At 32.6% G+C, this 57671-nt stretch carries 54 protein-coding genes and 10 tRNA genes (1 of these 64 running past the window's edge); 18 read left to right on the top strand and 46 right to left on the bottom strand.

Annotated features, from left to right (window positions below; genetic code table 11):
* From BLT46_RS05690 to BLT46_RS05665, 6 genes are all read right to left on the bottom strand, one after another.
* Positions 1–586: the 5' portion of a peptidoglycan-binding protein LysM gene (locus BLT46_RS05690; RefSeq protein WP_176770734.1), read on the bottom strand. 65 nt of this gene lie to the left of the window's left edge; only the first 586 of its 651 coding nucleotides appear in the window; its start codon is at positions 584–586; the stop codon falls past the left edge of the window.
* A gap of 298 nt (positions 587–884) precedes the next feature.
* On the bottom strand, positions 885–2744 hold the full coding sequence (locus tag BLT46_RS05685; protein ID WP_090407547.1) for an ABC-F family ATP-binding cassette domain-containing protein: 1860 nt from the start codon (positions 2742–2744) through the stop codon (positions 885–887).
* Between the two features lie 62 nt (positions 2745–2806).
* Positions 2807–3943, bottom strand: coding sequence for a metallophosphoesterase (locus BLT46_RS05680; protein ID WP_090407543.1), 1137 nt, complete (start codon positions 3941–3943; stop codon positions 2807–2809).
* Positions 3944–6898, bottom strand: coding sequence for a sensor histidine kinase (locus BLT46_RS05675; RefSeq protein WP_090407540.1), 2955 nt, complete (start codon positions 6896–6898; stop codon positions 3944–3946).
* Complete coding sequence (locus BLT46_RS05670; RefSeq protein ID WP_090407537.1) at positions 6895–7623, bottom strand: LytR/AlgR family response regulator transcription factor; 729 nt, start codon at positions 7621–7623, stop codon at positions 6895–6897. The genes BLT46_RS05675 and BLT46_RS05670 overlap by 4 nt, the downstream gene beginning before the upstream one ends.
* Positions 7624–8297: 674 nt before the next feature.
* Complete coding sequence (locus BLT46_RS05665; protein ID WP_090407534.1) at positions 8298–9896, bottom strand: ABC transporter substrate-binding protein; 1599 nt, start codon at positions 9894–9896, stop codon at positions 8298–8300.
* A gap of 91 nt (positions 9897–9987) precedes the next feature.
* Here BLT46_RS05665 and mtaB point away from each other — a divergent pair, with 91 nt between their 5' ends.
* Positions 9988–11304, top strand: a complete 1317-nt coding sequence (gene mtaB, locus BLT46_RS05660; RefSeq protein WP_090407531.1) for a tRNA (N(6)-L-threonylcarbamoyladenosine(37)-C(2))-methylthiotransferase MtaB — start codon at positions 9988–9990, stop codon at positions 11302–11304.
* A gap of 100 nt (positions 11305–11404) precedes the next feature.
* On the opposite strand, the gene BLT46_RS05655 is transcribed toward mtaB, so the two are convergent.
* Positions 11405–11686: a GNAT family N-acetyltransferase gene (locus BLT46_RS05655; RefSeq protein ID WP_090407527.1), complete on the bottom strand. Its 282-nt coding sequence runs from the start codon at positions 11684–11686 to the stop codon at positions 11405–11407.
* Positions 11687–11876: 190 nt separating this feature from the next.
* Between BLT46_RS05655 and BLT46_RS05650 the strand changes: the two genes are divergently transcribed.
* The 3 genes from BLT46_RS05650 (at position 11877) to BLT46_RS05640 (ending at position 13788) form a co-directional block, all read left to right on the top strand.
* Positions 11877–12536 (top strand): alpha/beta hydrolase, encoded by a 660-nt coding sequence (locus BLT46_RS05650; protein WP_090407524.1) that lies wholly within the window; start codon positions 11877–11879, stop codon positions 12534–12536.
* Positions 12537–13445 (top strand): lytic transglycosylase domain-containing protein, encoded by a 909-nt coding sequence (locus BLT46_RS05645; protein WP_090407521.1) that lies wholly within the window; start codon positions 12537–12539, stop codon positions 13443–13445.
* Between the two features lie 139 nt (positions 13446–13584).
* On the top strand, positions 13585–13788 hold the full coding sequence (locus BLT46_RS05640) for a hypothetical protein (protein WP_090407518.1): 204 nt from the start codon (positions 13585–13587) through the stop codon (positions 13786–13788).
* Here the strand turns inward: BLT46_RS05640 and BLT46_RS05635 are convergent.
* The 4 genes from BLT46_RS05635 to BLT46_RS05620 form a co-directional block, all read right to left on the bottom strand.
* On the bottom strand, positions 13783–14583 hold the full coding sequence (locus BLT46_RS05635; protein WP_090407515.1) for an alpha/beta fold hydrolase: 801 nt from the start codon (positions 14581–14583) through the stop codon (positions 13783–13785). The genes BLT46_RS05640 and BLT46_RS05635 overlap by 6 nt on opposite strands.
* A gap of 194 nt (positions 14584–14777) precedes the next feature.
* Positions 14778–14851: transfer RNA gene (locus tag BLT46_RS05630), tRNA-Arg, on the bottom strand.
* A 24-nt stretch (positions 14852–14875) separates the two neighbouring features.
* A tRNA-Pro gene (locus BLT46_RS05625) sits at positions 14876–14950 on the bottom strand.
* 8 nt (positions 14951–14958) lie between these two features.
* Positions 14959–15042 (bottom strand) — tRNA-Ser (locus BLT46_RS05620).
* Positions 15043–15324: 282 nt separating this feature from the next.
* Between BLT46_RS05620 and BLT46_RS05615 the strand changes: the two genes are divergently transcribed.
* The 3 genes from BLT46_RS05615 to BLT46_RS05605 all read left to right on the top strand — a co-directional run bounded on the left by BLT46_RS05615 (position 15325) and on the right by BLT46_RS05605 (position 18907).
* Positions 15325–16503: an acetyl-CoA C-acyltransferase gene (locus tag BLT46_RS05615; RefSeq protein ID WP_090407513.1), complete on the top strand. Its 1179-nt coding sequence runs from the start codon at positions 15325–15327 to the stop codon at positions 16501–16503.
* Positions 16504–16587: 84 nt separating this feature from the next.
* Positions 16588–17349, top strand: a complete 762-nt coding sequence (locus BLT46_RS05610) for a C40 family peptidase (RefSeq protein WP_090407510.1) — start codon at positions 16588–16590, stop codon at positions 17347–17349.
* Positions 17350–17557: 208 nt separating this feature from the next.
* Positions 17558–18907: a DEAD/DEAH box helicase gene (locus BLT46_RS05605; protein ID WP_090407506.1), complete on the top strand. Its 1350-nt coding sequence runs from the start codon at positions 17558–17560 to the stop codon at positions 18905–18907.
* A 134-nt stretch (positions 18908–19041) separates the two neighbouring features.
* Here BLT46_RS05605 and BLT46_RS05600 read toward each other — a convergent pair whose 3' ends face one another.
* The 6 genes from BLT46_RS05600 to BLT46_RS05575 all read right to left on the bottom strand — a co-directional run bounded on the left by BLT46_RS05600 (position 19042) and on the right by BLT46_RS05575 (position 27342).
* The gene (locus tag BLT46_RS05600) at positions 19042–20406 is read right to left on the bottom strand and encodes a nucleoside permease (protein WP_090407503.1); all 1365 of its coding nucleotides are present in this window, start codon (positions 20404–20406) and stop codon (positions 19042–19044) included.
* Between the two features lie 83 nt (positions 20407–20489).
* Positions 20490–21176 (bottom strand): (d)CMP kinase, encoded by a 687-nt coding sequence (cmk, locus tag BLT46_RS05595; protein WP_090407500.1) that lies wholly within the window; start codon positions 21174–21176, stop codon positions 20490–20492.
* 288 nt (positions 21177–21464) lie between these two features.
* Positions 21465–23936: an endopeptidase La gene (gene lon, locus BLT46_RS05590; RefSeq protein ID WP_090407497.1), complete on the bottom strand. Its 2472-nt coding sequence runs from the start codon at positions 23934–23936 to the stop codon at positions 21465–21467.
* 199 nt (positions 23937–24135) lie between these two features.
* A complete protein-coding gene (locus BLT46_RS05585) occupies positions 24136–25101 on the bottom strand; it encodes a hypothetical protein (RefSeq protein WP_090407494.1) in 966 nt (321 codons plus the stop codon).
* Between the two features lie 61 nt (positions 25102–25162).
* A complete protein-coding gene (locus tag BLT46_RS05580) occupies positions 25163–26467 on the bottom strand; it encodes an MFS transporter (RefSeq protein ID WP_090407492.1) in 1305 nt (434 codons plus the stop codon).
* A 59-nt stretch (positions 26468–26526) separates the two neighbouring features.
* Complete coding sequence (locus BLT46_RS05575; RefSeq protein ID WP_090407489.1) at positions 26527–27342, bottom strand: M48 family metallopeptidase; 816 nt, start codon at positions 27340–27342, stop codon at positions 26527–26529.
* Positions 27343–27621: 279 nt separating this feature from the next.
* Here BLT46_RS05575 and BLT46_RS05570 point away from each other — a divergent pair, with 279 nt between their 5' ends.
* Both BLT46_RS05570 and msrB read left to right on the top strand, forming a co-directional pair.
* On the top strand, positions 27622–28494 hold the full coding sequence (locus BLT46_RS05570; protein ID WP_090407486.1) for an alpha/beta hydrolase: 873 nt from the start codon (positions 27622–27624) through the stop codon (positions 28492–28494).
* 77 nt (positions 28495–28571) lie between these two features.
* Entirely contained in the window at positions 28572–28970 is a 399-nt protein-coding gene (gene msrB / locus BLT46_RS05565; protein ID WP_394332439.1) for a peptide-methionine (R)-S-oxide reductase MsrB, read from the top strand.
* Positions 28971–29010: 40 nt separating this feature from the next.
* Here the strand turns inward: msrB and BLT46_RS05560 are convergent, their stop codons facing one another.
* The 7 genes from BLT46_RS05560 to rsfS form a co-directional block, all read right to left on the bottom strand.
* Positions 29011–29802 carry a superoxide dismutase gene (locus BLT46_RS05560; protein WP_090407479.1) on the bottom strand — a complete coding sequence of 264 codons (792 nt, stop codon included), beginning with the start codon at positions 29800–29802 and terminating at the stop codon, positions 29011–29013.
* Complete coding sequence (locus tag BLT46_RS05555; protein WP_090407476.1) at positions 29789–30061, bottom strand: acyl-CoA-binding protein; 273 nt, start codon at positions 30059–30061, stop codon at positions 29789–29791. Before BLT46_RS05555 ends, BLT46_RS05560 begins: the two co-directional genes overlap by 14 nt.
* Before the next feature lie 3 nt (positions 30062–30064).
* Positions 30065–30715, bottom strand: coding sequence for a phosphatidylserine decarboxylase family protein (locus BLT46_RS05550; protein ID WP_090407474.1), 651 nt, complete (start codon positions 30713–30715; stop codon positions 30065–30067).
* 3 nt (positions 30716–30718) lie between these two features.
* Positions 30719–31507 carry a phosphatidate cytidylyltransferase gene (locus BLT46_RS05545; RefSeq protein WP_090407471.1) on the bottom strand — a complete coding sequence of 263 codons (789 nt, stop codon included), beginning with the start codon at positions 31505–31507 and terminating at the stop codon, positions 30719–30721.
* A gap of 1 nt (position 31508) precedes the next feature.
* Positions 31509–32120 carry a lactate utilization protein B/C gene (locus tag BLT46_RS05540; protein WP_090407467.1) on the bottom strand — a complete coding sequence of 204 codons (612 nt, stop codon included), beginning with the start codon at positions 32118–32120 and terminating at the stop codon, positions 31509–31511.
* A gap of 115 nt (positions 32121–32235) precedes the next feature.
* Positions 32236–34200 (bottom strand): ATP-dependent zinc metalloprotease FtsH, encoded by a 1965-nt coding sequence (gene ftsH, locus BLT46_RS05535; RefSeq protein WP_090407463.1) that lies wholly within the window; start codon positions 34198–34200, stop codon positions 32236–32238.
* 18 nt (positions 34201–34218) lie between these two features.
* Positions 34219–34590 carry a ribosome silencing factor gene (rsfS, locus tag BLT46_RS05530; protein ID WP_090407460.1) on the bottom strand — a complete coding sequence of 124 codons (372 nt, stop codon included), beginning with the start codon at positions 34588–34590 and terminating at the stop codon, positions 34219–34221.
* Positions 34591–34688: 98 nt separating this feature from the next.
* Between rsfS and BLT46_RS05525 the strand changes: the two genes are divergently transcribed.
* Entirely contained in the window at positions 34689–35420 is a 732-nt protein-coding gene (locus tag BLT46_RS05525) for a biotin--[acetyl-CoA-carboxylase] ligase (protein ID WP_090407457.1), read from the top strand.
* 216 nt (positions 35421–35636) lie between these two features.
* On the opposite strand, the gene dnaB is transcribed toward BLT46_RS05525, so the two are convergent.
* The 7 genes from dnaB to BLT46_RS05490 form a co-directional block, all read right to left on the bottom strand.
* Positions 35637–37199 carry a replicative DNA helicase gene (dnaB, locus tag BLT46_RS05520; RefSeq protein WP_090407454.1) on the bottom strand — a complete coding sequence of 521 codons (1563 nt, stop codon included), beginning with the start codon at positions 37197–37199 and terminating at the stop codon, positions 35637–35639.
* A gap of 135 nt (positions 37200–37334) precedes the next feature.
* Entirely contained in the window at positions 37335–38288 is a 954-nt protein-coding gene (locus BLT46_RS05515) for an acetyl-CoA carboxylase carboxyltransferase subunit alpha (RefSeq protein ID WP_090407450.1), read from the bottom strand.
* A 63-nt stretch (positions 38289–38351) separates the two neighbouring features.
* Positions 38352–39245, bottom strand: coding sequence for a DMT family transporter (locus BLT46_RS05510; RefSeq protein WP_090407447.1), 894 nt, complete (start codon positions 39243–39245; stop codon positions 38352–38354).
* Positions 39232–40305, bottom strand: coding sequence for an LptF/LptG family permease (locus tag BLT46_RS05505; RefSeq protein ID WP_090407443.1), 1074 nt, complete (start codon positions 40303–40305; stop codon positions 39232–39234). Before BLT46_RS05505 ends, BLT46_RS05510 begins: the two co-directional genes overlap by 14 nt.
* A gap of 41 nt (positions 40306–40346) precedes the next feature.
* Positions 40347–41477: a tRNA guanosine(34) transglycosylase Tgt gene (gene tgt / locus BLT46_RS05500; RefSeq protein ID WP_090407440.1), complete on the bottom strand. Its 1131-nt coding sequence runs from the start codon at positions 41475–41477 to the stop codon at positions 40347–40349.
* A gap of 85 nt (positions 41478–41562) precedes the next feature.
* Positions 41563–42579, bottom strand: a complete 1017-nt coding sequence (locus BLT46_RS05495) for an iron ABC transporter permease (protein WP_090407438.1) — start codon at positions 42577–42579, stop codon at positions 41563–41565.
* Between the two features lies 1 nt (position 42580).
* On the bottom strand, positions 42581–43723 hold the full coding sequence (locus BLT46_RS05490; protein WP_090407435.1) for an ABC transporter substrate-binding protein: 1143 nt from the start codon (positions 43721–43723) through the stop codon (positions 42581–42583).
* Between the two features lie 200 nt (positions 43724–43923).
* Between BLT46_RS05490 and BLT46_RS05485 the strand changes: the two genes are divergently transcribed.
* Together BLT46_RS05485 and BLT46_RS05480 are read left to right on the top strand one after the other, a co-directional pair.
* Positions 43924–44160 (top strand): hypothetical protein, encoded by a 237-nt coding sequence (locus tag BLT46_RS05485; protein WP_090407432.1) that lies wholly within the window; start codon positions 43924–43926, stop codon positions 44158–44160.
* Between the two features lie 2 nt (positions 44161–44162).
* Entirely contained in the window at positions 44163–44693 is a 531-nt protein-coding gene (locus tag BLT46_RS05480; protein ID WP_090407429.1) for a DUF4252 domain-containing protein, read from the top strand.
* A gap of 103 nt (positions 44694–44796) precedes the next feature.
* Here the strand turns inward: BLT46_RS05480 and BLT46_RS05475 are convergent.
* A tRNA-Lys gene (locus tag BLT46_RS05475) sits at positions 44797–44869 on the bottom strand.
* Positions 44870–45164: 295 nt separating this feature from the next.
* Between BLT46_RS05475 and BLT46_RS13175 the strand changes: the two genes are divergently transcribed.
* The gene (locus BLT46_RS13175; RefSeq protein WP_176770733.1) at positions 45165–45323 is read left to right on the top strand and encodes a hypothetical protein; all 159 of its coding nucleotides are present in this window, start codon (positions 45165–45167) and stop codon (positions 45321–45323) included.
* Positions 45324–45480: 157 nt separating this feature from the next.
* Here BLT46_RS13175 and BLT46_RS05470 read toward each other — a convergent pair.
* The 6 genes from BLT46_RS05470 to BLT46_RS05445 form a co-directional block, all read right to left on the bottom strand.
* A tRNA-Leu gene (locus BLT46_RS05470) sits at positions 45481–45562 on the bottom strand.
* Positions 45563–45724: 162 nt separating this feature from the next.
* Positions 45725–45797: transfer RNA gene (locus BLT46_RS05465), tRNA-Lys, on the bottom strand.
* A 31-nt stretch (positions 45798–45828) separates the two neighbouring features.
* A tRNA-Lys gene (locus BLT46_RS05460) sits at positions 45829–45901 on the bottom strand.
* 34 nt (positions 45902–45935) lie between these two features.
* Positions 45936–46008 (bottom strand) — tRNA-Lys (locus BLT46_RS05455).
* A gap of 32 nt (positions 46009–46040) precedes the next feature.
* Positions 46041–46113 (bottom strand) — tRNA-Lys (locus BLT46_RS05450).
* A 32-nt stretch (positions 46114–46145) separates the two neighbouring features.
* Positions 46146–46218: transfer RNA gene (locus BLT46_RS05445), tRNA-Lys, on the bottom strand.
* Between the two features lie 129 nt (positions 46219–46347).
* On the opposite strand from BLT46_RS05445, the gene BLT46_RS05440 reads away from it, so the two are divergent.
* Positions 46348–46863, top strand: a complete 516-nt coding sequence (locus BLT46_RS05440) for a shikimate kinase (protein WP_090407427.1) — start codon at positions 46348–46350, stop codon at positions 46861–46863.
* On the opposite strand, the gene BLT46_RS05435 is transcribed toward BLT46_RS05440, so the two are convergent.
* From BLT46_RS05435 to BLT46_RS05425, 3 genes are read right to left on the bottom strand one after another with little or no spacing between them, the layout of a single operon-like run.
* Positions 46855–47352: a phosphoribosyltransferase family protein gene (locus BLT46_RS05435; protein ID WP_090407424.1), complete on the bottom strand. Its 498-nt coding sequence runs from the start codon at positions 47350–47352 to the stop codon at positions 46855–46857. The genes BLT46_RS05440 and BLT46_RS05435 overlap by 9 nt on opposite strands.
* The gene (locus BLT46_RS05430) at positions 47345–47938 is read right to left on the bottom strand and encodes a methyltransferase domain-containing protein (RefSeq protein ID WP_090407421.1); all 594 of its coding nucleotides are present in this window, start codon (positions 47936–47938) and stop codon (positions 47345–47347) included. Before BLT46_RS05430 ends, BLT46_RS05435 begins: the two co-directional genes overlap by 8 nt.
* Entirely contained in the window at positions 47919–48305 is a 387-nt protein-coding gene (locus BLT46_RS05425; RefSeq protein WP_090407418.1) for an RNA-binding S4 domain-containing protein, read from the bottom strand. The genes BLT46_RS05430 and BLT46_RS05425 overlap by 20 nt, the downstream gene beginning before the upstream one ends.
* Positions 48306–48384: 79 nt before the next feature.
* Here BLT46_RS05425 and BLT46_RS05420 point away from each other — a divergent pair, with 79 nt between their 5' ends.
* Entirely contained in the window at positions 48385–49470 is a 1086-nt protein-coding gene (locus BLT46_RS05420; protein WP_090407414.1) for an FKBP-type peptidyl-prolyl cis-trans isomerase, read from the top strand.
* Between the two features lie 104 nt (positions 49471–49574).
* Here the strand turns inward: BLT46_RS05420 and BLT46_RS05415 are convergent, their stop codons facing one another.
* Together BLT46_RS05415 and BLT46_RS05410 are read right to left on the bottom strand one after the other, a co-directional pair.
* Positions 49575–50537 (bottom strand): transketolase family protein, encoded by a 963-nt coding sequence (locus BLT46_RS05415; protein ID WP_090407411.1) that lies wholly within the window; start codon positions 50535–50537, stop codon positions 49575–49577.
* 22 nt (positions 50538–50559) lie between these two features.
* Positions 50560–51411, bottom strand: coding sequence for a transketolase (locus BLT46_RS05410; protein ID WP_090407408.1), 852 nt, complete (start codon positions 51409–51411; stop codon positions 50560–50562).
* 945 nt (positions 51412–52356) lie between these two features.
* Here BLT46_RS05410 and BLT46_RS05405 point away from each other — a divergent pair.
* The gene (locus BLT46_RS05405) at positions 52357–53142 is read left to right on the top strand and encodes an ABC transporter ATP-binding protein (RefSeq protein WP_090407405.1); all 786 of its coding nucleotides are present in this window, start codon (positions 52357–52359) and stop codon (positions 53140–53142) included.
* On the opposite strand, the gene BLT46_RS05400 is transcribed toward BLT46_RS05405, so the two are convergent.
* The 3 genes from BLT46_RS05400 to BLT46_RS05390 all read right to left on the bottom strand — a co-directional run bounded on the left by BLT46_RS05400 (position 53126) and on the right by BLT46_RS05390 (position 55655).
* Positions 53126–54130, bottom strand: a complete 1005-nt coding sequence (locus tag BLT46_RS05400; RefSeq protein ID WP_090407402.1) for a cation diffusion facilitator family transporter — start codon at positions 54128–54130, stop codon at positions 53126–53128. The two genes, BLT46_RS05405 and BLT46_RS05400, sit on opposite strands and share 17 nt — an antisense overlap.
* 10 nt (positions 54131–54140) lie before the next feature.
* Positions 54141–54710, bottom strand: a complete 570-nt coding sequence (locus BLT46_RS05395; protein WP_090407399.1) for a pseudouridine synthase — start codon at positions 54708–54710, stop codon at positions 54141–54143.
* A 117-nt stretch (positions 54711–54827) separates the two neighbouring features.
* Positions 54828–55655: an alpha/beta hydrolase gene (locus tag BLT46_RS05390; protein ID WP_090407397.1), complete on the bottom strand. Its 828-nt coding sequence runs from the start codon at positions 55653–55655 to the stop codon at positions 54828–54830.
* Positions 55656–55857: 202 nt separating this feature from the next.
* On the opposite strand from BLT46_RS05390, the gene pepT reads away from it, so the two are divergent.
* Together pepT and BLT46_RS05380 are read left to right on the top strand one after the other, a co-directional pair.
* On the top strand, positions 55858–57102 hold the full coding sequence (gene pepT, locus BLT46_RS05385; RefSeq protein WP_090407394.1) for a peptidase T: 1245 nt from the start codon (positions 55858–55860) through the stop codon (positions 57100–57102).
* Positions 57103–57179: 77 nt separating this feature from the next.
* The coding region (locus BLT46_RS05380; RefSeq protein WP_090407391.1) for a transposase at positions 57180–57671 on the top strand (492 nt) is incomplete at its 3' end.

Below are 57671 nucleotides of genomic sequence, written 5' to 3'. Positions count from 1 at the left end.
TTAAATAAGTACGTATTGAAGTACCAAACCCATCTTCAAAGCTATTTAAACCATTACTGTTTAAAAACTTTTTTACAGAACCAGCCCCACCTAAGTGAGCCGCAGCTAAAATACCAGATTCTGTAATTGAGATTCCTCCTATACGTTTTCCGTCAAATTTTTCAATCTCTTTTCTCAATATCCATTTGTTTTTTGAAACTAAAGCGTCGAACGCTTTTTCCTGTTTCAAAGGATTATCAAGAAAATCACTTGTATCAGTAATACCAATTGAACGTAGTGCTAATTTTCCAAATTGATATTTTCCCATGTACCCATAAGAATTTACAATTTTGTATAATCCGTAAGATTCTCGCACTGCCAATGCCTGTTTAAAACCGACATAACTCTTTCCGATAAACGGTATTGCTACTAACTTCCCATTTGCAGTTTCCGACTCTTCTTCACTTGTTGGAAACTCATATGATAAAGGTGATTCAGGTACTATTTTGTACTCTTCTAATAACATAGTTTCATACTTTTTAAAACCTGATACTACACCTCCCGTTAATAAAACAAGACCGATAAAAAAAGAACATTTTTTTCTCATTAAAACTAATTTCTCAAGCCCTGTCACCACTTGAAATTTCTGAGGGCAAAGTTACTTCTATTTTACCAAGCACCTATTTATTTAGCACTTATTTCCAAACTTTAACACTTTTAAACAATGTAATCAATTGAAAAACAAGTAATTATATTAAATAATTTTATACTAAAATCTCTTGTTTAAATCATAATTATATCCTAAATTAAAGGAGGCAGTAACACTTTTTTCAAGTAAAAAGCACAAAAAAAAGCGTGATAAACAATTTTTATCACGCTTTTTATATTTTTATTTCTTGGTGTTTTTACCCTTCCATTTTAGCTGAAAGTTCAAACCATTTTTCTTCTTTTTCTTCTAATTCATTTAAAACTTTTTGAAGTTCATTTGCTTTCTCGTCAATTTGACTTTCATCTACTTTTCCTTCTGAAAACAAAGCTTCAATTTTCGCTTTTTTAGTTTCAAGATTTCCTATTTCTCTTTCTAATTTTTGATATTCTTTCTGTTCTTGAAAAGTCAATCCATTTTTAACTTGCGCTTCTTTCCAATTTACTTTTTCCTTTGGAGCATCATCTTTAGCAGGTTCTATACTATCTTCATATGCACGGTAATCAGAATAGTTACCAGGGAAATCTTCTATCTCTCCCTCTCCTCTGAAGACAAACATATGATCTACAATCTTATCCATAAAATATCTATCGTGAGATACCACAACTAAACACCCTGGATAATCTAATAAGAAACTTTCTAAAACGTTTAACGTAACAATATCTAAATCATTTGTAGGCTCATCCAGAATTAAAAAGTTAGGGTTTTGAATAAGAACAGTACATAAATAAAGTCTCTTTAACTCTCCCCCACTTAGTTTTTCAACAAAATCGTGCTGTTTTTTTCTATCAAACAAGAAACGTTCTAACAATTGTCCTGCAGAAATACTTCTTCCTTTAGCAAGAGGAATAAACTCACCATATTCCTTAATAACATCAATAACCTTCTGTTCTGGTTTAGCTACAATACCTCCCTGTGTATAGTATCCGATTTTTATTGTTTCACCAATAACAACCTTACCAGCATCTGGCTGTAAACTTTGTGTCAATATATTAAGAAACGTTGATTTTCCTGAACCATTCTTTCCAATGATACCAATTCTATCTCCCTTTTGAAAAGAATAACTAAAATCCTTTAAAATAACTTTATCATTAAATTTCTTATGAAGCTTGTGAAGTTCTACAATTTTACTTCCCATGCGTTCCATATTGATTTCAAGCTCTACCTGATGCTCAATTCTTCTACTATGTGCTTTTTCTTTTATTACAAAGAAATCATCAATACGAGATTTAGATTTAGTTGTACGAGCTTTAGGTTGTCTTCTCATCCAAGACAACTCTTTTACAAAAAGGTTTTGCGCTTTATCAATACTTGCATTTTCTGCAGCAATACGCTCATCTTTCTTCTCTAAATAATACGAGTAGTTTCCTTTATACTGATAAATCTTACCATTGTCTAACTCAATAATCTCATTACACACACGTTCCAAGAAAAAACGGTCGTGCGTTACCATAAACAAAGTAATATTCTCTTTAGCAAAGTAATTCTCTAACCACTCAATCATTTCAAGGTCTAAGTGGTTGGTAGGCTCATCTAAAATTAATAAATCTGGTTTATTAATTAAGATTATAGCTAATGCTAAACGCTTGCGTTGTCCTCCAGATAAAGTTTTCACCTTAGCTTTTAAGTCCTCTAATTTCAGTTTAAACAATATTTGTTTATACTGCGTCTCAAAGTCCCACGCATTATGCGCTTCCATCTTTTCAAAAGCTTTTTGATAAGCATCTGTATCGTCTGGATTTTCTAAAGCCTTTTCATACTCTTCAATTACCTTTAGCGACTCATTATCTGAAGCAAAAATACTTTCTTCAATTGTCAATTCATCTTGTAAATTTGGCTCTTGTGACAAGAATTCCATACGAATTCCTTTTCTCATCACAACTTGTCCTGCATCTGGAAAGTCTTCACCAGTCAATATTTTTAATATTGTAGTTTTTCCTGTACCATTTTTAGCAACGAACGCAATTTTCTGATCCTTGTTAATTCCAAAAGAAACATCCTCAAAAAGTGTACGTGCACCAAAGGATTTCGCTATATTCTCAACTGATAAATAATTCACAATCTTTAATTTTTTTACAAAAATAGGCTTTTATTTCACGATAATGAAAAACTCTTGTTTTCCTACTTTTTCTTGCTGTTTTTACCTTTTAAATTTACTACAACATACTCAGACTTTGTCCCTACCCTATAACGTCCTCCCCAAATACCAATTCCTGAACTAACATAATATTGCGTATTATCCTTTTTAGAGTAACCGTAAGAGTTTTCAAACAAGCGATCGGTAATCCAAGAAATTGGCCAAACTTGTCCTCTATGGGTATGTCCTGAAAACTGTAAATCAATTTTATTTTCTGCTGCCTCCTCAAGCTGATAAGGCTGATGATCTAATAATATATTGACGTTGTTCTCTTTTATATTTTCAACCAATACAGACATCTTCTTCCTTTTGAGATTTGTTTTATCATCTCTACCTATTATAGCAAGGTTTAAATCCTCAAAATGAGCAACACTATCTCTCAATATAGTAATACCTGCGGATTTAAGAAACTCAATACTCCTTTCAATTCCTGATAGATATTCGTGATTTCCAACACAAGCAAAGGTTCCGTATTTACTTTCAAACTGTTTCAATACGTTGTCAAGTTGATAATATTGTAAAGGAAGTAAACTCACATCAATTAAATCGCCAGCTACCAATATAAAATCAGCTTTTTCTTTATTAACCAACTTTACCCAACTACCCAATTCTTTATTTTCAATTGCATACCCCATGTGCATATCTGTCAAAACAACAATCTTTAGGTCGTTTGGCAACTCTTTATCAACCGTTAAATTCAGTTCTACTCGCTTCTTTTGTAAGTAATTCAAATGCCCTAATAAAGCAATAAATAACGTTCCTCCTATTAGTAACATTCCTCTTTGAGGTGATAAACTATCAAATACCCAATGGTTTGAATGTATAAATAGCCCATTAACCAACCTACCTAAATCAAAGAAAACTGTCAGTAAAAAAGCTTGAATTATAAGCATAAACCACCCTGTTCCTACTTTATACAAAACAGAAGCTAAATAAACAGGTATTCGTTTGCCTATCGCAAAAAACAATAGAATACTAAAAGTCAAGATAACTGCAATAAGCGTAAAAAGCACTTTAGCTGCAAGAGAAGATTCTACTACAATTGATGAATATCCTAAAAACACATAGACATTCGCAAATAAGTACAACACTAAAATAGCTGTAAAAATATATTTCTTCATTTAGATAATAACTCCTTTCAATATTAACTTCACAACAGTTCCTTCTGTTGTTCTTTCTATAGTTAAATCTTCGTCTAAATATTCTTGAATTAAAGACATACGCTCTCTAACGATATTCATCCCATGAGACTCGTGCGTTGACTTACTCTGAGAGGCAATGCCTATCCCGTTGTCAATTATGTTTATTATTACATCTTTATTTTGTTTTGTAATAACAATTCTAATTTGAGGCGATTCTACTGACTTTGGAAAAGCGTGAATTAAACTATTCTCTACGAATGGTTGTAACAGCATTGGCGGTAATAAAATAGCACTAACCCCTTCATCAACTTCCTCTACACTAAACGTTACCCTACCGTCCAAACGCATATTCTCTATGAGTACATAATCTTTTAAATACTCACATTCTTCTTTTAAAGTTATTCTCTCTTTTGAAGAAATCGTCAGTGTTTTTCGAATTAATTTTGCAAAACAATCCAAATAATAAAGTGCATCATCAACTTCTTCTTTTAAGATATAGTATTGAATAGAGCTCAACACATTAAAAATAAAATGAGAATTAAACTGACTTCTCACTGACATTAATTTCACTTCAGCAAGGCGTTTTTCATACTCAAATTTTTTCCTTTTGACAGCCTCTTCTTTCTGTATCTGTACTAACCTCGCTTTATATATAAGATAAAATATTCCTATTACAACAAGCGTGGCAACAATATAAAACCAAAGTTTAGTATAAAATGGCGCTTGAATATCTAAAAGTAACAATGGGTAAATTAACTCACTCCCGCTATCGTAGTCATATATTTTAATATCTATCGGATAAATTCCAGACTGTAGATAGTGCAAATCTAACCTATTACTTTTTACATTCACCCAATTTTCAGAAGGTTTTAACCTATATTGAAAGTGAAGCTTATCTGGGAACTTTGCCCCTAAAACATCAAAACCTATTTGTAAATTATTTTGATTTGCTTTTAATTCAAGCATCTTTATATCGTAGTAAGGCTTTCCTTCCTTGGATTTTTCAACACCGTTTATTACTATTTTAGAAATACTAACCTGTAAGCTGATATTCTTCTTTTTAAAATAACTAACATCTAATGTAGAAAGCCCTTTTCCACTACCGATATATAAAAGATTTCCCAATAATAAATCAGAAGTTATTTCTCCTCTACCAAAACCTTGCTCTTTATTAAAGAAAAACTTATTGTCGTTTTCAATGACAGTCAGCCCCTTATTAGTTCCTATAAACAGTTTTTTATCTGCAAACTCTAATAAATTAATACTGCTCCCATTAATCTCACTATTAGGAATAAACTTCACCACTTCATATTGACCACTTTTTGTTTCAAGACCATAAATATCATTGAAATCAGTAGCCACATACAACACATCATTATCTCCAACAGCCAGCTCCTTTAACCTACTCTCAGCAAAAAGTCCGTTCCCTTTTAGAGAAGTAAACTTACCATCTTCATATACATATAACCCATCCAAAGCACCTGCAAAAAACATTTTATTTGTAGTATGTGCAATATCAATTACATCACGAGGGATATTAATACTTTCTATCCTAAAATGGTAATCATAATCCATTTTATCAAGATTGCGATATATACGAACCCCTCCATAAGGATTTGTTTCTACTAAATTGTTTTTATAAAAACCATATTCATACGTATGAATAGGGTAATAAGACATAATATAACCATTGCGATCAAGCTTATAAATTCCAATATTTGTACTTACCCACAAGTCATTTTTATTTTTGACCGCTTTATAAAAGACAATATTTTCAGCTTTCAAATTGTAATCTATTTCAAAAAAGTGATTTGAAATAGTAGCAATATCACTATATTTTTTATAATGTTGTTCTTGATAACTTTTGAAAACGCTTAAAGCTACCTTTTTAATTTCCTTGTCATCTTGAGTTATGATTAACCCCTCTTCTGAAAAAATAAAAACACGTCGATCTAACTCCCCTAAAGCCATAACGTGTCCTACTGAACTGTTATGCATTAAAGGTGAAAACAAATCAACTTGAAACAAACCTTGACTCTTTGTTCCTAAGTATAAAAAATCATTTTTCTCATCCAGACTTATCGAATACAAATCTGTGGCGTCAATACCAAATACTTTTGTAATTTCTTCTAAAGACTCACCGTCCCATCGAAATACTCCACCTCCACTTTCATAAACATTTGCACTTACAAAATACACTTGATTATTAACCTCCTGTATATCGCGAATACTGGGTATTTCTATTTGAGCAACTAACTGTTTCTTTTTAAAATCCTTTACAAACAACCCCGTCTGACACCCATAAAACACTAAACCATCTTTTTGATGAACCGCAAAAATTCTTCGCTGATCATCTACTTTTATCAGTTTGTTATTGTTAATTGTAAAGACACCGTCATTTATTGTAGTTAAATAAATAATACCATCAAACTCAAAAAAACCACTAACCTCAAAAGGATGTTGTAAACTCTTTTCAAAAGAAGGGTTCACAATTTTAAAACTATTTTTATGAATTACAGATACCCCTTCTGAAGTAGCAACATAGATGACATTTTTATACGAAAATATCTTCCTAATTCGATCAGATAATAAGCCGTCTTTTTTTGTAATTATTCGTTTCTCTTCTTTTCCGCGAAATAAAACCCCTTGACCATAACTACCTATCCACATATTCCCTTCAGCATCCTCGAGAATATCAGATATATTTGTATAACGATATTCCGCAGCATCTTCATTAGGCTTGATATTCCCCTGTATTTTTTGTGCTAATCCAGACCTCGAACCAATCCATAAAACCCCCTTTGAGTCCACACAAAGTGCTCTAACATCATTAGCTATTAATCCATTGTCAATCGTGTACTGTTTCGTTACAATTCCTTGAGCAAAAGAAATCACCGAAACAAAAAAAAAGTAAATAGCTAAAATATTTCTCATAAGTTAAAAGCTCCTAACCCTTTCATTGCTGATGCAGCAACAGAAACCTCATTTTCATCTAAATCACTATTCACAAATGCATTAGTTTTAAAATACACTCTATTATTGTCGTTTTTATCTATGTATTCAACCTTGTCTAAATTAACAATGTAAGATCTATTTACTCGAACAAGGTTTTTATGTTTAAGCTTCACTTCAATAGCTTTCAATGTTTTTGACAGCAAATGCTTTTGATCTTTCAAGTAAATCTCACAATAGTTATCCGAAGCTTTGCAATAAACAATATCTTCAACTTTAACAATATGCCTTTTTTGATTACTTTTCACTACTTTATAGTAAAACTGAAATCCTTCTATCTCTTTATATTTATCAAAAACATTCTGAACATCGGCAATATTAATTGGTTTCATTAAGTACTTTAAGCAATTGTACTCATTAATAGCATCAATAGCATACTTTTCATAAGCCGTAGTAAAAACAACTTGAAAAGTATCTTTATTAACATACTTAAATAATTCAAAACCATTTTCTTCTGGCATATGAATGTCTAAAAAAACTATATTCGGAGAATAATTCTCAATTGCCTTTACAGCTTCTTGAACTGATGATACTGTATGTACTACAATACGCTCATGATACGTAACTTTCTTTTCAATAATTGTTTTTAATACTTCTGCTACTTTTGGCTCGTCATCAACGATTAGAGCAACTAATTCGTTATTCATTTGTCGTAAGGTGTTTGTGGTGTTTGTAAGATATTATCACTTAAAGTGATAATTGCAAATTTAAGTAATTGAAATATATTTTAAGACATCTACTCATCATTTATAACCTATTCTCAAGCAATTTTATTATACTTTATATCAATTTTTGAATAAATATACATTTGCATTTCAAGAATTAAGTTATTACCTCTTTGTGATATAATAGCTAACTTCTAAAAAGGTAAAAAACCATACTCTTTTTTTTAAACTATTACAAAACAAATACGCCCCAATTCTCAAGCGTATTTTTTCTTATTCCTATTCAATATGTTTCTATAAACTATCTATTGTTTTTGTATATTGATTCTATGGTTTTACATAGAAAGTATACAACGACTATACAAGCACTATACATTCACTATACAAGTACTCAAAATAAAATCCTATAACGAGCTTGTCTCGTCCTACTATAGCTGTACAGTTATAGTTGATAATCCTGTTTTAAAACTGTACAGTTATTTCAGGACGGGTCAAGCACTTTTATTTAAAAATAAAACCACTTATTTTCCCTATTAATCAAACTAAAATAATACGATATAATCTTTTTAAAACAAAAATAGCACCCCATTACATAGGGTGCTATTTTCTTATACTTTACTACTATCAAAGTTACACTATTATTGTGAACACTTCTTTTAATTCTTTCTAACTTTCTTTAAAAAGAGATTATTCATTGGATTAATTCCCAATCCTTTTATGTCTTGCTGTGAAAATCTTGCTGCTTTGTCGTAAAACAAAATAATAGCAGGTACCTCATCGGCTACAATAGCATCCATCTTTTCATAAATAGCCTGTCTTTTACTATTATCAACCTCTTTAAAAGCACTGGCGTACAATTTATCATATTCTTTATTTGCAAAGCGCGTATAATTAGGTCCGTTAGGAGCTTTGTTTTGCGAATAAAAAAGCGATAAATAATTTTCTGCATCAGGATAATCTGCAATCCAACTTCCTCTAAAAAAGGCAACCTTACCCGATGCCATTCCTTGTCTTAACGTGGCAGGTGGGGTTACATCTACCACTACATCTATTCCTATTTTCTTCCACTCGCGCTGTAAATACTCGCCTATATCTATATAAGTAGCGTTAGTTGATAAAACAACCTCTACACTTTTTTGTCCTGTTTCTTTTTTATACGCGTCCACTAATAACTTCGCTTGGGCTGCATCATAAAGTTTATCTACTTTTATATTTCCTTCAAGACCGGTTGGAATAATACCTCCAACGTTACTCTCCCCCATACCATTGCGCAAATACAACAGCATTTTATGTCTGTCAAAACCAATGTTTAACGCTTTTCGAATACGCTTATCCTGTGTGGGTCCAGGTGCGTCAAGGTTAAAACCAAGGTACTCTGTATTCAAATAAGGTCCTGTTTCCATTTGAATTCGCTCATTGTATTTCTCTTGTAACTTCCCATCTACGGTAATCAACTCATCTTTATACGACGGGTCTAATCCTGAAATAAAGTCTAAATTACCTTGTATAAACTGGAGAAAACCACTTTGTTTGTCTGGTAAAAAAGTAACAGATACAGCTTCTAAATAAGGTAATCTAACACCGTCTTGATCATATTCAAAATAGTCTGTATTCTTTCGCAATACAAGTTTTACATTCTCTTCCCAAAACTTAAAATAGAAAGGTCCGGTTCCAATAGGATGTGATCGAAAATCATAACTTTTATCTTCCACCACTTCATTAGGTACAACTGATGCATAACGCATTGATAATAGCCCTAAAAATCCGGGAAATGCTTCTTTTAAGTTAATTTGAAATACAGTATCGTTAATTGATTTAAACGAATCTACCTTTTGAAAAATCCACGCTCCTGGAGATACTACATTACTGTCTAACAACCGATAAAAGCTATATTCAAAGTCATTAGCTGTAACTGTACGCGTACTATCTACACCAAAATTTGGATGTTTGTGAAAGCGAACGTCGTTTCGAAGTGTAAACTGATATGTTTTTCCGTCCTCACTAATTGTCCACGACTTAGCTACATCGGGCTGTACGTGCAGACTATCATCTAATTGTACTAACCCATTAAACAATTGATTGCAAGGCCAAATTATAGCCATACTGCGTGCAAAAGCGGGGTCTAATGTTTGAATATTAGCACTTTCATTATATCTAAAAACTACCTTATCTATATCTTTAGTCGTTTTATTTTGGCACGAAATAGCCAATACACCGACACAAAATATTGAAACGTAATAAATTATTGATTTCATCAAACCGAATTTTGTATGTAAATTTGCAAACCTTTTTATTATCGAAAAAAGTAAATATAATTCAAAGTTACTACTATAGTAAGTAATCAATATGGAAAATAGAAAAAAAGTAGCTTTTTATACCTTAGGTTGTAAACTTAACTTTTCTGAAACATCTACCATTGCAAGAAACTTTGCAGAGGAAGGATTTGACAGAGTGGAGTTTGATGAAGTGGCAGATATCTACGTAATCAATACTTGTTCTGTAACAGAAAATGCAGACAAACAGTTTAAACAAATTGTAAAAAAAGCTCAAAAGAAAAATAACAAAGCCTTTGTTGCTGCCGTTGGATGTTATGCTCAGTTAAAACCTGAGGAATTAGTAGCTGTAGACGGAGTTGACTTAGTGCTTGGTGCTACTGAGAAGTTCAAAATTACCGATTATATCAATGACCTTTCTAAAAATGATATGGGAGAAGTTCACTCTTGTGAAATCTCTGAAGCTGACTTTTATGTAGGTAGTTATTCTATTGGTGATAGAACAAGAGCTTTCTTAAAGGTACAAGACGGTTGTGATTATAAATGTACGTATTGTACAATTCCTTTAGCAAGAGGTATTTCAAGAAGTGATACAATGGAAAATGTTTTGAAAAATGCGAGTGAAATTGCCGCACAAGACATTAAGGAAATTGTACTTACTGGTGTTAATATCGGTGATTATGGTAAAGGTGAGTTTGGAAATAAAAAACACGAACATACGTTTCTTGAGTTAGTACAAGCTTTGGATAAAGTGGAAGGAATCGAAAGATTGCGTATTTCATCTATTGAACCAAACTTATTGAAAAATGAAACCATTGATTTCGTTTCTCAAAGCAGAACGTTTGTACCTCACTTCCACATTCCTCTTCAATCGGGTTGTAATGATATCTTGAAAAAGATGAAACGCCGTTATTTAAGAGAGTTATATGTAGAGCGTGTTACTCGTATTAAAGAAGTAATGCCAGACTGCTGTATTGGTGTTGACGTGATTGTTGGTTTCCCTGGTGAAACAGACGAGAAGTTTTTAGAAACATATAATTTCTTAAACGAACTTGACATTTCTTATTTACACGTGTTTACGTACTCTGAAAGAGATAACACTGAAGCGGTTGATATGGAAGAAGTAGTTCCAATGAACGCACGTAATAAGAGAAGTAAAATGTTACGTGGACTTTCTGTTAAGAAAAGACGTGCTTTTTACGAATCTCAAATCGGAAAAGAGAAAACAGTTCTTTTTGAAAGTGAAAACAAAGAGGGATATATCCACGGATTTACAGAAAACTATGTAAAAGTTAAGTGTCCTTGGAACCCTGAATTGGTAAACACATTACACAAAGTAAAACTGACTAAAATAGATGATGACGGTATTGTAAGAATAGATTTCATCTAATAAAAATGACTAAAAAAGCCCTATATACGAATATATAGGGCTTTTTTAATCCTCTGGATTTATAAATGTAAGTGTAATTAATCTTTATTTGGTTGTATAATTAGATTCTAATCCCCGGAGGTAACATTTCTTTGTACACTGGATTTTTTCTAAAGAAGGATACAATCTTCGGATGTGTTGGTACGACTCTCAACTTCTTCTCGCGTACTAAATCCAAAATTCCTTTTAAAAAGTCAACTGCTTGACCTTGAACAACATTTTCCAAACCTTTAAGTTTCGTAAGGAAAATTTTTCTTTCTTGTAGTGAATACTCTACACTAAGTAACCCTTTTTCAGATTCATACTCGAACTGACGTAGCAACTCATTGTCTTTAATTTCCATTATATCTGTAAGTTTTAAAGTTTCCCAAAACCATTATAGACGACTTGTTCCATTAAGTAATATGTGGAGAAGTAAAATAAAAAAATAAATACGGTGTATTTCTTTTTTAAAGTCCCTATAATTTCTATATTTAGCAAAGTTCGGGAATATATTCCAATATACCTCGTAAATTTCGTTTAATTTGTTTAAAATGAACAAAATACCTATTTACTTCTTTCCTGGTATGTCCTCTACCTCAGTAATTTTCGACAAACTAACTTTAGATAATTCTAAATACGATTTAATATTTTTAGAGTGGTTACCTATCGAAATGAGTGAGAATTTAGACGATTATGTCAAAAGATATTTGCCTTTTATCAAACACGAAAACCCTGTGCTAATTGGTGTGTCTTTTGGTGGAATTATCGCGCAAGAAATAAGTAAACTAATTTCTGTACACAAAACAATTATTATATCAAGTGTACGTTCTAATACAGAATTTTCAAAATTTTTCCATTTCTTAAAGAACAGTAAACTTTATAAGCTAATACCGACTGGCTACACTGACAACGTATTGGCTATTTACAAAAAGTTTGTTCCTGAGAAAAAGAAAAAACGATTGGAATTATATAACAAATACTTACCTTTAAGAGATAAAGACTATCTTAAATGGTGTATCAGAGAAATTCTAAATTGGAAGCAAAAAGAGCCTTTAGAAAATGTAATTCAAATTCACGGGACAAAAGATGAAGTCTTTCCTATTAAAAACATAAAAAATACCATTATAATACCGAATGGTAATCACGCAATGATTATAATCAAGTATAAATGGTTTAATGAACATTTAGACAAACTAATACATTTAAAATAAATGAACAAAACAGTTAGAACAGTAATTTCATTAGCGGCAGTGGTTATTGTTTCCTCTACGTTTATATTTTCTACTTCATTAGGTAAACAAATTGCTAATGGCGAAGATAGTGCTTATGGAAATGAGCAAGTATTTAATTTACCTAAAAACGCTGAATTTGCTGGCGAAAGAGTTCCTTTACACATCACTGATGTTAAGGAAAGATTTGACAGAGAAATGATAGTAAACACAAACCTACACGGTAGTACTATCATCACTATAAAAAGAGCAGAAAGGTTTTTCCCTATCATTGAGCCAATCTTAAAAAAGAATGGAGTTCCTGACGATTTCAAATACTTGTGTGTTATTGAAAGTGCTTTAGCAAATGCGGTTTCACCAGCTGGGGCAAGTGGTTTTTGGCAATTTATGAAAGGTACTGCTAAAGACTACGGAATGCTTGTAGATGAAACAATAGACGAGCGATATGACTTAATTAAGGCTACTGAAGCAGCTTGTCAGTATTTTAAAGATGCGAAAAGACGATTTGGAAACTGGACAATGGTTGCAGCGGCTTACAACAGAGGAATGGCAGGAATGCAACGCGCGATGGATAGTCAATATGTTGACAATTACTATGATTTATTCTTAAACCAAGAAACATCTCGCTATGTCTTCAGAATTTTAGCTTTGAAAGAGATTATGAGTAATCCAATCAAATATGGTTTTGAAGTACCTGTTAACGAGAGATACCACATTGTGCCTACTAAAAAAGTAAGTGTTGATTATGATATTGATGACTTAGCTCTTTTTGCAAAAGAACAAGGAATCAACTACAAACTACTTAAATTACACAATCCTTGGTTAGTGAATACAAACTTAAAGGTAAAAGGAAAAACATACGATATTGAAATTCCAACAAAAGGAATCTAAAAATAACAAAAGGCATTTCATTTAGAAATGCCTTTTACTTTATGATTTGTTAGCTTATAGGCTATTCTCATTCAATTATTGTATTGTCTTATAAAACTACAGTATATTTGTGGTCAATAAGATTTCATTTCACAAAACTATGGACAAACAACAATATGTAACAACTGCTTTTGAGCAAATCAGAAAAAAGAATATTGAAACTCCTTTTTATATTGCTAATGGTTGTCAAGTTACAGATTTAGAAATGTACTTAAATAGCTTACGAAAAGGATATCTAAACAGCGTTGACCCACGATTAGAAAAACTATTTCACGATAAAATAGAGCAATTAAAATCGTTATAATTTATCCTTTATTACTTCTTTTAAAAAAGAAGTAATAACCTCTAAGGTTTCTTCTTTACACTCTTTGTGGGGTGTATGTCCTATATTATCAAATATTTTAGTTCTTGTTAGTCCTTGTGCATTAGCAATAGTTACATCAACTTGCTCTAATGTTCCATATTCATCATCACGCCCTTGAATAAACAATAAAGGAGAGGTAATTGTTTTCATTTCATCAGCTACTGTCCAATTTCGATAAGAAGGGGACAACCAAGTGTCTACCCAAGCTTTCATAATATCATCTACTTTATCTCCGTGATATTTTACTAACCTATCTTTTAAATTAGTGGTTTCATACGCAACTTGTGCAGCCTTAACCCCTGTTAAAGTAAGTTCTTCTACAAATATATGTCCTGCTTCAGCTATTGTACATCTTGTTTTTGTAGGATACATAGCGGCAAATAATAACGCTATTGAAGCCCCATCACTATGTCCAAATGTACAAATATGCGATAAATTCATTTCTTCCAACATTGAATTTAAGAACACCGCTTCTTGTTTTAAGTAATCATTTGACCTTACAGGCGTACACATTTTATCCGACTGTCCGTAACCAATACGATCATAAGCGACGACATCACAATTAAGGCTATTTGCAAGCATTTCTGGCCAATCTCTCCACAACGTTACACATCCAAGCGAATCGTGCAACATAACTAAGGTAAAGTGTCCTGACGAAGGAATACTTTGTTTAAGGTGTTTGACAAATACATTCTTATCTCCTACTTTGATATATTTTTCTTCTGTGGTGTACATATTTTCAATTTGTTAGAAAGCTAAATAAGACAATTTTTATGGAAGGTAAAAATAAAATTACTGCATAGTAATACTAAAGATAATGCTAAGATAGAAGTTACTTTAAGGGATATAGCTGAGCTAACGATATGGAAGTTATATAAAAAAGAAAAGTATAAAAACAAAAAAGCCCTTGTTTTCAAGGGCTTTTACTGTGATCCAATCAGGATTCGAACCTGAGACCTACTGCTTAGAAGGCAGTTGCTCTATCCAGCTGAGCTATTGGACCTTACCAAATCACTGGGATTTTTTGTCGGGGTGGCAGGATTCGAACCTGCGACCTCCTGGTCCCAAACCAGGCGCGATGACCGGGCTACGCTACACCCCGAAAATAAGCGGAGAGACAGGGACTCGAACCCTGGCATCGGTTACCCGATGACAGATTAGCAATCTGCTCCGTTACCACTCCGGCACCTCTCCGTTGCTTAGATAATTACTTCTCTAATGCGGATGCAAACTTAGCACTACTTTTCATACTATGCAAGCTTTACCACGAAAAAAAAGCGTTTTTTTTAATAAAAAAAACAAACTAATTAATTATCAACACAATATGATTTAAAGAAAAAAACATTTTTATTTAATTTAATTTTTTATTTCTCTTAATCGAGAAATTTTATGTATTTTCCCAAAACTTTTTTGTGCTCTACTTACACAGAGCAAAACAACCAAAATTGTAAATCAACTTAATTAATACTAAAAATTATGAGTAAAAAAGTAGTTATTGTTTCAGCTGCAAGAACACCGCTTGGTAGTTTCTTAGGAAGTTTATCAACTGTTCCTGCTACTACATTAGGAGCAACTGCTATAAAAGGTGCTTTAGATAAGATTAATCTTGATCCTAAATTAGTGGATGAAGTAATTATGGGGAACGTAGTGCAAGCTGGAGAAGGTCAAGCACCTGCTCGCCAAGCTGCATTAAATGCTGGTTTATCTAATGAAGTACCTTGTACTACAATAAATAAAGTTTGTGCGTCAGGTATGAAAGCTATTATGCAAGCTACTCAAGCAATCTTAGCAGGTGATGCAGATGTTGTTGTTGCTGGTGGTATGGAGAATATGAGTATGATTCCTCATTACATCCATATGCGTAATGGAAATAAATTTGGTCCTGCTACTTTAATTGACGGATTACAAAACGATGGTCTTGTAGATGCATATGACAAAAACGCTATGGGTGTTTCTGCTGATTTATGTGCTTCTACTCACAATATCTCAAGAGAAGAACAAGATGCTTTTGCAATCAAATCATATGAGCGCTCTGCTAAAGCTTGGGATGCTGGTAAATTTGACAATGAAATAGTTCCTGTTTCTGTACCTCAACGCAGAGGTGAACCAATCATCGTTTCTAAAGATGAGGAGTACACAAATGTGAAACTTGACAAAATAACGTCTTTACATCCTGCTTTTACAAAAGAAGGTACTGTAACTGCGGCAAATGCTTCTACTATCAATGATGGTGCTGCTGCTGTAATCCTTATGAGCGAAGAAAAAGCTTTGAGCTTAGGTTTAAAACCGTTAGCTTACATCAAAGGATATGCTGATGCTGCTCACGAGCCTGAGTGGTTTACAACTGCTCCTGCTAAAGCTTTACCAATTGCTCTTAAAAAAGCAAACGTTTCAGTAGAAGATGTTGACTTCTTCGAATTTAACGAGGCGTTCTCTGTTGTAGGTATTGTAAACACAAAATTACTTAATATCGACCCAGAAAAAGTAAACGTAAATGGTGGTGCTGTTTCATTAGGACACCCTCTTGGATGTTCTGGTGCACGTATTATCGTTACTTTATTAAGCGTATTAGAACAAAACAATGCTAAAGTTGGTGCAGCTGCTATTTGTAATGGTGGTGGTGGTGCTTCTGCTTTAGTTATTGAAAGAGCATAAAATATATTTTCACAATATATCAAAGATGAGTTTGATTTGTTCAAACTCATCTTTTATTTTTGTACAATAATTCAAATTACAAATATGTTTGCATATTGCAACCTTGCTATCGTACCTCTTCGCTCAGAACCAACTGACCGAAGTGAAATGGTTACACAAGTTTTATTCGGAGAACATTTTACTATTTTAGAAACTACTGAAAAGTGGTCCAAAATAGAATTAGCCTTTGACAAATACCAAGGTTGGATAGATAATAAACAATATCAAGAGATTTCTGAAGAGGATTTTATCTATCTTCAAAATACCTCTCCTATTCTTTCTGCTGATTTGGTAGATTTTATTTCGTCTCAAAATAGCCAGCTTATGGCAATTCCTTTAGGAAGTTGTCTTACTGGTTTAAAAAAGACAAATATCAATACAGACCAATTCTCTTATGAAGGAATGACTATCACTGGTCAATTCACCAAACAAACGTTTCTTAAAACCGCGTTTATGTACTTAAATTCTCCTTATCTATGGGGAGGAAAGACTCCTTTTGGAATTGATTGTTCTGGTTTTACACAAATGGTTTACCGTATTAACGGTTATAAAATACCTCGTGATGCCTCTCAACAAGCGGCTATTGGCGAAGCTCTTAGCTTTATTGAAGAGAGTGAGATAGGTGATTTAGCTTTCTTTGACAATGCAGAAGGTAATATCGTTCACGTAGGAATTATTATGGAAAATAATTATATCATTCACGCACACGGAAAAGTGCGCATTGATAGATTAGACCATTTAGGTATCTATAATATTGATTCAGGTAGACATACACATAAACTACGTGTTATTAAAAAAATTATCTAATCCCTCTTTTATTTAACCAGCATCTATCTCTTATTCCTTTTATTTAACTTTAAGGAAGAATTCCCGTGTTTTCTTTTTTCAAAAACAAAAAGAACTAATATTAGTTATTAAATCAACTATAAAAGGATATTTTTAACTATAATTGCTTATATAACTTTTTGATATGGCAAAAAAATAAAATGTATCTTTGCCCAAATATCAAAGATGTATGAATACTTTCGAGCAATTTAATCTACCGAAAGCTTTAGATAAAGCCCTTAACGAGCTAAATTTCAAATCTCCTACTCCTATTCAAGCGAAATCTTTTCCTGTTATCTTGTCAGGTAGAGATATGATGGGTATTGCACAAACGGGTACAGGTAAGACTTTCGCTTACTTATTACCTATTTTAAAGCAATGGAAGTTTGCCAAATTTGAAACTCCAAGAGTTGTAATTATTGTACCTACACGTGAGTTAGTGGTACAAGTAGTTGAAGAAACAGAGAAACTTACTAAATATATGTCAGTTCGTACACTTGGTGTGTATGGAGGTACAAATATCAATACACAACGTAAAGCTGTTTACGAAGGAGTAGATATCCTTGTAGGAACACCTGGACGTATGATGGACCTTGCATTAGATGGGGTACTTCGCTTTGACAACTTACAGAAATTAGTTATTGATGAGTTTGACGAAATCTTAAACTTAGGTTTCCGTACTCAGCTAACATCTATTTTAGCAATGATGAAAAACAAGAAACAAAACATCTTGTTTTCTGCTACAATGACGGAAGAAGTTGATGAAATTCTTGATGACTACTTTGAATTCCCTGAAGAGGTTTCTTTAGCTGCTTCTGGTACTCCCTTAGAAAAAATAGACCAACAAGTCTATGTAGTTCCAAACTTCACTACTAAGATGAATTTATTAATGCATCTATTAAGTGATAAAGAGGTATATAATCGCGTCCTTATTTTCATCAATAGTAAACGTCTTGCTGATGTAGTAATGGAGAAGTTAGAAGAAGCTTTCCCTGATGAGTTCACTGTTATCCACTCTAATAAATCTCAAAACTTCCGTATGCGTTCTATGGCTGAATTCCAAGCAAGTGAACTTAGAGGATTATTGACAACTGATATTATGGCGCGTGGATTAGATATTTCTGATATCTCACACGTTATTAACTTACAATTTACAGATTCTCCTGAACAATATATTCACCGTATTGGACGTACAGGTCGTGCAGACAAAGAAGGTATCGCAATTTCATTTGTTGACCCTAAAGAGGAAGAAATGAGATTGGCTGCTGAAGAATTGATGGAAAGAGAACTTAGAGAAATAGCAATTCCTGAGGAAGTAGAAATCTCTGATAAATTAATGGAGTTTGAGAAATCAAAACTAAAAGCAAAACAACTTGTAAAAGTTAAAAAGCCGATTGAAAAAGGGGCTGCTTTCCACGAGAAGAAAGACAAAAACCAAAAAGTAAACTTAGGAGGTCCTGGAAAACGTAAACCAAGAAAGACTAAGCCAAGAAATAGAGCTGTTGAAGCTAAAAGAGCTGCTAAACGCAAAGGTTTATAATAGATTCTATCATATACAAAAGCCTCGTAAACACTAAAGTCTACGAGGCTTTTTAGTTTTATTTTATATCCAAAAAAAGGCTTGCTAATTGTAATAATCAGCAAGCCTTTTTAATGTTTATAGTCCCTTAAAGATTACATATTAATCTCCTCTGGGTTATGTTTGTGTTTAAATGTAACTGCAAATAAAATTGCAATAGTCAATGCATACGCAGCAAAAGTTAACCAAATATGCTCCCAATCTCTAATTTCAATCACTGTACTTAGTGTACCATCAGTTAAAACAGAAGATCCCTTCTCTGCAATCATAGATAATAAGGTACTATTGTCAGTCGTTGTATCTAAATAAGTAGCTAAACTACTCACATCTGTAAAACGTTGTAAAAAGTATACATCAATAAGACGTCCTGCTACTAAATTACCTAATACAGCACCAAACCCGTTAGTCATCATCATAAACAACCCTTGAGCCGATGAACGCATTGATGAGTCTGTTGACCCTTCAACAAATAAAGAACCTGATATATTAAAGAAATCGAATGCCATACCATATACAACACAAGACATAATAATCATCCATAATCCTGTACCTGGATCTCCTAATCCTAAGAAACCAAATCTTAATACCCAAGCAAACATTGATAACAACATTACTGTTTTAATACCATATTTTTTAAGGAAGAAAGGAATAGCTAAAATGAATAAGGTTTCAGAAACCTGAGAAATTGACATAATGATTGTAGAATACTTTACAACCAATGAATCGGCATACTTAGGGAAAAACTTAAACTCATCTAAGAAAACGTCTCCATAAGCATTTGTTAATTGCAAAGCAGCACCTAAGAACATTGAGAAGAAAAAGAACAATGCCATCTTGTAGTTTCCAAACAATTTAAAGGCATTTAATCCTAACATCTCCATTAACGAACCGCTTTCCTTTTCACCTTTTGGCTCACATTTAGGTAATGTAAAGGCGTACAATCCTAAAAGAACTGCCCCTACACCCGCAATATAAAACTGATATTCGGTTGCCTTGTTTCCTGTAAGATTTGTCATCCACATTGCAGCAATAAATCCAATTGTACCAAACACACGAATTGGTGGGAAGTCTTTAACAACGTCGAAACCATTTCCTTTTAATACATCATAAGAAATGGAGTTGCTCAAAGCAATGGTAGGCATATAACAACACATTGCTATTAACATTACCCAAAAGAACGTTCCAGGATCGTCAACTTGAACTAAACCGAATAAAGTAACTCCATAAAGGATATGTAAGATACCATATAATCTTTCTGTATTAATCCATTTATCAGCTACTATTCCTGCAAGTGTTGGCATAAAAATAGATGCAATTCCCATTGTTGCGAAAATGATACCGAATTGACTACCACTCCACTCTTTTGTTCCAAACCAATAGTTCCCTATTGTGATTAACCATGCTCCCCATACAAAGAATTGCATGAAGCTCATAAACGTCAATTTAATTTTTATATTCATTTCTGTTTTATTATATCAGTGCTAACAAATTTAAAGATAAAATACTTTTATTTATAGTTTACAAAGTACTTTAAATCAATCCCCTACTTAATTTTATTTTGCGCTAATTCTAAAATTAAGTCGAATTGTTCCTCACGAGTAAGGTTTGAGTTATCAATCTCAACCGCATCTACAGCCATTACAAGTGGAGAATCTGCTCTTGTTGTGTCAATTTTATCTCTTTCTACAACATTTTTAAAAACATCTTCAAATTTGATTGTCTCATCTTTTACAATTAACTCATCAAAACGACGTTGAGCTCTAATTTCTGGAGAAGCAGTCATAAATATCTTTAATTCTGCATCTGGAAAAACAACAGTACCAATATCCCTACCGTCCATTACTACACCCTTCGATTTTCCTAAATTTTGTTGTTGTTCAACTAATTTTCTTCGTACCTCAGGTACTTCAGCAATTTGACTTACAAAATTAGATACCTCTAATGTTCTTATGATGTCCTCTACATTACTGCGATTTAAATAAATTTCAGCAAACCCACGCTCTGGGTTGTATTCAAAATGAAGTTCAATTAAATGAAGGGAATTTATCAATGCCTCTTTGTCAAAAAGACCTTCTTTAATAAAGCCTTTTCTCATGGCATATAAAGTTACTGCACGATACATAGCTCCTGTATCGATATAAACGTAACTCAGTGATTTTGCCAATGATTTTGCCAATGTGCTTTTCCCCGTAGATGAAAAGCCATCAATCGCTATGGTGATCTTTTTCAAATTGAAAAATTTAAAATTAATTTCTGTTTTTACTTAATGTCAAATATAACAGATTAAATCACGTTTTCACACTTTAAGTGCCAATATAACTACAAACAAACAAGAGTTCGTTTTATGCAATATTCTTAGTTGCTACTAATGCTTTTTAATAAAGACTCTGACAATTGCTTACAAAGGTAAAGGAATCTAAAAAATTACGCACGTAAATATGAGAATAACACCAGGTCATTAAACAAAAAAAGCACCAGATAAATTATCTGGTGCTTTCAAATTTATAGAACTATGAGGTTATTTTGCTTTTACAACTTCAAACTTCTTTGCATTCTTTACTTTTTGATCTGTAATTGCTAATTCAATTACTTCTTCCATACGATCTACATAGTGGAATGTTAATCCTTTTAAATACTCTTCTTTAATTTCATCAATATCTTTTCTATTGTCTTTACACAAGATAATTTCCTTGATATTAGCTCTTTTAGCTGCAAGTATTTTCTCTTTTATTCCTCCCACAGGTAATACTTTACCTCTCAATGTAATCTCTCCTGTCATCGCTAAGTTCTTCTTCACTTTTTTCTGTGTAAAAGAAGACACCATAGAGGTTAACATTGTAATACCAGCACTCGGTCCGTCTTTTGGTGTTGCACCTTCAGGAACGTGTATGTGAATCTTGTAATTATCAAGAGTCTCCTGAGCAATACCCAATTCATCTGCATGTGCTTTAATATACTCAAGTGCAATTGTAGCAGACTCTTTCATCACAGTTCCTAAATTACCTGTAATAGATAAATCACCTTTTCCTTTAGAGACAATAGACTCAATATACAAGATATCACCACCAACACTTGTCCAAGCTAAACCAGTTACAACTCCTGCAACATCATTATTTTCGTATTTATCACTTTCAAAACGAGGTGTTCCTAATATCTTGCGAATATCAGCTTCTGTCATTTTCACACTGTACTCTTCTTCCATTACAATGCTCTTAGCAACACCACGAGCAACGTGTGCCAATTGTTTATCTAAACCACGTACTCCAGATTCTCTTGTGTAATTTGAAACGATATATTCCATTTGTCTCTTACCAATTGACAAGTCTTTAGTAGTTAAACCATGCTCTTTCAGTTGTTTTGGCAACAAATGTTGTTTTCCTATTTCTACCTTCTCTTCAATCGTATATCCTGTCATTTCAATAATCTCCATACGATCACGTAATGCAGGTTGAATAGTTCCTAAGTTATTAGAAGTAGCGATAAACATAACTTTAGACAAATCATACCCCATTTCTAAGAAGTTATCATAAAAATCAGAGTTTTGTTCTGGATCTAATACTTCTAACAAAGCAGAAGAAGGATCTCCATTATGACTTGATGACAATTTATCAATTTCATCTAATAAGAAAACAGGATTTGATGTTTTAGCCTTTTTAATACTTTGTATAATACGTCCTGGCATTGCACCAATATACGTCTTTCTGTGTCCTCTAATCTCAGCTTCATCTCTCAATCCTCCTAAAGAAATACGAACATACTCTCTACCTAAAGCGTTAGCAATAGAGCGACCAATTGATGTTTTACCAACACCTGGAGGTCCATATAAACACAAAATAGGTGATTTTAAATCATTTCTTAATTTAAGAACAGCCATATGTTCAAGAACACGCTTTTTAACGTCTTCAATTCCGTAGTGGTCTTTATTTAAAACTTTATCTGCATTTTTTAAGTCAAAGTTATCTTTAGAATACTCTCCCCACGGTAACTCTAATAACAGTTCTAAATAATTGCGTTGAATAGCAAATTCAGCTACTTGAGGATTCATTCTTTGGAACTTCATTAATTCCTTATCAAAGCGTTCTTTTACCTCTTTACTCCATTTCTTATTCTTAGCTTTTTTGCGCATTTCTTCAAACTCCTCTTCATTTGAAAAGCCACCAAGTTCTTCTTGAATAGTTTTCATTTGTTGATGTAAGAAATACTCTTTTTGCTGTTGATCAAGATCAATGCGAACTTTACTTTGAATATGATTGCGTAAAACAAGTTTCTGCAATTCTAAATTCATTTCTTTTAAAGTATCAAGTCCTCTATCTTTTAAATTATCAATACACAATAAGTTTTGCTTTTGCTCAACAGTCAAACTAATATTAGAAGAAATAAAGTTGATTAAGAAAGACTTACTATCAATATTGCTAATTGCAAAAGAAGCTTCTGAAGGAATATTAGGATTTTCTTTTATGATCTCTAATGAAAGTTCTTTTATAGAATCTACAATAGCTACAAACTCCTTATCTCCTTTTTTAGGCTGAGTTTCAATACGCTCTTTGATAGTTGCCTTCATAAAAGGCTCCTCTTCTACCATTTCAACAATATCAAAACGTTTTTTACCTTGTAAAATTACAGTGATATTTCCATCTGGTAGCTTTAATAATTTGATGATACGTGCAACTGTTCCAGTATGATAAATATCGTTTATAGTTGGATCATCAACATCTTCATCTTTTTGAGCGACAACCCCAATTATTTTATCTCCTTTGTTTGCTTTATTCAGTAACTCAATTGATTTATCTCTTCCTGCTGTAATTGGAATAACTACCCCAGGAAATAAAACCATATTTCTCAATGGTAAAATTGGGATTTCTAAAGGCATTTCTTCATTATTCATTTCCTCTTCATCTTCTGAAGTCATAATTGGAATAAATTCAGAATCTCCATCAACAAAATCTTGTAACGACAAATTGTCCAGTGTTATTATTTTTTGATTCGCCATATTTATATTTACGTCATTTTGTCAGTTTTAATTACATCTATTTTTGTCTAAAACAACCAAAAACACACGTAACTATCTGATAACCAACAAAAAATTAATTTATAAGTTATATTACCTCTTTAACATTTCAATCTTTATGCCATAAAAAAATCCTTACAAATAGTGTAAGGATTTAACAACTTGCTATTTAAGAAACAAGTTATTTTGTTTTAGCTTCTATTTCTTCTTGTTTAAATGAAAATTCTCCTTCTGTTATTTTGATACTCACATTATTATCATCTTCTTTAAAAAGAACTAAATCAAAAGTTCCCTTCAATTTTAAAGGCTTTTTCAAATCTTGAGTAGTATTCTCAGCATTTTCAACATTTTCAACAATCAAATATGAATCCTTTCTATTTTCTTCTAAAGAAACATATTTAACTCCTTCAGGCGAAGTATACACAGCCTTAAAAGTATCTTGTTCATACTTAGTATTAGACTTTAAAACCAAACCTTTTGCAAACGTAATAAAAAGTGATTGCGTTTTACCAACTTCATCTGTTCCTGAAATTATAAGACTATTATCTTCTATCGCAATCTTCTCTTTTGAATTTTGCATAGGCTCATCACTTACAAAAGCATCAAAATAAGTTTTTTCTAATCTCGAATACGGAATGTTTGAGAAATCACCTGTAATAGGAAACGGCTTTAAATTTGGGTTATCTGATTTTAAAGGAATCATACTTTTAATATCAATTCCTCCATTAACTACTCTTGCATTTTTATTAATATATGACATAGAAATAATACCTGTTACCCAATTAGGACGAAGTATATCTTTTGTAGTGTATTCAGTATCGTCTTTTTTTGAATAATAAGTTGATTCATTTACATTAGTAGGAAAATTCCCTTCTATAAACTTCTTAATATTCACAATCAAGTAATCTTCTCCTGTTTCTCCTAAATTATCAACTCTCAAAGTAAATTCTCTATTTTTATCAACAGTCGCTACAATTTTATCACGCTCCATATAGTTCTCTCCTGCAATATTCAGGTTCACTATAGGCCTTCCAACCATAGTATTACCTTCTAACAAAGGATCAACATTCTCATTATCGCATGATACAAAACCTAATCCTGTTATAAATAAACAACCAGCTACAATATATTTAAGTCCTTTTTTCATCTTACAATTCTTTCTTTTATAAAAAACTTTAACAAATTTACAATAAAATTATTATCATCTATTAAATCATTCTCTTATTTGGTACTCTTAACAATAAAACAAAGCCTATTGCAAAGAAAACTATCAAGAATAATATCGCATTTTGCATTTTACCAGTTATATCACTCACCAAGCCATACATTGCCATTCCTAATACAATACCTAACTTTTCTGTCACATCATAAAAGCTAAAAAAAGAAGTCGTATCAGTTGTATCAGGAAGCAATTTAGAATATGTAGAACGAGATAATGATTGAATTCCTCCCATTACAAGTCCTACAAAACCAGCTGCAACGTAAAACTCATTAGGTGTTTCGATTGTATAGGCATAAACACATATGAATATCCATAACGCATTTAAAACACAAAGCGTATAAATATTTCCTATTTTTTTTGACAAAGTAGAAGTTGCATAAGCTCCAAGTATAGCCACTAATTGAATTACTAAAATACTCAATATTAACCCCGTAGTACGCTGACTGTCTGTTTCCCAGGCAATTTCTTTTTCTCCAAAATAAGCAGCAATAACCATTACTGTCTGTACCGCCATACTATAAACAAAAAAAGCAACTAAATATCGCTTCAATGAACTATACCCACGTAACTCTTCCCAAACTTTTTTTAATTCTCTAAAGCCCTTGAAAAAAACAGATTTAGTTATTTTTTTTTCATTCTTAAAATCTGGCAAGTATTTAAAAGTATACAAACTAAAACCTATCCACCAAATTCCAACTAATAAAAAAGAATAGCGCATTGCAGTCATAGCTGAATCAAAACCAAAAGTTTCGTATTTCATTATCAACAATAAATTAAGCAATAGTAAAATAACGCTACCTATGTACCCCATAGCATATCCTTTTGCACTAATATTATCTTGTTGATTTTGAAAGGCAATATCTGGTAAATAAGAATTGTAAAAAACAAGACTTCCCCAAAAACCGACAAGTCCAAACATATAAAAAAACAGACTAAGCAGAATATAGTCTAAACTAAAAAAATAGAGAAGCATACAAGAAATAGCACCAATACCACAAAAAAGCTTCATAAAGAACTTTTTGTTTCCCAAGTAATCAGCTATTCCTGATAGAAACGGAGAGATAATACATACAATTAAAAAACCAATTGCTGTGATATAACTAATAATAGACTCACTTTTAATCTCGAGCCCGAAAATAAGAAAACGATCTAGTTCTCGTTCCCTAAACAAAGCTCCATAATAGAGAGGAAAAATAGAAGACGAAATAACGAGTGCATATACAGAGTTAGCCCAGTCATAAAATGCCCAAGCATTTAACAACTTCTTATCTCCTTTTACAAATTGAGTCATAGTACAAGTGCTTAACAAAAAAATAAGCTACCTAATTAGGTAGCTTATTTAATAAAATATTACTTGTTGAAATATACACCAAATTTTGCAGCTTCTGCTTTTGCTTCTGGAATTAATTTTTTAAGGTTTTCAATACGTTCATGATTACTCGGGTGAGTACTCATAAATGAAGAACCTCCATCTCCTCCTGTTTTAGCAGCCATACGAGACCAAAACTCAACAGATTCTTCTGGGTTATACCCTGCAATAGCCATTAATGTTAATCCTATTTTATCAGCTTCTGTTTCATTAGCACGGCTAAAAGGTAACATTCCCCCTACTTGTGATCCATATCCATAAGCTGCTGCCCAAGTTTGTTTTGCAATAGGACTTGAGTTTTGAGTTAACAAGTCAAGCGCAATTGCACCTCCTTGCTGAAGCATACTTGCACTCATACGTTGTTGTCCGTGATTTGCTAATGCGTGAGATACTTCATGCCCCATTACAGTTGCAATACCAGCATCTGTTTTACACACTGGTAATATTCCTGTATAAAATACAATCTTACCTCCAGGCATACACCAAGCATTCAATTCTTTATTATCTACCAAATTATATTCCCAACGATAGTCTTTTAAATAAGAACCATATCCATTTGCTGTTAACCATTTCTCGGCTGCATCTTTTATTCTTGTTCCTACTTCTTCAATACGTTTTGCATCTTTTGTTCCTTTAACAGCTTTATTCTCTTTCAAGAATTCATCATATTGTTGGAAAGCCATAGGAAATAAATTTGCATTTGACTGAAACGCCATTGTTTTTTTTCCTGTAAAAGGATTAGTAGCACAAGCTGCCATTAATAAAACGCTACTTGCTACAAAAAATACTTTTTTCATACCACTTATATTTTTGTCAAAAATAATAGGATTTAGCAATATAAAAAACTTTTACTTCGCATTTATTAGTACCTTAATTGCTCATTATGATATCAATATCGACAAATAATTACCTTTAAAACACCTTTATTCAGACAAAACTCGTTCATTTATAACATTATAAATATTCAAATCTGGCAAGGATATCACCTTAAAACGCAATAAATGAGAATATCAACCAATAGTAGGCTTGCATAGTACTTTAATTTTGTAATTTTACAGCATTACAAGATTATTATAATGCAAAATCAAAAACCAAAACAATCGCTTGAAATACCAAAAAGCATAATAGTAATAGGAAAAACACTACAACTATTTTCAAATAATTTAGCAACTCGTTTTGCTCAAAATCTATTCATTACTCCTCTTAAATTTAAACCACCTAAAAGAGAGAAGGAAATGCTTGATAAAAGTGTTGTAACAGAAATAACTGTACCAAAACTAAAGAAAGATATTTTTGTTTATCAATATGGTACGAATAAAGCGGCTACTAAAAAAGCTTTACTTATACATGGTTGGAATGGTAGAGGTACACAACTAATCACAATAGCTAATATGCTAATGAGACAAGGGTATGACATTGTCAGTTTTGATGCACCTGGACATGGGAAATCGCCAAAGACCAAAACAAATATGACAGAGTTTATTGCTTCTGCCTTTGAAGTTGAAAAGCAGTTCGGTCCTTTTGACTTGGTAATTGGACACTCTTTAGGAGGGATGACTACGATGAATGCTTTAAAAGATGGCTTTAAGGCCAAAAAAGCGGTAATAATAGGAAGTGGCGACGTAGTTGAGGATGTTATTGATGACTTCGTCGAACAAATAAAACTAAAACCAATTATTTCTAAATTAATTAAACAGCGTTTTGAGAAACAGTTTAATCAAACAATGGAGAGCTACTGTGTACATAATGCTGCTAAAACAATTAAAATACCTTTATTAATTATACACGACGAAGATGATTTAGATGTGCCCGTAAAGGCAGCTTATCAAATTAAAAAGAATGCTATTGATGCACAATTAATGGTTACACAGACTTTAGGTCATAGAAAAATTCTTGGTGATAAAAAAGTAATTGAAAGAATTAAAGACTTTATTCAAGATATTGAATAATGAAACATATCTTTTACTTACTTATGATATTATCTTTGATAGCTTGCAAAAATACTTCGTATCAAAATAAACCAACTATGAAGAAAGATATTACAACAACTGAAGAACAATGGCAACAAACATTGACTCCAGAACAATTTTATGTGTTAAGACAGAAAGGAACTGAAAGACCTTTTACTGGAGAATACAATGATTTATTTGAAAAAGGAAGTTATCATTGTGCAGGATGTAATCAAAAACTTTTCAACTCTGACACTAAATTTGATAGTCACTGTGGTTGGCCATCATTTGATAAGGCAATCAAAGGATCTGTTGAATATATTAGAGATACTACTCACGGTATGATTAGAACGGAAGTTGTCTGCTCTAATTGCCATGGGCACTTAGGTCACGTCTTCCCTGATGGACCTCAAGAAACAACAGGAGAAAGATATTGTATGAATTCTATTTCATTAAAATTCGAGCAAGAAAAATAATCAAATAGAAAAGGCAGATATTTTAAAATATCTGCCTTTTCTATTTTACTTCTGTTGACTCTACATCAACTATAAATTCCTTGTTTACTTTTTCCCAATTCAAATACTTAAAACAAGTCTCAATATAAGCTTTTTTATCATTTTTATAGGTCTCAAAATAAGCGTGTTCCCACAAATCTATTCCTAATAAAGGTTTCCCTAATTGTAATTCAGGCATATTAGGACTTTCATTGTTTATTGTAGTAACAACACTTAATTTTCCATTAGGTAAAATAATAAGCCAAAGCCAACCTGATCCTACTAAAGCATTTCCTTTATTGATTAATTCACTTTTTAACTCATTCATTGAACCAAACGACTCTACAATCAATTTATCAAGTACTTCATTTGGCTTACTTTCAATTTTTGGATTAATTGACTGCCAAAAGATATTGTGATTGTAATAAGCGCCAGAGAAATTTTTTAAGTTAGCGTATCTATTATCAATACGTGTAATTAAAGTAGTAATCTCGTCTTTTTCAAAAGGAGTACCGTGCACAGCTGTATTTAGCCGATTCGCATAGTCTAAATGAACTTTGTCAAAATGAATAAAAGCGCTTTCAGCTTTTGCTATTACATGAAAATCGTTGAAATTATACGGCAATCCACGCATCTCAAAAGGACCTTGCTTCGTTTTGATAGTAGCAGGATCCGGAAAGTCACTTTTCTGAATATTAAAAGCTTCTCTTTCTGGTATTTCAACTTCTACTAGCTCATTCTTATGACCACAAGAAGTAAATAACAAAAAGATAGAACAAAATAAAATTGCAATATTTCGTTTAAGCTTTATCATTTTTAAATATTTCTTTAGCTATTTTAATATACTCTTCTTTAGCTTCAGTCATTGATAAATGACTTACTTGTGTCCAAGCATTAAACTTAAAAGCTTTTTTGATATCATTAGACATTTCTTCAAAATCTTTATGACTTAATCCGTTTGTTGCTTGTTTGTAATAAGCATATATGCGTAACATTACATCAGCAGGAAGGTCTTTAGCTTCCTCTGAAATTCGTCTATATGCTTCTTTAAATTCTATATCTAAATTGCTCATTATTTATTTTTGTGCAATTACTGTTTTATTTCCAATTGCTTTTTGATCTAAAGCTACCTCAATTTTTGTTCCAATAGGGAAGTATAAATCTACTCTTGAACCAAATTTAATAAACCCGGCATCTGTACCTTGTACAACTTGCATCCCTGGCTTTGCATAATTTACAATACGTCTTGCTAAAGCACCAGCGATTTGTCTATACATAATTTCCCCAAATACTGGATTTTCTACTACAACAGTAGTACGTTCATTTTCTTCACTTGCTTTAGGATGCCAAGCAACTAAATATTTACCAGCGTGGTACTGACTGTATTTAATTAGTCCACTCAATCCATAACGTGTTACGTGTACGTTTAAAGGAGACATAAAGATAGAAACCATTAACCTTTTTTCCTTAAAATATTCAGGTTCATACACCTCTTCAATTACAACTACTTTTCCATCAACAGGTGCTAAAACAGTATTGTCATTTGGAGTAACACTTCTATTAGGGTTTCTGAAAAATTGAAGTATTAAGATTAAGAATACAAGTACAATTGATTGTACAATCATTCTTATCCAGTCGATATCAATTAATACATCAGCTAAAACGACTAATCCTACCGCTACTACTAATGAGTAAAAAATAATTTTCGTTCCTTCTTTGTGAAACATAGGTTATAATATTTGATAAATTAAATACAAAAATGGTGCTACAAATATAACACTATCTAAACGGTCTAATATTCCACCATGACCTGGCATTATTGAACCGCTATCTTTGACACCAGCTTCTCTTTTGAAGTGTGATTCCACTAAATCACCAATGGTTCCAAAAATGCTGACAAAAATAGCACTACTTATCCAAACTATCATACTAAAAAAGTCAAAAAATTGACTTAATATGATACTTGCTATGATACTGAAGATTAAACCACCTGCAAACCCCTCAATAGTTTTCTTTGGAGAAATTCTTTCAAATAGTTTATTTTTTCCAATTTTCTTTCCAACGATATAAGCAAATGTATCATTTGTCCATATTAAAATCATCATTCCTATTATGATGTTAGGAGTATAATCTCCTTTAACAAAAGGCAAATAAAGTATAGCTGTAAAGGTTGCGATAATGTAACCTAAAAAGATTATAATTTTAATAGGAAATGATCTATTAGGTTTTCGCGTGGTGAATAATTCTGCTAATAAAGCTAATAAGATAACTACAGCAAAAATTGCTATAGCATTTATAGGCATAATATCTCTATCCCAAAACACACACGAAATAGCCATTAGAGCAATAATCATCGCAAGTGATTTAGGCAACTTAATAAGTTTTGCAAATTCAAAAGAAGCTACAAACATAAAGAAACCAAAAAGGACTTCAAAAGTTAAGGGAGAGTATAGAGTTGCTCCTATCAATAGCGCAATGTAGATTACACCTGATATTGCACGAGTAACTGATTCTGACATATTATAAATCTTCTAAAAGTAATAGGTATAAATTTTTGGGCGATCTACCGTAGCTTAAGAAATCTGTTTCAACAGGAGCTTCTTTGAAGCAGTTAAAAGCTGTAATATTGCTTGGTAGTGCACTTCCGTATTTTCGTTTTATTTCACGCAGACCATCACTTTTAGTTCTTGTTATTTGGCTTGTTTTAGCTATAATAATCAAGTTTAAAGGTAAATGGTGTGCTTTGTTGTCTTTTAATTGTTTTCCAGAAAACAGTATAGAACCGTCTTCTGCAATTAAACTCTCACAAGTAGAGAAAAAGAATGTAGGTTGTTTAACGTTAATATACTTAACGTTATTTTCATCTAAAAGAGGATATAACTGTGTTTCGTAGCTTAATGCTTCTGTTTCAAACCAGTCATTTTCTAAAAGTATATTTACAAAAGTTTCTATTAAATCTTCATCTGATTCACAATAAAGAAACTTTCCACCATTTTCTTTAAAATTAACAGTAAATAGCTCATCTACCGGCATCTTCTCCTCTGGAAGATACTGACTTCTTTCTGGCGTAGATTGCTCTACTTCAGGAACTGAAGGCTGAAAAACTTTGATTAATTTCTTTAAAAAATTCATGTCAACTTTACTCCGATGAAATAATTTAGATTATAAGTATTCAAAGATAAAAAAAATCTTAACTTAAAGTTGCCTTTAGGTTAAGATTTTTAGTATTTGTGCTTTATATAGAAGATTATTCTTCTGTTTGCTCGGGCTTGTTTTCTTCAGAAATATTTATTTCTACGGCACCTTCTTTGTCAAATGGGCGTTTACCAAATATATCTTCTAAGTCTTGTTTAAAGATTACCTCTTTCTCACAAAGTAAATCTGCTAATTGAATTAACTTTTCTCTATTTTGTGATAAGATACTTTGCGCTCTTTCGTATTGTCCTTCAATTAAAGTTGAAATCTCCTGGTCTATAATTCTAGCAGTTTCTTCTGAATATGGTTTTCCAAAACCATACTCATTTTGTCCTGATGAATCATAATAAGTGATATTTCCTAATTTCTCGTTCAGTCCGTAGATAGTAACCATAGCTTTCGCTTGTTTTGTTACTTTCTCTAAGTCGCTCAATGCACCTGTTGATATTTTATCAAAGATAATTTTCTCAGCAGCACGTCCTCCCATTGTAGCACACATTTCGTCTAACATTTGTTCTGTTCTTACGATTTGTCTTTCCGCAGGTAAGTACCAAGCAGCACCTAAACTTTGTCCACGAGGAACTATTGTTACTTTTACTAATGGAGCCGCGTGTTCACACATCCAACTTACAGTAGCGTGTCCAGCTTCATGAATTGCAATAGCATATTTTTCTTCTGGAGAGATGATTTTGTTTTTCTTCTCTAAACCTCCAATGATACGGTCAACTGCATCAAGGAAATCTTGCATATCAACTTGCTTTTTGTCTTTACGAGCAGCAGTTAATGCAGCTTCATTACAAACATTCGCAATATCAGCACCAGAAAATCCTGGAGTTTGTTTAGATAAGAAATCAATATCTAAGTTATCTACTTTCTTAATGTTTCTTAAATGAACGTTGAAGATAGCCTCACGTTCTTTAACGTCTGGTAGATCAACATAAATTTGTCTGTCAAAACGTCCTGCTCTTAAAAGCGCTTTATCCAATATTTCAGCGCGGTTAGTTGCTGCTAATACAATTACATTCGTATTAGAACCAAAACCATCCATCTCTGTCAATAATTGGTTTAATGTGTTTTCTCTTTCATCGTTTGAACCAGAGAAGTTGCTCTTTCCACGGGCACGACCAACAGCATCAATCTCGTCAATAAAGATAATTGAAGGAGATTTTTCTTTTGCTTGTTTAAATAAGTCTCTTACACGAGAAGCACCAACTCCTACAAACATTTCAACGAAGTCAGATCCAGAAAGTGAAAAGAAAGGAACTTTCGCTTCACCTGCAACTGCTTTAGCCAATAATGTTTTACCTGTACCTGGAGGTCCTACTAAAAGAGCTCCTTTTGGAATTTTACCTCCAATAGAAGTATATTTTTCTGGGTTTTTAAGAAATTCTACAATTTCTACAATTTCTTCTTTAGCCCCTTCCAATCCTGCAACATCTTTAAAGCTCACTCTGATGTCGTTTTTCTCATCAAAAAGTTTTGCTTTAGATTTTCCAATCGAAAAGATTTGGCCACCGCCTCCAGCGCCACCGCCACCAGACATTCTTCTCATCATGAATAACCAGAAACCTATGATGATAACAATCGGTAAGAAGCTAATTAATAAGTCTCCCCAATTACTGTCTGGTTCTGATTTATATTCAACTAATTTATCTTCAGATTTAGCTTTATCAAGCTTTGTTTGAAAAATCTCAGAATTACCAATGTCAGTAAGGAATTGTGGTCCTGTGTTTCCTTTACCAAGGATACTTTTCTTTTGTAAATCTTTGAATTCATCTTGTTTTAGCGCATCTTCAGTTAAATAAACTTTTGCAACTGTACGATTGAAATCAACTTTTTCAACATATCCCTGTTCTAAATAATCATATAATTTTGATAAACCCAATTGTCTTGAGTCTCCAAAATTACTTCCATTAGTCAGGAAGTTAATTACAAGAATAATCACTAAGAGACTTCCATAAAGTATCCAAGGATTAAATCTTGATTTTTTTGGATTAGGTTTCATATTATCAGACATGAAAAATAATTTTAGTGATTAATATTGGCTTTCAACAGTGGTGATTTTAGCGTCTCCCCATAGACTTTCGATGTTATAGTATTCACGTATATGTTTTTGAAATACATGAACTACAACATTTACATAATCCATTAATATCCACTCTGCTTGTACTTCACCTTCTATATGCCAAGGTTTGTCATGAAGTTCTTTTGATACTATTTTTTGCGTAGCACCAGCTATGGCATTGACTTGTGTGTTTGAATTTCCCTCACAAATAATGAAATAATCACAAGGAGTATTGTCAATCTCTCTTAAGTCTAATATTTTAATGTTCTCTCCTTTAACTGATTCAATTCCTTTGATAATGTTTGCGATCAATTCGTCGTTGTTGATATTCTTGTCTGCCATTTATTTTATTTCTTATTTATTCGCGATTAAATGTAATGTTAGCTAAATTTGGTTCCAAATATAATGAAACCGTTCTGAATAGACTATAATAATTTTGTATGAATATTATCAAACTCGATGCCATAGGGTCTACTAATACCTATTTGAAAGACTTACTTACAGTTTCTAACTTAGAAAACTTCACTGTTGTTGTGGCAGAAAATCAATTTGCTGGTAAGGGACAGAGAGGAAGTACTTGGACTTCTGAAGCAGGTAGTAGTCTAAGTTTTAGCGTTTTAATGAAAGACATTTTGTCTTCACCAGAGTATGTTTTTGATTTGAATGTAATGGTTGCTTTAAGTGTTTATCAAGCGTTAAAAAAAACTTATAACCTGCCATTTTATATAAAATGGCCGAACGACATTTTGTCATATAATAAAAAAATATGTGGCATATTAATAGAAAACATCATAAAAGCTAATGGCGAAACTCAATCTATTGTCGGCATAGGTATCAATGTAAATCAAGAAAGCTTTAATGATTTTCCTCAAGCAAGCTCTCTATTTAAATTAACTGGTACTAAGACTGATAAAGATGTGCTCCTAAATGCTGTTTTAGATGAACTGAAATATTATAGTGAACAATATCTTGCTAAAGGAGGTGACTTTTTATGGATTGAATATCATTCTCATTTATATCGTATCAATACACCTACTGCTTTTGAAAATAAAGAACATACTCGTTTTATGGGAATTATCAAAGAAGTTACTAAGTATGGTTTAATTCGCATACAATTAGAAGATGATAGCATTCAAGAATTTGGAATGAAAGAAATCAAAATGCTGTATTAAATAATAAAATAGAGAGAATTTAATACTAAAGTTTTCAATTGTAAAAAATAAGACTGTATTCATTCTGGTATTAAACAAGTAAAATTATTTTGTATAAAAGAACTGTTTATCTCTCCTATCTAAAAAAGTAATTTTATCTTATAAAAAGCCCTTAAAAAACACCAGGGACTGCCTCAAAAGACAGTCCCTGCGTTTTATCTATATAAACTGTCCTCTTTAAAACGGGACATCATCATCATTGTGAAAACTATTATTGTTATTAGGTGTAGTAAAAACTTGAGAAGCTGGAGGGAGCGTATTAGCAAGGTTCTGACCATAACCTTGGTTCGCTTCTTCATTCATAGCAGATGAAAAGAAATCACTTCTAAAACTATCCTCTTCTAAATTGTCAAACTTACCAAATTGTCCTAAGAACTTTAATCTTATATTATCCAATCCTCCATTTCTGTGTTTTGCTACAATAAACTCAGCTTGCCCTGCAGTTGGACTTCTTTCTTCATCATCCCATTCTTCAATTTTGTAATACTCTGGTCGATAAATAAACGATACGATATCCGCATCCTGCTCAATCGCTCCAGACTCCCTTAAGTCGGATAATAAAGGTCTTTTTGAAGTACCACGTGTTTCAACAGCACGCGATAACTGAGATAAGGCAATAACAGGAACGTCAAGCTCTTTTGCTAATGCTTTTAATGTACGTGAAATAGTCGAAATCTCCTGCTCACGGTTTCCTCCTCCTTTAGAATTTCCTCCCGCTGTCATTAACTGTAAATAGTCAATAATAATCAATTTAATACCATGTTGTGAAGCTAAACGTCTTGCTTTTGCACGTAAATCAAAAATAGACAACGAAGGTGTATCGTCAATAAATAAAGGCGCTCTCTCTAAGTCTTTTACTTTTACATTTAATTGTTCCCATTCGTGTTTTTCTAATTTACCTGTACGTAGTTTCTCTGACGAAAGACCTGTTTCAGATGAAATCAAACGAGTAATTAACTGTACAGAAGACATCTCTAATGAGAACACAGCTACTCCTGCTCCTGAATCGATTGCGATATTACGTGCCATTGACAAGACAAAAGCTGTCTTACCCATACCAGGACGAGCCGCAATAATAATCAAGTCACTTGGTTGCCAACCCGATGTAAGCGCATCCAGTTTATGAAATCCTGTTGGAAGTCCACTTAGCCCTTCTTTTGTACTAATTTCTTCAATACGCTTTTTTGCTTGGGCAACAAGAGACTGAGCTGTTTCCGAACTCTTTTTAATATTTCCTTGAGTAACCTCATACAATTTAGACTCTGCTTGATCTAATAAATCAAACACATCACTTGTCTCGTCGTATGCATTCTCAATAATTTCATTTGAAATGCGAATTAAACTTCTCTGAATGAACTTCTGTAAAATGATACGTGAGTGAAATTCAATATGTGCTGAAGACGTAATTTTCTGAGTTAAGCTAACCAAATAGTAATCACCTCCTACTAAATCCAGTTTTCCGTTTTTACGCAATTGCGTAGAAACAGTTAACAAATCAATAGGTTGGTTACCTACGAATAATTGATCAATCGCTTCAAAAATATGCTTATGAGCGTCTTTATAAAAAGCATCTGGTTGTAAAATATCAATTACCTCATCAATACCTTTTTTATCAATCATCATTGCACCCAATACTGCCTCCTCTAAATCAACTGCTTGAGGTGGTAACTTTCCTTTTTCCAGAGATACAATCTCCTTAGAAAAAGACTTCATTGGTCTAAAATCTTTAGCTTGCTCCATATTGCAAAATTACACCTTTTTTAAGTATTACTCAACCCAAATATATAAATCAAATAGTTAATTATATAGTCAGGGTATTAAAATAAAAAATCCGAGACAATGTCTCGGATTCAATTTTATTATCTAAATTTTGAATTAGTCTCTGTATTCTCCCATTTCAAAATATTTCTCCATACGATTAGCTAAAAGCTTTTCTGTTGGTACTTTCTGTAAAGAAGCATACGTGTCTACAATGTATTTCTTAACACTTGCAAAAGTCTCTTCTCTATTAGTATGAGCTCCTCCAAGAGGTTCTTTAATAATATCGTCAACTAACTTATTTTTCTTCATATCAAAAGAAGTTAATTTTAAAGACTCTGCTGCTTGCTCTTTATATTCCCAGCTTCTCCATAAAATTGAAGAACATGACTCTGGTGAAATAACAGAATACCAAGTATTTTCAAGCATCGTTACTTTGTCTCCTACACCAATTCCCAAAGCTCCTCCTGATGCACCTTCACCTACAATAATACAGATGATTGGCACTTTAATACGGAACATTTCGAAAATATTACGTGCAATAGCTTCTCCTTGTCCTCTTTCCTCTGCTTCTAAACCAGGATATGCTCCAGGAGTATCAATCAAAGCAACAATTGGAATATTGAATTTCTCTGCCATTTGCATTAAACGTAGAGCTTTTCTATATCCTTCAGGATTTGCCATTCCGAAGTTTCTAAACTGTCTCGTTTTGGTGTTGTAACCTTTTTGTTGACCAACGAACATAAAACTTTGATCACCGATTTTACCTAAACCACCTACCATTGCTTTATCATCTTTTACATTTCTATCTCCGAAAAGTTCTAAAAATGTATCTCCACATAACGCTTTGATATAGTCCATAGTATAAGGTCTATTTGGGTGTCTTGACAATTGAACTCTTTGCCAAGCCGTTAGATTCTTATATATGCTCTTTTTGGTTTCTTCTAATTTCTTCTCAATTTGTTTGCAAGTCGCTGATACATCAACATCAGATTCCTCTCCTATCAACGTACATTTACCCAACTGCTCTTCAAGCTCTTTAATTGGAAGTTCAAAATCTAAATATTCCATTTATGATTAAGTTTTAATTTCAATTACGAATTACAAAGATAAAACAATCCTCGAATAGATAAGCTATTTGAGACTAAGTTTTCTCTTTTTTCTATTTTTAACTATTGCATTTAACACAACAGTACTCAGTATTAACAAGGCTCCAACGTAAAATTCGGAGTTCATTTTTTCACTATCCTTAAACAATAAAACCGCTAATAAAATTCCATAAACGGGTTCTAAATTAATAGTCAACATTACAGTAAATGGCGTTAAAAACTTCATTATATAAACAGAGCCTAAGAAAGCAAATGCCGTACAAAAAACTCCTAAAATGAAAAGCCAAAACCAATCCGTCAAACTTACTGTAAAAAATTCACTTGTAAAACTTCCTGTAAAAAGAAGAAATACAGATAGGATTAACAAACCTCCTAACATCTCATAAAATGTGATAATTGGCGCTGCTGTATGTTTAACTAATTTACTATTAATGATTGAAAATGTGGCTGATAAACAAGCGGAAGATAATCCTAAAACTATTCCCTCTACGTATTCCCCGCTTACGCTAAATATTAAAGCTAAAGCACAGATAACGATAAAGCCAAAAAACACTTCATACCCAATTATTTTTCTTTTAAAAAAAATTGGTTCTAATATAGAAGCAAAGAAAGCTCCTGTAGATAAACAGGCTAATGTTACAGAAATATTAGAAACTTTAATAGCCCAAAAGAATGTCAACCAATGCAAAGCAATAACTAACCCTGCTCCGAAAAACTGAAGTATCTTTCCTCTTGATGCTTGAAGTGTTTGTCTTTTAAACAAAAACATACCCCCTAAGGTAACGACAGCAATTAAAATGCGATACCACACTAATGGCAACGCTTCTAAGGTAATTAAATGACCTAAAATTGCTGTAAATCCCCATATAAATACAATTATATGAAGATAGATATAACTTTTTATATTATCTGCGAGCATTGCGTAACAAAAAGATTGCTAAAATACCAAATACTATATTTGGAAACCAAACTGCAAATAATGGAGGAATACTTGACGCTTCAGCAAGCGTACCAAATATTTTGTCAAAAAACACATAGATAAAGGCCAAAGCAATACCAATTGCTAAGTTAACCCCCATTCCTCCTCTTCTCTTCATTGAAGATACAGATACTGCAATTATCGTTAAAATAAAGGCAGAAACAGGAATACTATATTTCTTATACAATACCACGAGGTAGGTATTGATATTAGAAGATCCTCGCATCTGTTCTTTCTCAATGAAGCGTTTCAGTGGTCCCAATTGCATTGTTTCAGCAGCATAAACTACTGGCGTTAAATCGTCAATATCAAAATCTAACGTCAGGTCTTTTTGTTCTGCCTTTTCAAGCTGATCTTCCCCTTCTCCTACTTCTCTTTTAAAATAATCGTACAATGTATAATTCTCCGTTTCTGGATTCCAAACAATGCGGTTTGCTGTCATTTTTGACACTAATTTATTCTCGTCAAAAACCTCCATTGAGAAGTTATAACCTGTTTTCGAATTATAATTAAAGTTACTTACGTAGATAAACTCATTCGCACTAATCTGTCTATAAACATTCTGACTCTCGCGAACCTCATCTCGTTTAAGGTATTTATATCTAAAATCGTTATAGCCTTGACTTGCCTTTGGAACAATAAAAACAGACATAACTAATGCAAATAAAGAAACAAATGTAGCCCCTATAATATAAGGTCTTAAAAAGCGTGTAAAAGAAATACCCGAACTAAGAATAGCTACAATCTCTGTATTATTTGCCAGTTTTGAAGTAAACCAAATGATAGATATAAACAGGAAAATAGGAAACAACATGTTAGCAAAATAAATTGTAAAGTCAAGGTAATACAATAGTATTGCCGAAACTGGTACTTTATTTGCTAACATCTTGTTGATTTTCTCAGAGACATCAATAACGATTCCAATCGGTACAAAAAGTAATAACATTACAAAAAATGTTGCCAAATACCTTTTAAGTATATACCAGTCTATAATCTTCATACGAATCTAATTTGATGCTCTTAAAATATTTTTAATAACGTTTATAAACGTTGTCCTAATTGTTTTACCATTTTATTTTTCCACTCTGTGAAAGTACCAGCTAAAATCTGACGACGTGCTTCGCGTACTAACCACATATAGAAACCTAAATTGTGAATTGTTGCGATTTGTTTTCCTAAAGACTCATTCGCAGCAAACAAGTGACGTAAATATGCTTTTGAATATTCTGTATCTACCCAAGTGTATCCATTTTCATCAATCGGTGAAAAATCATTTTCCCACTTCTTGTTTTTCATATTGATAGTACCGTTTACAGTAAATAACATTCCGTTACGTGCATTACGCGTTGGCATAACACAGTCAAACATATCTACTCCTAAAGCAATATTCTCTAAAATATTAATTGGCGTTCCAACCCCCATTAAATAACGAGGCTTTTCTTTTGGTAAAATATCAGTTACCAACTCCGTCATTGCATACATTTCTTCTGCTGGTTCTCCTACTGACAATCCTCCAATAGCATTTCCGGCAGCTCCAACATTAGCGATATACTCTGCTGATTGCTGTCTTAAATCTTTAAATGTACTTCCTTGTACAATTGGAAATAACGTTTGAGAATACCCATACATCTCAGGTACTTTAGCTAAGTGATCAACACATCTGTCTAACCAACGGTGTGTACGATGCATAGATCTTTTAGCATATCTATAATCACAAGGATAAGGCGTGCATTCGTCAAATGCCATAATGATATCTGCACCAATTGTTCTTTGAACTTCCATAACACTCTCCGGAGAGAAGAAATGGTAAGAACCATCGATATGAGATTTAAACTTCACTCCCTCTTCTTTAATCTTACGATTTCCAGAAAGAGAATAAACTTGAAATCCACCACTATCCGTTAAAATATTACGATCCCAGTTCATAAACTTGTGTAATCCTCCGGCTTGTTTAAGAATTTCCATTTTAGGTCTTAAATAAAGGTGGTATGTATTTCCAAGAATAATATCTGGATTTACCTCTTCTTTAAGCTCTCTTTGGTGAACTCCTTTTACCGAAGCAACAGTTCCTACTGGCATAAAAATTGGCGTTTCAATAACACCGTGGTCAAGCGTAACTTTCCCGGCACGAGCACGAGAATTAGCGTCTGTATGTAATAAGTCGAACTTCATATTAATTATTTACAACTGGCAAAGATAAAGCAAAACAATGGATGCTTATAAATTTTAATTTATTTTTCTATTTATTCAAAAGTCATTAAGACTGTACTTTATTCCGCAATAATAACCATATAACTATTGGCGCTCCAAATATAGAGGTAACTGCATTAATCGGCAATAAAAACGACTCTCCCTTTATTTGTGTCAACATATCACACAACAACATCAATACTCCTCCTAATAAAGCGGTAGAAACAATCAAATAACGATGACTACTCACTTTTAACAATAACCGAGCTATATGGGGCACGGCTAACCCTACAAAGGCAATTGGTCCTACAAAAGCTGTGGATACTCCCGCCAATATGCTTGTAACCAAAATTATCATATTGCGAGATTTCTTGATATTTATTCCCATTGACAAGGCATAGTTATCTCCTAATAGCAACGCATCAAGTGTGCGTACTAAAAGCAAACACCCTATTAAACCAATAAAAACTACTGAAGCAAATAACGCAATTGTATCCCAAGTTAAATTGCCTAAACTCCCCATTGACCAAAACGTAAAACGCTTTAACTGTTCTGCACTACTAAAATAAGTCAGTATACTTACTACAGCATTGGCAAAACTACCAAACATTAATCCTACTATTAATACAGTCACTGTATTTCTGACTGTATTTGAAATCAACAAAACTAATAGTAAAAGGCCTAAACTCCCTAAAATAGACACTAACGCTATTCCGTAAGATGAAGTCAAAATAGAAATCAATGAAATGGGTAAAAAAGCAGAACCTAAAATTAAAAATGCAACACCTAAGCTGGCTCCCGAACTAATTCCTAATACATAGGACTCTGCCATAGGGTTGCGAAATAAGGTTTGCATTAATAGTCCACTCAACGATAGAGCAACTCCTACTAAAACAGCCACAACTGCCTTAGGCAAGCGATAGTTAAGAACAATATATTTCCAAGTGTCTTTTACCTCAACCTCTCCAAATAATATTTGCACTACCTTAAAAAAAGGAATGTGAATACTACCAGTAGCAATATTCATCACAAATATCACTGCCAATACTACAAATAATCCTCCTATTCCTATTTTCTTACTCATCCTATTTTAGCTGTTCGTAAAAAGTAGGCTTATATTCATCTCCTAAAACCTCTGGGTGAAAAATATAGACTAAATCTTTTAAGATTAAATCAGGTCTATTAGGTCCGTATTCATAAAAAATACTCCCTCCTTTTTCTCCCTTTTTAGGGGCAAAAGAAAACACGTTTTTACTTTTAAAAGCGTCGAATTGTGCATAATGAGGATTTGCCTGTTGCATAGCTGCCAATGTTTCAAACTGCGCAGGGTTAACCCAATATTTTGCCTTTGCTGCTTTGTCAAAAACAGCTTCGAAAGACAATGACAAACTTCCTGTCCCCTCACTGTCCTTCCACAGATAGTCTGCTTTTGCATCTTTAAAGTACATTGCTACCCAACTTTGACCTTGTGGTAAATACCAAACATCTTGATACATAGCACCACTCATCACAGTTGGATATTCTGTAACATCTTTTACAAGCTCTAATACCTTATTATAATTCTTTGTTACATTATCAAAAAACAACTTAGCTTCTGCCTCTTTCCCATATAAAGCACCAAATAATTTAATCCACTCAGCTTTTCCTAAAGGAGTTTGTTCTACCCAATCACCATTGTAAATTACAGGTATTCCACTTTGTTGAATTGTATGTAGAGCTGCATTATTATCATCCATCGCAAAAGCAACAATTGCGCTTGGCTCTAAATCTAAAGCAAGTTCCGTATTCATCTGTTCATTTTGCCCCAGCTCTTTCACACTACCTGCGTTAATTAAATCTCTTATCGGTTGAGAAGAAATATAATCTAAACCAGGAAAACCAACCAAAGTTTGCTCTTCTCCTAAAGCCACTAAAGACGGCAAATGAGTAGTAGAAGTTGTTATTACACGATCAATCGGCACTTTTACTTGCGGAAACTTGCGTAAAGAATCTGGCACCACTAATCCGTTTTCTTTGTATAAAACATAAGTAAACGCTTTATCAGCCCCTGCCCAAGGTTGCAAAACCTTGACAACAGTAAACTTATCATAGGTATAAATAGCCAATCCGTTAGCGTATTCTATATCGTTTGTTGCTGCAACTGTTGTTTCTTGCTCTTGCTTCTTTTTACAAGAGAAAACTGCAATAGACAAAAAAGCTATTATAAAAAAATTCTTTATATTTTTCATACTACGTTATTTGGTTGATAAAACAAAAATAGAATAATTAAGCAATAGTAGCCTATTCACTCCTGCTATTAATCTTACAGTACTAAAAGTTTTAAAGGTGTACCTATCTCTTGTCATTATAAAGGAAACGCAACAAAAATTAGGAAATACCGAAAAACTTCTTACATTTATACAAGGATTACACCTGTATTAAAAGGACTATGAAAAAAAAATCGCTTCAAAAGATATTAATTTTATCTATTTTTTTGATTGCAATAGTGAGCACTGTTTCTCTACTATTACAGGCAAAACAAACAGAAACAGAAACAAGTAAAAACACAGACTACGGAACATATAGTGATCCTGAGGTTGCGTATCAAGAATGTTACAAGATTCTAACAGAGCTTTCATTAAACCTTAATGAAGGATTAGAGTCTAATAAAGTCAAAAACAAATAAACATGAATAAAATACTACACTTTACATCTATAGTATTCTTTGCGCTTTTTAGCGCTTCAATGACTTACGCTCAAGACGACTTTGCTAAGTTTGAGAAAAACAAACAGATAAATAATGTCATCGTAAACAAAAAAATGTTTGAAATGATGGCTAACGTTAAAGTAGAAACGAATACAGATGAAGAACGTGCTTACTTTGATTTAATCAAAAAACTGACTATGCTTAAAGTATTCAATTCAAGTGCAAGTCAAGTAAAGCCTGAGATGAAAACTACGGTTAATAATTACATCTCTACACAAGGTTTAAAAGAAGTGATTAATAAAAAAGACAATAATTCTATTATTACTATTTATATTGACAAAGAGGGAAATTCTAAAAATGCAAGTCAATTAGTAATGTTCAACGAAGGAATTGTTGACGGACAAGAAAGTATTATTATGTTAATTACTGGTCAGTTTTCATTAGACGAACTAACAGCATTGACAAACAAAATGAAATTACCACTTGGTAATACATTAAAAAACTTAAAGTAAAACTGAATGCTATTTACATCTTAATGTAGGTAGCATTTTTTTTATGCTTTAAAAACTCAAACTTGTATAAATAAAAAAAGCTGAGATAAATCTCAGCTTCTTGTGACCCGACTGGGGCTCGAACCCAGGACCCCAACATTAAAAGTGTTGTGCTCTACCAACTGAGCTATCGAGTCATTGATAAACGTTTATTTGTTTCTCAATTGCTGTGCAAAGGTAGCCTTTTTTAAAAACTACACAAACATAGAGAACACTTTTTTTCATAAAAAAACCACTCCTCTTTTTAAACACCACAGTATGAGTAAATAAGACTATAAAATATTTTTATCATTTCTTATATTGAATAATCAGTTTCAAAAACCTCCTTTTAAAGGATCACCTCCTCTCCAAATACATATATGACAAATATCATTTTAAATGTTAAATTTAATACATACCTTTATTGTTAAAATAACAAAAATAAAACAGATTATGACTTTACACAACTTACCTCTTTACAACTTTGGTAATGGAACTTTTATGATTATTATATTCGCATTAGTTTGTGTTGCCCTTGTTATCGCATTGTTTCTAATGATGGGAAATTCAAAAAAAGTAAATGATGAAGATGAGAAAACAGAAGAAAACTAAAAATAAAGCTACTTAAGAGATTAAGTAGCTTTATTTTTTTAAAAACCATTTTACTTTAAAAAACAAAACAACAATGATTGTTACTACCTGTAACCTTACTATTACAGAATAATACAAAAAAAAAGACAACTGAATACATTCAATTGTCTTTCTTAAGTGACCGCGATCAGATTCGAACTGACACGTCTTGCGACACCACCCCCTCAAGATGGCGAGTCTACCAATTCCTCCACGCGGCCAGTAGTCATATTTCTTATTCTAAACTATAGAACAAGTCTTCTTTTAAAATAGAATGGTGCAAAAATAAATTAATTTAAAAAAACACCAAGCTGTATTTTAAAAAAACTTATCAATACTCACGCTATAAAACAGAAAAAGCTACTCCGTAAAGAGTAGCTTTGTGACCCGACTGGGGCTCGAACCCAGGACCCCAACATTAAAAGTGTTGTGCTCTACCAACTGAGCTATCGAGTCAGTGTAATTCTGAAAGTGATTTTTATTTTTGTGACCCGACTGGGGCTCGAACCCAGGACCCCAACATTAAAAGTGTTGTGCTCTACCAACTGAGCTATCGAGTCAATGTTATTTCTGAAACTGTACTTTTGATCTTTGTGACCCGACTGGGGCTCGAACCCAGGACCCCAACATTAAAAGTGTTGTGCTCTACCAACTGAGCTATCGAGTCAGTGTTTCAGAAATGACTATTTATTTTATTTGTGACCCGACTGGGGCTCGAACCCAGGACCCCAACATTAAAAGTGTTGTGCTCTACCAACTGAGCTATCGAGTCAATGCTAATAAGAAATTGAATATGATTTTTTGTGACCCGACTGGGGCTCGAACCCAGGACCCCAACATTAAAAGTGTTGTGCTCTACCAACTGAGCTATCGAGTCATTATTTCAATTCCTTATTGCGGGTGCAAATATAGAACACTTTTTTAAAAAGTCTAAGCTTTTTTGGTTTATTTTTGTCTTTTATTTTCAAATATTACCTAAGACACTAAGGTACAACCCCTTATTTTTATGAAAAAAATTATCCTATTAGGCTATATGGGCTCAGGAAAATCAACAATTGGTAAAATACTGGCTGAGCACCTACACTTACTTTTTATAGATTTAGACCTTGAAATCGAAAAAAAACTCAATATGAGTGTCAAAGAGATCTTCAAAACTAAAGGAGAAGTATATTTTAGAAAGATAGAACACCAATTATTACATAGTATAGTAGCCGAAAATGATAACTTCGTTTTAAGCTTAGGCGGAGGAACTCCTTGTTACGCGAATAACCACCTTGTATTACAAGAACCGGGAATTTGCTCAATCTATTTAAAAGGATCTATTAAAACTCTTGCAGAACGCTTAGAAAAAGAAAAAGAGCACCGCCCAGTATTAAATAATAATACAGACGATACTCTTGAAACTTTTATAGCGAAACATTTATTTGATCGTAGCTATTTCTACTATCAAGCTAAACATATTATTACTATCGATAATAAGACTCCTGATGAACTTATCAAAGAGATAGAAGTATTAGCTTAAATAAGCATACTCTTCTTCTCCATCAAAAACTACTTGAATGTGTTCTAATAATGATGTAGACAATGATATCCCTTTAAAGTCCGCTTTAACGGGATAATTCTTGTGGTTTCTATCTACTAAGACAGCTGTTTTTAATTTCTTTAAGGGTACATCTAAGAAATGCTTTACTCCATATATTAGTGTAGCTCCAGAATTTAAAACGTCATCTACTAATACCACTGCTTTATTAGCATATTCAGAACTATCTAAAGATGTTTCTATGGGATTAATCGGATTTTGTTTATCAATTCTCACTTCACACAACTTAATAGAAATAGTTGAGATTTCTTGTAAGGCTTCTGCTAACTTTTGAGCAAATACATAGCCGCTGTTTGCTACACCAGCAATTACAATCTCTTCTTCATCTACATAAGTTTCGTAAATCTGATAAGCAATACGTTTACTCTTAAACTTAATTTCTTCTTTGGTTAAAATAATCTTTTTAGTCATGTTGTTTTATAGTTATAAAAAATAATTCTCTTCCTGCCCTTGGCTTAATCGAATTATATGCTGTTTCTATTAAATTGATATTCAACTTCTCTGAAAGCAATGTTGTGTACTCTTCCTTACTACCTCCAAATGGCGGTTCATCGTTTTTAAACTCACAATCAAATAGTACACCTACTAATTTACCTCCTGGCAAAAGTAAATCATACATTTTATCTACATACTTCTTTCTCATTGTTTTTGGAAGCGAACAGAAAAAAGTTTGCTCTATGATAAGATCATACTCTCCTTTGTGTTCAAAAAAATCACCTAACACTACTTTATCTATAGGAAAATCTGGTACAGTATCACACGTTTCTTTTATTCCAATATCGGTTAAGTCAAGCCCTACTATATTAGTAAATCCTAAACGATGCAAATACAACAACTCGTGTCCGTGACCTAAACCAGGAACTAAAATCTTAATATCCTTATTAGGCAGTTGATCTATATATTCCTTTAAAGGAGTTGTAATAGCTCCAACACTCCACTTAGCATTGTTATCTATATACCTCCCTTCCCAATAATCTTTATTCAATGGTTTCGTCATCTTCAAAGTCTAAATAGTCATCTATATCCCGTCTGTCCTTTTTAGTAGGTCGTCCCATTCCTTTAGAACGATAGTAATCTTTTGATAATTTAAGTAATTCTAAATGCTCAAATGACTCAGCAGGTGTTGTATCTTTTCTATAAATATCTACCAATTTTGCCCCTACTCTATTTGGAGGTAGATCCAAGACAGTCAATTGATAAAGTATTTGGTCTTTTCTAAGCGTAATTTTATCTGTTGGAAAAACCTCTCTCGAAGCTTTAGCACTCTGTCCGTTTACAGTGATATGTCCCTTTTTACAAGCTTCCGTTGCAATACTTCTTGTTTTATAGTATCTAATACACCACAAATATTTATCTATTCGCATATTTTAGCATTAATTTTCTCTTACAAAGTACACAAAAATAAAGTAAAATTGTATCTTGCACTACTAAAATAACTCAAAAATGAATAGATTATTTACAGTTTTAAGTCTTGCCTTTATAGGACTTATTGCCGCTAATTGTAATAAAGATGATAGCCCAAGTGGCCCAAGTGTGGTTGATTTAAGAGACCGCGCGGAAGTTAAACAAGAAAATGAGGCAAGTATTGAAGCTTATTTAAAATCTCATTATATCAAAGAAGAAGGTGATATCATCACTTTTGAAGCCATTAAAAATAGTGAACCTTCTATTTGGGATGATTCACGTTTAGTTAAAGACTTTGTTTTAAAATCAGATATGTATGATTTTGAACCAATTCGCAATCCAAATGGTACTTCTTCTTTAAAATATACCAAACCAAAAGATGAACTTCAATATAAAGTTTATTATTTAGTTATAAATGAAGGAAAAGGTGATAGAGCTTCTACAATTGATTCTACTTATGTAAAACTTAATAATCTTACTTTAAGAAATGAAGAGTTTAATCCTAACTTCCCTGGAAAATATTATACTTTTCCTACTACACCTAAAGACTTTATGAATATTTCTAATGGACAATATTCAAAAGTACCTGGACAACTTAGAAGTGCTGAACGTCAATTATTAACAAAGATAAAAACAGCGACAGGAATTAAAAATGGTGAAGATGGATTACCAACTTATGACAAAGGTTCTGCTGGTAGAATTATTGCTTTTATTCCTTCTGGTTTAGGGTATTTTAACGCTGGAGCAGGAAGCAAATTAAAAAGTTATGAAGCTTATATTGCTGATATAACTTTAATCAATAGATTAGAAAGAGATCACGATGGTGATGGTATTCTTTCTAAATACGAAGTTAAAGTACAAAAACCAGTTGAAGAATTAACTTTAGAAGATTATTTTGGTTTTGACACAGATGGAGATGGTATTCCAAACTTCTTAGATGACGACGACGACGGAGATGGAGTTCTTACTAAAACTGAACTATTCAAAGAAAGAGTTGATGGGGTTAATATATACTACAACTTTGATGACCCTGCATTAAAAACTTGCAATGACATTCCAAGATATTTAGACAAATCTTGTTTCCCTGACCAAAAAGATGGTGAAATAATATGGCCTAAGAAATAGCAATAAACCGTATCAAATGATACGGTTTTTTTATTGTCAATATTTAAACTAAAAAAGGGCTTCACAGTGTGAAGCCCTTTTTATGTTATATAAAATAATTACTATTATCTTTTGAATTTACGGTTGATAGCTACTTGTGCTTTTTCAACAATAGCAGCAGCATTTAAACCATATTTCTCCATTAATTGTTCTGGAGTACCTGATTCACCAAAAGTATCTTGTACTGCAACAAATTCTTGTGGTAACGGATTGTTTAAAGCTAATACTCTTGCAACGCTTTCTCCTAATCCTCCTAAGAAGTTATGCTCTTCCGCAGTAACAATACAACCAGTTTTAGCAACAGAACTTAAAATAGCTTCTTCGTCTAATGGTTTAATTGTATGAATATTGATTACTTCAGCAGAAATTCCTTTTGCCTCTAATTCTTCAGCAGCAATTAAAGCTTCCCAAACTAAATGTCCAGTTGCAACGATTGTAACATCTGTACCTTCGCTTAACATAACAGCTTTACCAATTTCAAATTTCTCATCAGCTGGTGTAAAGTTAGGAACTACAGGACGACCAAAACGTAAATAAACAGGACCATCATATTCAGCAATTGCTAATGTAGCCGCTTTTGTTTGGTTGTAATCACACGTATTAATTACAGTCATACCTGGTAACATCTTCATTAATCCAATGTCTTCCAAGATTTGGTGAGTAGCACCATCTTCTCCTAAAGTTAATCCTGCGTGAGAAGCACAAATCTTAACATTTTTCTCAGAATAAGCAACAGACTGACGAATTTGATCATATACACGACCAGTTGAGAAGTTAGCGAAAGTTCCTGTAAAAGGAATTTTTCCACCAATTGTCAAACCTGCAGCAATACCAATCATATTTGCTTCTGCAATACCTATTTGAAAGAAACGCTCTGGATGATTTTTAATAAACTCATCCATTTTCAAAGACCCAATTAAGTCAGCACAAAGTGCAACTACATTTTCATTCGTTTGTCCTAATTCAGCTAAACCAGCACCAAATCCTGAACGTGTATCTTTGCTACCTGTATTTGTATATTTTTTCATATTGATTCTAATTAAATAAGGATTAATAATCTCCAAAAGAAGTTTCTGGATTTTGTTTAAAAGCTTCTTCTAATTGAGCATCGTTAGGTGCTTTACCATGCCAAGCGTGAGTACCCATCATAAAGTCAACTCCGTTACCCATTTCTGTATGTAATAATACACAAACTGGTTTTCCGTTCATTGTTTTAGCTTTTGCTTCTTCGTATCCTTTTAAGATAGAATCGATATCATTACCTTTTTCTATTTCAATAACGTCCCATCCGAAAGCTTCAAACTTAGCTTTTACTGATCCTAAGTCTAATACTTTATCTGTTGGTCCGTCAATTTGTTTTCCGTTTAAGTCAACTGTTGCAATTAAGTTATCTACTTTTTTAGCAGATGCATACATCATTGCTTCCCAGTTTTGACCTTCTTGTAACTCACCATCACCTAATAAAACGTAAACTAAATGATTGTCTTTATTTAATTTCTTAGCTTGAGCTGCTCCTAAAGCTACAGATAATCCTTGTCCTAATGATCCTGATGCCATACGTACACCTGGTAAGTGGTCATGAGTAGTAGGGTGTCCTTGTAATCTTGTATTTAATTTTCTAAAAGTAGCTAATTCGCTTACTGGAAAATATCCACTTCTTGCTAATACGCTATAGAAAACTGGAGAGATGTGTCCGTTTGATAAAAAGAAAAGATCTTCATCAGTTCCGTTCATTTCAAATCCATCTTTTCTGTCCATTAATCTTTGATACAGAGTCACTAAAAACTCAGCACATCCTAATGATCCTCCTGGGTGTCCAGAATTTACAGCATGAACCATTCTAAGAATGTCTCTTCTTACTTGAGTAGTTAACTCTGCTAATTGTTGTGTGTTCGGTTTCATATTTTAACAATAGAATTATTCGTCTTACAAATATAGGATTTATTTACTGTTTTCGCCTATTTTTAGCAACCAATATGTAGGTTTATACTCCTATTTAATCGTAAAACTCCCTTTTTAAAACAAATCATTTCAATCTCTTTATTCAATCTTTCTCTCTTTAAAACACTTATAAAAACAGATCACTACTTGCCTTAATCCCTCTTGTAATTAAATATGTCAGTTTGCTATTTTCTTTTGCAAAAGTGAGTATATCGCAACTTTTTCTTCCTTTAAGTATTGATAAAATGCTTCCTCTGAACCTTAACTTAAATTCAAAGAAAATAATCTTGCACTTTACTATTTAACGTTATATGACTTAGATATACAGTATAAAAATTAATTATAACAGCAAAGTATTAGCAAGATAACTAAATAGAATAGCACTTTTATTTGACCAAACTCCGACACTCCTCCGACAATAGTCCGACCAAAAATTATTCAGCCCAGTATTTTCGGGCAATTGCCAGACTATTGTCGGACTATTGTCAGAGAATTATGCGACAAGCCCTGTAAATACAAGGGATAAGTATAAATTAAATAAATAGAACAAATAGTGTTAAAAACACATTTACAAAAACACAACCAACTAACAAACAACACATTACAATATAAAAACCAATAAAAACGCAATAAAAAAAACACCTTATTTTATCTATTTTTTAGACAAAAATGACGTAAAAAAGCACTTAAACAGCTGTATTTTGTTTCATAATTTCTTTTTTCAATACCAATTACGAGTTTTTTTACCGTTTAATAGTGTACTATAAAAACAATAGTCATCCTGTTTTTATACTTTTCATTATTAATCAGACACTAGTTTGTTCATAGTCCTAAAATTTTGACTTGTAGTTTTTTCTTATCGCCTAATTAAGTATTTTTAGGGTTTAAAAAACTTTATATTTCTGTATGTACTCTCCTATTCTACAAACGAACAACTTAACTATTGGATATAAGCATTCGAAAAAGGGTTTTGTTACTGTACAAAAAAATGTCAATATACGATTAGAGAAAGGAAAACTGATTTCATTGGTAGGCATTAATGGAATAGGAAAGTCTACTTTATTGCGCACTTTGTCTGCAAACCAAAATAGTTTAGATGGACGAATACTCTTAAATGATAAAAACATTCAAGAATACACAAAGAGCGATCTTGCTAAAATTATTAGTGTTGTATTAACTGAAAGAATTCCGCTTTCAGAGCTAACTGTGCAAGAGCTAATTCAAATCGGAAGAACACCTTACCTTAATCACTACAGTAAATTAACTGAAGAAGACATCTATTGGGTAGAACAGGCAATTGATTTAACAGGGATAACTGATTTAAAAGAAAAGAAAATTGACCAATTAAGTGATGGTCAATTACAGCGTGTTTTGATTGCAAGAGCATTGGCTCAAAACACTCCTATTATTATTTTAGATGAACCTACTAATCATTTAGATTTACATCACAAAGTAGCATTGTTTAGGCTATTAAAAGAATTAGCTCATAAACAAAATAAAGCTATTCTATTTTCTTGTCACGATATGGATCTTGCTATTCAATTAAGCGATGAAATCATTGTTTTAAAACAGGATTATACTACACAAGGTAAAACAGAGGCTTTAATTGAAACGGGAGTTTTTGACAACTTCTTTGAGGACGAAAACCTTGTGTTTGATCGCCCTCAAAAAAGGTTTATTTTAAATCTGTAGTGGCACTATTGTGTCTTTTGTTTTTCAAAACGTTCTCAATAGTCCATTTTATCTGATGTTCAAAAGGTTCTTTTCTAAAAGGACATTCTTGTTTTGAACATATTTTACATGAAAAAGTTTTGCAATCATCCATATGTACAAATAGTTCTAAGTCTTCTCCGAACTTATCGATGATTTCTTTTTCTAAAATCTCAACTTCTTTATGTCCTTCTACAATATTGAAATACCAAGGCACTGTCATATGACAGTCAAAATGAAGTACTGTACCGTATTTTATAATTCTAAGATTGTGTAAGTCAATCCAGTTTTCACGTCTATGTTCTTGTAGATAATCAACAACTTCATTCAATAAGATTTCGTCTGTTTCATCCATAATACCTGATATCGCACCACGAACAATTTTATATCCTGTAACCATAATTATTACAGCAAATAACAAGGCTACTCCTCCATCTAACCAATGAAAACCTGTGAAATACAATAATACCAATCCGATGATAATACCAATGGTTGAATATGTATCTGATTGTAAATGCTTACCACTTGCAATTAGGGCTAAAGATTTGTTTTTCTCTCCTTTTTTGACTGCATACCATCCTAAAACATAATTGATTATAGCGGTAACACCTACTAAGTAAATTCCGTAATCTAACTTACCTATTGGTTGCGGATTCATCAAATTTCTAACTGCTTCGACTATAATGATAATACCGGCAAGCATAATCATCCCTCCTTCTAATGTAGCGGAAATAAACTCTACTTTCCCATGTCCGTAAGGGTGATTTCTATCTCTGGGCAAAGACGACAAATAAAGACTATATAGCCCTACAAATCCACTTACTACATTGATAACACTTTCTAAAGCATCTGTCAAAATAGCTACGGAATTAGTTAAATACCACGCTAAAACTTTAATTAAGAAAAGTAAAACTCCAACGGTTGCTACAATCTTTTGAAATTGATAATTCTCTTTTGCCTTTGTATTCATATCAATAATCTTATAGTTGTTCGACTTCTATTACTTCACCAACTTCCATACCTTTTAACGAAATATCGCCAATGCGAACACGTACTAAGCGCAAAGTAGCAAACCCAACGGCGGCAGTCATTTTACGAACTTGTCTAAATTTACCTTCTTTTAAAACAAGTCTAACCCAACTTGTTGGTCCGTGTCTTTCATCTCTAATTCGTCTTCCTACTCCAATCCAATCTGGTAATACAGGTAGTTTTTCAACTTCACAAGGTTTTGTCATATACTTCTCGCCCTTCACCCCTATCAAAACTCCCTGGCGCATTTGTTCAACTGCTTCATCTGTGATTATCCCATCAACTTGAGCATAGTATTCCTTTTCATAATGAGCACTTCTAACACGCTCACTCGCCATTCCGTCTGTTGTCAAAAACAACAATCCTTCTGAAGTTTCATCTAATCGACCGATAGCCATTGTCCCTTCAGGAAAATCATACAACTCTCCTAATTTGTGCTTCGTTCTTTTCTTTTCATAGATAAATTGACTGATGTATCCGTGTGGTTTATATAACAAAAAATGTCTATGCGTTTGCTCCATTTTTACTTGTGGTATGACGTTTGAATAACAAAGCGCAAAGGTATATATTAATCAAGCGCCTATTATTAGGATTCTATTATAATTTATTGGTAAAACTTTGACTAAGATTTCTACTGATTACTTTTTTGCCAGGTTTATATCAAAAAAATTATCTATTGCCTCTATATATCTCTGCCCGTGATATTCGTTTGATAAAGCTTGAAACCCTTGTAAATGTGTCCCTTTAAAAAACACTAATTCGTTTTTAGCATTTAAATACTTCGCTCTCCTACTTTCATCTGGCGTTGTTAATCCATCGCGATCTCCTGCAAACAAAAGCATTGGCAGTGATAATCTACTCAAAGCTTTTTCATATTCGCTTGCACTTGGTGGTAGTTTATACTCTTGTTGCAAATGGCTTTTAACTTTCTCTATGATTAATGTTGGACTTGAAACAAATCCTTCTACAACCATATAATCGAATTTATCTTGACTATACAATAAAGTAGCAGGAATACTTCCCATTGATAAGGCCCAAACGCCAACGGGTTGTTTAAAACGAGTTTTTGAATAATTAACTACTGCTTTTAAATCAGTAACAAATTCGTCATAATATAACATTGTCGTTTCCATTTCAAAAGCTTGACTTTCTCCATAGCCACGATAATCAAACATCACAATAGTATAACCTTGTTTCACCATTTCTAATACTTGGCGAACATAGTATGACATATTTCCACTGTCTCCATAAGCTAATACAAATACCCTATGTTTATCAACTTCTTTAGCTGGCATACAAATCCAACTCTTTAAACTAAAATTATCTTCTGTTGTGATTTCTACAGCTTCAAAAGATATATTAGAAATAGAGTTTAAAGGATGATCTACATATTCTTTTATGGGCTCTACAGCTCTCATAATCGTTGTAGCCAATAAAAAAACCAGAATAAAATACTTTTTAAACATCTCGCTTGATTTGATGAAAATCAAATATACAACAATTCAATAGTTCTCATTAAATCATATCTTTATAATAGATACTCTTTTAAAAAGTTAAATTATAATTAAGATTAGCCTTCTATCACATTAAACAATAAATATCATTGCTTAATTGTACTGCTATAACACTTTAAATCCTTACTTTTGTTACTATAAAAACTTATACATTATGCAACATATCATTGATCGTTTCATCAGTTATGTAACTGTTGATACAGAATCTGATCCTTCTTCAAACTCTTGCCCGAGTACTGAAAAACAATGGGATTTAGCTAATAAATTAGTTGAAGAATTAAAACAAATCGGTCTTGAAGATGTAACTATAGATGAGAATGCTTATATCATGGCTACATTACCAAGTAATGTAGAACACGAAGTTCCAACTATTGGTTTTATTTCTCACTTTGATACATCTCCTGATTTCTCTGGAGCTAACATAAAACCACAAATTATAGAGAATTATGATGGTAATGATATTGTGTTAAACAAAGAACAAAATATCATTCTTTCTCCTTCTTACTTTAAAGATCTTTTACAATATAAAGGACAAACTTTAATCACAACTGATGGTACTACTCTTTTAGGTGCTGATGATAAAGCTGGTATTACAGAGATTGTTTCTGCAATGGAATACTTAATCCAACATCCAGAAATCAAACATGGTAGAATTCGTATTGGATTTACACCTGATGAAGAAATTGGTAGAGGAGCACATTTATTTGACGTTAAGAAATTTGACGCTGAATGGGCTTATACAATGGATGGTAGCCAAATTGGTGAGTTAGAATACGAAAACTTCAACGCTGGTTATGCTAAATTAACTTTCGCTGGTAAAAGTGTTCACCCAGGTTATGCAAAAGGAAAAATGATTAACTCTATTCTTTTAGCTAACAAATTCATCTCTCAATTACCAAAAGATGAAGTTCCTCAAAAAACAACTGGTTATGAAGGTTTCTTCCACGTACACCACGTAACTGGTAGTATTGAAGAGTCTGTGGTTGAATTAATCATTAGAGATCACAACCTTAAAAAATACGAGAAACGCAAAAAGCAAATTGCTAAGTTGGCTAAAAAGTTCAACAAAAAATATAACAAGAAATTTGGTGGAGATATCGTAAACTGTGAAATCGGTGACCAATATTTCAATATGCGTGAAAAAGTTGAACCTGTAATGCATATCGTAGATATTGCTGAACAAGCAATGAAAGAATTAGATATTAAACCTCTTATCAAAGCTATTCGCGGTGGTACTGATGGTTCTCAACTTTCTTATATGGGATTACCTTGTCCTAACATCTTTGCTGGTGGACATAACTTCCACGGAAAGTACGAATATGTTCCTGTAGAAAGTATGGTTAAAGCGACTCAAGTTATTGTTAAGATAGCTGAATTAACTGCTCAAAAAGGGAAATAATCTTATTGAATGACAAAATAAAAGCTACCCAATGTAGACATGCCCCAAAAAGTTAGACACTTTTTGGGGCATTTTTTATGAGTAGAAAACAGAAATACAATTTTGAATTTAAGTTACGTATAGTAACTATTATTTTGGAAGGTAAAGACAGTATGAGGGGACTTTCTCGATCAGAAAAAATCAGTGAGTTTAACCTTTATTTTTGGCTTAAACTATATGAAGTTTATGGAGAACAAGGATTACATGGAATCTCCAAAAACAAATTCACTATAGAAGAAAAAATTCATATTATTCAGGAACATCAAAATAGTGATTTATCTTTGACAGATACCTGTGTTAGATATAGAATCTCAAATCCTTCTGTCTTATTCCAATGGATAAGAAAATTTAAAAGCAAAGGATTTAAAGGCTTAGAAGACAATCGGGGTGTACATTTAAAGAAAAATAAAACAATTACCTCAATGACAAAGAAAGGCGCTATTCCTGGAATCAAAAGTTCAATGACTGATTTAGAAAAATTGAAAATTGAAAATGAATATTTACGTGCAGAAATTGCTTATCTAAAAAAG

The organism is Myroides phaeus (genome assembly GCF_900099675.1).
GTDB lineage: Bacteria > Bacteroidota > Bacteroidia > Flavobacteriales > Flavobacteriaceae > Flavobacterium > Flavobacterium phaeum.
This window is presented reverse-complemented; position numbering and strand designations above follow the sequence as displayed.

Bases quoted from the DNA above. Each gene is read 5' to 3' on its own strand.
- BLT46_RS05485 (WP_090407432.1), top strand. From the start codon at position 43,924: ATGAAAAAAAAATCGCTTCAAAAGATATTAATTTTATCTATTTTTTTG.
- BLT46_RS05415 (WP_090407411.1), bottom strand. From the start codon at position 50,537: ATGAAAAAATATACAAATACAGGTAGCAAAGATACACGTTCAGGATTT.
- BLT46_RS05585 (WP_090407494.1), bottom strand. From the start codon at position 25,101: ATGAAAAAAGGACTTAAATATATTGTAGCTGGTTGTTTATTTATAACA.
- BLT46_RS05540 (WP_090407467.1), bottom strand. From the start codon at position 32,120: ATGAATTTTTTAAAGAAATTAATCAAAGTTTTTCAGCCTTCAGTTCCT.
- BLT46_RS13175 (WP_176770733.1), top strand. From the start codon at position 45,165: ATGACTTTACACAACTTACCTCTTTACAACTTTGGTAATGGAACTTTT.
- BLT46_RS05515 (WP_090407450.1), bottom strand. From the start codon at position 38,288: ATGGAATATTTAGATTTTGAACTTCCAATTAAAGAGCTTGAAGAGCAG.
- msrB (WP_394332439.1), top strand. From the start codon at position 28,572: ATGAAGAAAGATATTACAACAACTGAAGAACAATGGCAACAAACATTG.
- BLT46_RS05545 (WP_090407471.1), bottom strand. From the start codon at position 31,507: ATGTCAGAATCAGTTACTCGTGCAATATCAGGTGTAATCTACATTGCG.
- BLT46_RS05430 (WP_090407421.1), bottom strand. From the start codon at position 47,938: ATGACGAAACCATTGAATAAAGATTATTGGGAAGGGAGGTATATAGAT.
- BLT46_RS05390 (WP_090407397.1), bottom strand. From the start codon at position 55,655: ATGTTTAAAAAGTATTTTATTCTGGTTTTTTTATTGGCTACAACGATT.
- BLT46_RS05480 (WP_090407429.1), top strand. From the start codon at position 44,163: ATGAATAAAATACTACACTTTACATCTATAGTATTCTTTGCGCTTTTT.
- BLT46_RS05635 (WP_090407515.1), bottom strand. From the start codon at position 14,583: ATGTACACCACAGAAGAAAAATATATCAAAGTAGGAGATAAGAATGTA.
- dnaB (WP_090407454.1), bottom strand. From the start codon at position 37,199: ATGGAGCAAGCTAAAGATTTTAGACCAATGAAGTCTTTTTCTAAGGAG.
- BLT46_RS05650 (WP_090407524.1), top strand. From the start codon at position 11,877: ATGAACAAAATACCTATTTACTTCTTTCCTGGTATGTCCTCTACCTCA.
- BLT46_RS05420 (WP_090407414.1), top strand. From the start codon at position 48,385: ATGAATAGATTATTTACAGTTTTAAGTCTTGCCTTTATAGGACTTATT.
- BLT46_RS05640 (WP_090407518.1), top strand. From the start codon at position 13,585: ATGGACAAACAACAATATGTAACAACTGCTTTTGAGCAAATCAGAAAA.
- BLT46_RS05555 (WP_090407476.1), bottom strand. From the start codon at position 30,061: ATGAGCAATTTAGATATAGAATTTAAAGAAGCATATAGACGAATTTCA.
- BLT46_RS05680 (WP_090407543.1), bottom strand. From the start codon at position 3,943: ATGAAGAAATATATTTTTACAGCTATTTTAGTGTTGTACTTATTTGCG.
- BLT46_RS05550 (WP_090407474.1), bottom strand. From the start codon at position 30,715: ATGTTTCACAAAGAAGGAACGAAAATTATTTTTTACTCATTAGTAGTA.
- BLT46_RS05510 (WP_090407447.1), bottom strand. From the start codon at position 39,245: ATGCTCGCAGATAATATAAAAAGTTATATCTATCTTCATATAATTGTA.
- BLT46_RS05600 (WP_090407503.1), bottom strand. From the start codon at position 20,406: ATGAATATAAAAATTAAATTGACGTTTATGAGCTTCATGCAATTCTTT.
- rsfS (WP_090407460.1), bottom strand. From the start codon at position 34,590: ATGGCAGACAAGAATATCAACAACGACGAATTGATCGCAAACATTATC.
- pepT (WP_090407394.1), top strand. From the start codon at position 55,858: ATGCAACATATCATTGATCGTTTCATCAGTTATGTAACTGTTGATACA.
- BLT46_RS05525 (WP_090407457.1), top strand. From the start codon at position 34,689: ATGAATATTATCAAACTCGATGCCATAGGGTCTACTAATACCTATTTG.
- BLT46_RS05560 (WP_090407479.1), bottom strand. From the start codon at position 29,802: ATGATAAAGCTTAAACGAAATATTGCAATTTTATTTTGTTCTATCTTT.
- BLT46_RS05645 (WP_090407521.1), top strand. From the start codon at position 12,537: ATGAACAAAACAGTTAGAACAGTAATTTCATTAGCGGCAGTGGTTATT.
- BLT46_RS05490 (WP_090407435.1), bottom strand. From the start codon at position 43,723: ATGAAAAATATAAAGAATTTTTTTATAATAGCTTTTTTGTCTATTGCA.
- lon (WP_090407497.1), bottom strand. From the start codon at position 23,936: ATGGCGAATCAAAAAATAATAACACTGGACAATTTGTCGTTACAAGAT.
- BLT46_RS05495 (WP_090407438.1), bottom strand. From the start codon at position 42,579: ATGAGTAAGAAAATAGGAATAGGAGGATTATTTGTAGTATTGGCAGTG.
- BLT46_RS05425 (WP_090407418.1), bottom strand. From the start codon at position 48,305: ATGCGAATAGATAAATATTTGTGGTGTATTAGATACTATAAAACAAGA.
- ftsH (WP_090407463.1), bottom strand. From the start codon at position 34,200: ATGTCTGATAATATGAAACCTAATCCAAAAAAATCAAGATTTAATCCT.
- BLT46_RS05410 (WP_090407408.1), bottom strand. From the start codon at position 51,411: ATGAAACCGAACACACAACAATTAGCAGAGTTAACTACTCAAGTAAGA.
- BLT46_RS05610 (WP_090407510.1), top strand. From the start codon at position 16,588: ATGTTTGCATATTGCAACCTTGCTATCGTACCTCTTCGCTCAGAACCA.
- BLT46_RS05395 (WP_090407399.1), bottom strand. From the start codon at position 54,710: ATGGAGCAAACGCATAGACATTTTTTGTTATATAAACCACACGGATAC.
- BLT46_RS05670 (WP_090407537.1), bottom strand. From the start codon at position 7,623: ATGAATAACGAATTAGTTGCTCTAATCGTTGATGACGAGCCAAAAGTA.
- BLT46_RS05580 (WP_090407492.1), bottom strand. From the start codon at position 26,467: ATGACTCAATTTGTAAAAGGAGATAAGAAGTTGTTAAATGCTTGGGCA.
- BLT46_RS05400 (WP_090407402.1), bottom strand. From the start codon at position 54,130: ATGAATACAAAGGCAAAAGAGAATTATCAATTTCAAAAGATTGTAGCA.
- BLT46_RS05575 (WP_090407489.1), bottom strand. From the start codon at position 27,342: ATGAAAAAAGTATTTTTTGTAGCAAGTAGCGTTTTATTAATGGCAGCT.
- BLT46_RS05655 (WP_090407527.1), bottom strand. From the start codon at position 11,686: ATGGAAATTAAAGACAATGAGTTGCTACGTCAGTTCGAGTATGAATCT.
- mtaB (WP_090407531.1), top strand. From the start codon at position 9,988: ATGGAAAATAGAAAAAAAGTAGCTTTTTATACCTTAGGTTGTAAACTT.
- BLT46_RS05435 (WP_090407424.1), bottom strand. From the start codon at position 47,352: ATGACTAAAAAGATTATTTTAACCAAAGAAGAAATTAAGTTTAAGAGT.
- BLT46_RS05665 (WP_090407534.1), bottom strand. From the start codon at position 9,896: ATGAAATCAATAATTTATTACGTTTCAATATTTTGTGTCGGTGTATTG.
- BLT46_RS05615 (WP_090407513.1), top strand. From the start codon at position 15,325: ATGAGTAAAAAAGTAGTTATTGTTTCAGCTGCAAGAACACCGCTTGGT.
- BLT46_RS05570 (WP_090407486.1), top strand. From the start codon at position 27,622: ATGCAAAATCAAAAACCAAAACAATCGCTTGAAATACCAAAAAGCATA.
- BLT46_RS05505 (WP_090407443.1), bottom strand. From the start codon at position 40,305: ATGAAGATTATAGACTGGTATATACTTAAAAGGTATTTGGCAACATTT.
- tgt (WP_090407440.1), bottom strand. From the start codon at position 41,477: ATGAAGTTCGACTTATTACATACAGACGCTAATTCTCGTGCTCGTGCC.
- BLT46_RS05440 (WP_090407427.1), top strand. From the start codon at position 46,348: ATGAAAAAAATTATCCTATTAGGCTATATGGGCTCAGGAAAATCAACA.
- BLT46_RS05405 (WP_090407405.1), top strand. From the start codon at position 52,357: ATGTACTCTCCTATTCTACAAACGAACAACTTAACTATTGGATATAAG.
- BLT46_RS05675 (WP_090407540.1), bottom strand. From the start codon at position 6,898: ATGAGAAATATTTTAGCTATTTACTTTTTTTTTGTTTCGGTGATTTCT.
- BLT46_RS05605 (WP_090407506.1), top strand. From the start codon at position 17,558: ATGAATACTTTCGAGCAATTTAATCTACCGAAAGCTTTAGATAAAGCC.